We start from the raw sequence: 54,397 nt of genomic DNA, 5'->3' as shown, positions 1-54,397 counted from the left end.
ATGCCGAAAATGCTGAACGCGCAAGTCCTCGAACGCATCGCGAGCCGCGACTTCCAAACAGAACTCGCCATGTTCAACCTGGAAGTCAACATCGAGCCACACCGGCTGGGCGGCCGGGTTTTCGACCGGCTCGCCGAGGAGATCCGTACGTCGCTGGCATATGCGGACCGCAAGGCCGGCGAGGTCGACGCCGGGATCGCGATGATCGGCATCCTGCCGACCCTGGACCGGGACGACCTGGTCTCGTCCAACCTCTCCGCCGTCGACCGCTACGCGCTCCTCAACGAGCAGATCGTGGCCGCCCGCGGCGAGGACTTCACCCTCGACATCGAGGGTGTCGAGCGCCTGACCTGCACGTCGAAGTCGATCGCCCCCGAGGCCGCCTGCACCTCGGTGCAGCTGCACCTCCAGGTCACCCCGGACCGCTTCGCCGACGTGTGGAACGCGGCCCAGGCGGTGACCGCCGCGCAGATCGCCGTCGGAGCCAACGCGCCGTTCCTGTTCGGCCGCGAGCTGTGGCGGGAGTCGCGTCCCCCGCTGTTCCAGCAGTCCACCGACACCCGCCCGCCCGAGCTCCAGGCGCAGGGCGTCCGCCCGCGCACCTGGTTCGGGGAGCGGTGGGTGACCTCCGCGTACGACCTGTTCGAGGAGAACCGGCGGTACTTCCCGGCGCTGCTGCCGATCTGCGACGACGAGGACCCGCTGGAGGTCCTGGACGCGGGCGGAGTGCCCTCGCTCTCCGAACTGGTCCTGCACAACGGCACCGTCTACCGCTGGAACCGCCCCGTCTACGACATCGCCGACGGCGTCCCCCACCTGCGCGTGGAGAACCGCGTCCTGCCGGCCGGACCCACCGTCACCGACGTCATCGCCAACGCGGCCTTCTACTACGGCGTGGTGCGCGCCCTGGCCGAGGAGCCCCGGCCGCTGTGGACCCGGCTGCCCTTCGAGGCCGCCGCCGCCAACTTCGAGGCCGCGTGCCGCCAGGGCATCGACGCCCGTTTCGAGTGGCCCCGGCGCGGTCGGCTGGGCGGTACCACCGAGGTCGACGCCGCCGTGCTCGTGCGCGACGAACTGCTGCCGCTCGCCGCGGCCGGGCTGGACGCGTGGGGCGTGGAGCCCGCCGACCGCGACCTGTACCTCGGCGTGATCGAGGAACGGTGCCGGCGCCGGGTCAACGGCGCTTCCTGGCAGGCGGCCACCTTCCACCGGGCGCTGGAGGCGGGGATGTCCCGGGAGGCCGCGCTGGCCGCCACGACCCGCCGCTACGTCGAGCTCATGCGCGAGGGCGATCCCGTACACCTGTGGCCGGTGGGTCTGCCGGAGCCGGCGCCGCTGGGCTGAGGAACGGCCGGGCGCCGGGGGCGCTCGGGGAGCGCCGATCCTGGGAAGCGTCGGGACCGCCCCCGCCGCGTGTCGCCTCATGCTCATCGGGCAAGCTGTGACGTCCCAGCTGGAGGCAGGTGCGCATGGCGGAGGCGGGCCCGGTGGACGATTCGTTCCCTCACAAGCACGTTCCCGGGGAGCCGGTGGACCCCGAGCCGTCCCCCGGGGAGCGGCTCTCGCGACGGACCCTGCGGGACGAGACGCTCCTCGTCCTGGCGCTCTCGCTCGGCGCCAGCGGGGTGTCCGCCCTGATCAGCTTCATCGGCTCGGTCACCCGCCCCGGCGGGCTCAAGGACCAGGCCGCCACCCTCAACGCGTCCGCCGCGCCCGGCCGTCCCTGGCTGGACCTGGCCTGGCAGCTCTTCGGCATCACCACGGCGCTCGTGCCGGTCGCCCTGGTCGCGCACTTCCTGCTGCGGGAGGGCCGGAGCCTGCGTTCCCTCGGCTTCGACCGCACCCGCCCGTGGCCGGACCTGGGCCGCGGCGCCGCCGTGGCCGCCGTCATCGGCAGCACCGGCATCGCCTTCTACCTGGCCGCCCGCGGCCTCGGCTTCAACCTCACAGTGGTGCCCGAGGCGCTGCCGGAGGTGTGGTGGAAGTACCCCGTCCTGATCCTCTCGGCGGTGCAGAACTCCGTCCTGGAGGAGGTCATCGTCGTCGGCTACCTGCTGCGCCGGCTCGACCAGCTCGGCTGGAGTCCGGGCGCGTCGCTGGCGGCCAGTTCGGTGCTGCGCGGGTCGTACCACCTCTACCAGGGCATCGGCGGCTTCATCGGCAACATGGTGATGGGCGTGGTGTTCGTGTACCTGTACCGCCGGTGGGGGCGCGTGGGACCGCTGGTGGTGGCCCACGCGCTGCTCGACATCGGGGCGTTCGTGGGTTACGCGCTGCTGGCCGGGAAGGTGGACTGGCTGCCGACGGCGTGACGGCGGCTCCTAGACCAGCAGATCCCCCTCGATCACCGTCACCGCGCGCCCGCTCAGCAGCGTGCGTTCGCCGCGCAGCCCCGTTCGGACCCGGCCGGAGCGGGGCGAGGCCTGGAGCCCGGTGAGGTCGGGGCGGCCGAGGCGCTCGGACCAGAACGGCGCGAGGGCGGTGTGGGCGCTGCCGGTGACCGGGTCCTCGTCGATGCCGACGTTGGGGAAGAAGCAGCGGGAGACGTAGTCGTAGCCGGCGGCGGGGTCGTCCGCACGGGCGGTGGCGATGATGCCGCGCTCGGAGTAGGCGGCCAGTGCCTTGTGGTCCGGGGTCAGACCGCGGACGGTCCGCTCGTCGGCGACCTCGACGAGCAGGTCCCCGGTGTTCGGTCCCGTGTCGAGGACCGCGCGGGGCTCCGCGCCCAGCGCTTCGGCGACGCCCTCCGGCGCCTCGACCGGGGTGAGCGGCGCGGTCGGGAAGTCCAGGGTGATCGAGCCGTCCGCTCCGGGCGTGGCGATCAGGACACCACTGCGGGTGGCGAAGCGCACCGGGCCCTCGTGGGCGCCCGTGGTGTGCAGGACGTGGGCGGTGGCGAGCGTCGCGTGGCCGCACATCGCGACCTCGGTGGCCGGGGTGAACCAGCGCAGCGCCCAGTCGGCGTCGCCGTCCTCGGGCAGGCGGTGGGCGAACGCCGTCTCGGCGTGGTTGACCTCCAGCGCGACCTGCTGGAGCCAGTCGTCGTCCGGGAAGGCGTCCAGGAGCAGGACCCCGGCCGGGTTGCCGGCGAACGGGCGGTCGGTGAAGGCGTCGACGATTCGGATGCGCATGCCTCGACGCTAGACGCTGCGCGGATCGGCGGACCAAGGCCAATTCGTCACTGCTGGACCTGATCCCGGTCTCCCGCTCCCGTCTCCCGTTCCCTCCCGACTTCCCCGGTCCTCTCCGGACTCCCTCGGCTTCCTTCGGGTGCGCCTTGCCAGTCGATACGTTCCGATATATCGTTGAAGCATCGCGACAGATCAACGACTGAATGGAGTGATGGCGATGCGTACCCACGGATACGAGCGTGGACACGGTGGACACGGCCGCGGCGACGGCGGTCCCTTCGGGCACGGCGGCTTCGACGGCCGGCGTGCCGCCTTCGGCCCCTTCGGGCCGGGTGGCCCGGGCGGCGGCCCCGGCGGTCCCTTCGGGCCGGGATTCGGCCACGGCGGCCCCTGGGGCGGCCGAGGACGCGGCGGGCCCAGGGGAAGGGCGCGGCGCGGTGACGTACGGGCGTCGATCCTGGCTCTCCTGAAGGACCGGCCGATGCACGGCTACGAGATGATCCAGGAGATCGCCGAGCGCAGTGGCGGGGCGTGGAAGCCCAGCCCCGGTTCGGTGTACCCCACCCTCCAGCTGCTGGAGGACGAGGGCCTGATCGCCAGTGAGAGCGAGGGCGGCAAGAAGCTCTTCGCGCTCACCGAGGCGGGCCGCACCGCGGCCGAGGAGGGCCCCGAGGCGCCCTGGGAAGAGGCCTCCAGGGGTGTCGACTGGGAGGCCCTGAACGACATCCGGCAGGCCGGGTTCGGGCTAATGGAGGCGTTCGGCCAGGTCTGGAAGACCGGCAGCAAGGAGCAGCGCGAGAAGGCGCTCGCCGTCATCGGCGACGCCCGCAAGAAGCTGTACCTGATCCTCGCCGACGAGGACTGACCGGTACCGGCGTGTACCGGTGCGGTCGGCCCCGGTCACGGCCGGTGCGACGAGGTGCCTCGCGAACGTTCCGCGGGGCACTTCGCGTGCCGGCGCGCCGGTCAGTCGACCCGCCGTATCACCGCCGCGTCGAAGAGGTCCCACGCGCGCGGGAGGGCGCTCTCGTCATGGCAGTGCCACGCCTCCCAGAACAGGTCGGCGAGCAGCGCCTCCTCCGGGGCGTAGACCCGGTACACGTACTGCCTGCCGTCGACCGCCGGCAGGGCCACGAGCCAGCACCTGCTCCTCATGCCCCTGTTGGACCCGCCACGGCACCCTTGGGTTGCCCCGGGGCGGCGGGCGGCAAGGCGGCGCGCGCCCGGCGGGCCGAAACGGCTTGATCTCATCCGTAAGGAGGAGATTCCGGCCGGACGGGTCCACTCTGCGTGGGACGCCGAAATGCTTCCCCTCGGGGATGACCAGGTCCCGTGGGACTGATGAGCTGGGGGATGTGCAACCCCGTATCCCCCGGCAGTCGGCCGGCGAGCAGCTCGACCGGCCCCCGGACGGCCCCGACTCCGATGTCCGGTTCAGCGAAGAGCTGGCATCGGTGGTCTCCGGTGCCCGCCGCAGGGCGGTGCGGGACGGAGACCGGCAGATCGACACGGCCCACCTGCTGCACTCCCTCCTGGAGTACGACCCCGAGGCCCGTGCCGTCCTCGGCGAGGGGCCCCAGGTCGCCCGGCTGCTCGGTTACCTCGTGCAGCGCAGCATCGGCTACGGCCTGCGCTGGCAGAGCACCGTGGAGGAGTCCGGCGCGGTGCCCGTGGTGACCGGTGATGCCGGATTCTCGCCGTTGGCCGCCGCGGCCATGGAGGACGCCCGCGCACGTGCCGCCCGGCGGGGGGACGCCCGCGCCTGCGGTGTCGATCTGCTCGCCGCGCTGGTCGCGGACCCGCAGGCGCGGGCCGTGGAGGTGCTCGGCCGCGCCGCCGTCGAGCCGCGTACGGTGCTCACCCGCGTGGAGCGCCACTTCGAGCCGACGCCCTGACCCGCCCCGGCCCCGCTCGGTTCCCGACCGTCGTCGTGGGCACGTCCAGTCGGTGAGACAGGTGTCATCGAGGGTGACGGTCATGTCGTCCCCTGTCATCATGTGCCGGTGCATACGTCTGACAGCGCTCGCGGCAGCCGCGGCAAGGGCACCGGGCTCGGCCTGGCGCTCGCCTCCGCCGTCGCCTTCGGAGGGTCCGGGGTCGCGGCCAAGCCGCTGATCGAGGCGGGACTCGACCCGCTCCACGTGGTCTGGCTGCGCGTGGCCGGCGCGGCCCTGGTGATGCTGCCGCTCGCCGTGCGCCACCGCGCGCTGCTGCGCCGCCGGCCCGGACTGCTCGCCGGGTTCGGGCTGTTCGCCGTCGCCGGTGTCCAGGCCTGCTACTTCGCCGCCATCTCCCGCATCCCCGTCGGCGTCGCGCTGCTCGTCGAGTACCTGGCCCCCGCCCTGGTCCTCGGCTGGGTGCGGTTCGTGCAGCGGCGCCCGGTGACGCGGGCCGCGGCGCTCGGCGTGGTCCTCGCGGTGGGCGGGCTCGCCTGCGTCGTGGAGGTCTGGGCGGGGCTCGGCTTCGACGCCCTCGGGCTGCTCCTCGCGCTCGGCGCCGCCTGCTGCCAGGTCGGCTACTTCGTCCTGTCCGACCAGGGCAGCGACGCGGGCGACGAGACGCCCGACCCGCTCGGTGTCATCGCGTACGGACTGCTCGTCGGCGCCGCCGTGCTCACCGTCGTCGCCCGCCCCTGGTCGATGGACTGGTCCGTCCTCGCCCGCACCGCTCCCATGGACGGCACCCCCGTCTCCGCCGCCCTGCTGCTGGCCTGGATCGTGCTCATCGCCACCGTCCTCGCCTACGTCACCGGCATCGTCGCCGTGCGCCGCCTCTCGCCGCAGGTCGCGGGCGTCGTCGCCTGCCTCGAAGCGGTCATCGCGACCGTCCTGGCCTGGGTCCTGCTCGGCGAGCACCTCTCCGCCCCGCAGATCATCGGCGGGGCGGTGGTCCTGGCGGGCGCCTTCATCGCGCAGTCGTCGACGCCCGCGAAGGGCTCCGCCGACCCGGTGGCGAGCGGCGGACCGGAAAGGGAGTTGTCCAGCCGGGGAACGGCGACCTAAGGTGCCGATCATGCATTCCGACGCACTCGTCCTCCCGCCTCCGGCCGCCTGAGGCGGGCCCCTGTGACCAGCCCGGCGCGCTGTCGCCGGGCCGGACGGTGCTGCCCGCAGACGCAGTCCCCGCGCCCCCGGTCGCTCCGGGGCCGCTTCATACGTCCGCGCCCTGTGCGCGTCTGCGGAGAGAACTCGTGTCGAAAGCCGTGTCGAATGCCGTCTCCGGCCTGCCCGTCGGGCGTGGCCTCCTCTATCTGATCGTCGCCGGTGCCGCCTGGGGCACCGCCGGCGCCGCCGCCTCGCTGGTCTACCTCGCCAGCGACATGGGGCCCGTCGCCCTGTCCTTCTGGCGGTGCGCGGCCGGGCTGGTGCTGCTGCTCGCCGCCCGCCCGCTGACCCGGCGCGTGCGCACCGCCGTGCGTGAACCCCTCGCCCGCAAGGCGCTACGGGTCCTCGTCACCGGCGTCGGCCTCGCCGTGTTCCAGACCGCCTACTTCGCCGCGGTGCGGTCCACCGGCCTCGCGGTGGCGACCGTCGTCACGCTCGGCGCCGGCCCGGTGCTGATCGCGCTCGGCGCGCGCCTCGCCCTCGGGGAGCGTCTCGGCCGGGGCGGGATCGCCGCCGTCGCCGGTGCGCTCGCCGGGCTCGGGGTGCTGGTCCTCGGTGACGGGAGCACCGCCGTCCACCTCCCCGGCGTGCTCCTCGCGCTGCTGTCGGCGGCCGGGTACTCGGCGATGACCCTGCTCACCCGGTGGTGGGGACGGGACGGCGGGGCGGACGCCGCCTCCACGTCCGTAGGGGCGTTCGCCGTGACGAGCCTGTGCCTGCTGCCGCTCGCCCTCGCCGAGGGACTGGTGCCGCACACCGCGGAGCCGGCCCGGCTGCTGTGGCTCCTGGTGTACGTCGCGGCCGTCCCCACCGCCCTCGCCTACGCCCTCTACTTCGCCGGCGCGGCCGTCGTCCGGTCCGCCACCGTCTCCGTGATCATGCTCCTGGAGCCGGTCAGCGCGGCCGCGCTCGCCGTCCTGCTGCTGGGCGAGCACCTCACCGCGGCGACCGTGGCCGGCACACTGCTGATGCTCGGCTCGGTGGCCGGACTGGCGGTGGCGGAGACGCGGGAGGCGCGGACCCGTCCGTCGCCGGCGTGACGGCGTGGGGGTCTCCCGGCGCGGGAGGCCCCCTGCGTCGCGGGGGGGGGCTTTCCGGCTACGCGTCCCCCGGGGGACGGACCGGCGTCACAGGTCCGACAGGTAGTCCGGCAGGGCCGTGCCCGCGTCCAGGCCCGGGTCGGCGACCGGGGTGCCGTAACCCTTGCGCAGCGGGACGAGGCCGGCCCAGTGGGGGAGGGCGAGATCCTCGGGCTCGTCGTTCACGCCGCCGGTGCGGAGCTTGGCGGAGACCTCGTTCAGGTCGAGTCGGATCACGGCGGTGGCGGCCAGTTCCTTCTTGTCGGCAGGCCGGGAGTCGGCGGATCGGCCGGGGACGACATGGTCGACCAGGGCGTCCAGGGCCGCGCGCTTCTCCTCGGGATCCGTCACGTCGTACGCGGTGCCGTGCACCACCACCGACCGGTAGTTGAGCGAGTGATGGAAGGCCGCCCGGGCCAGCACCAGCGCGTCCACGTGCGTCACCGTCAGGCACACCGGCAGCCCCGGGTCGGCGGCGCCCGCCATCCGCAGCGGGCGCGAGCCCGTCGAACCGTGCACGTAGAGCCGCTCGCCCACCCGGCCGTACAGCGTCGGCAGGACCACCGGGGCACCGTCGCGGACGAAGCCGAGATGGCAGACGTAGCCCTCGTCGAGGATCGAGTGCACCAGGTCCTTGTCGTAGGAGGCCCGGTCGGCGGAGCGGGTGGGGACGGTGCGGTCGGTGGGCGGGTAGGCGGTGACGGGCTGCGACGGTGTCCGCGTGGTCCCCTGCATGGCACATCTCCATTGCACTAGTGCATAATGTGGTTTGTGCTAGGAGAATATCTGATCGCGGGGCGGAGCGCGGCCGAGATTTCCGGGAGCGTCGAACGCGCGGTGGGCTCCGGGGAGCTGGAACCCGGGCAACCGCTGCCGCCGATGCGGGAGTTGGCCAGGCAGCTCGGGGTGAACCCGAACACCGTGGCCGCCGCCTACCGCACCCTGCGCGAGCGCGGGGTCATCGAGACGGCCGGGCGCCGGGGCAGCCGGGTGCGCGCGAAACCGGCCACCACCGGGCGCGAGTTCATCCGGGTGGACGTGCCGGAAGGCGTGCGCGACCTGTCCGCCGGCAACCCAGACCCGGCGCTGCTGCCCGCCCTGGGGCCGGTGTTCGCGGCGGCGGCCGCACAGGGCGACCGGGAGCCGGTGCTCTACGGACACGCGCCCGTCGAAGAGGAACTGGTCCGCCGCGCACGCGCCGACCTGGACGCCGACGGGGTGCCGGACGGGCCCGTCGCCGTCACCTCCGGTTCGCTGGACGCCATGGAGCGGGTGCTCGCGGCCCACCTCCGGACGGGCGACACCGTCGCCGTCGAGGACCCGGGCTGGGGCAGTCTCCTCGACCTCGTTCCCGCGCTCGGCCTGCGCACGGTGCCCGTCGGCGTCGACGACGAGGGGCCGCTGCCCGACGACGTACGCCGGGCCCTGGCGGCCGGTGCCCGTGCCCTGGTCGTCACCGACCGCGCGCAGAACCCGACCGGCGCCGTGGTGAGCGCCACGCGCGCGCGTGCCCTGCGTTCCGTGCTGCGCGAGCACCCGCGGACGCTGCTGATCGAGGACGACCACGGTCACCGCATCGTCGACCTCGCCCTGCACCCGCTCGCCGGTACGACCCGCCACTGGGCCTTCGTCCGCTCGGCCGCCAAGGCCTACGGCCCCGACCTGCGCCTGGCCGTGCTCACCGGGGACCCCGTCACGCTCGACCGGGTGCGCGGCCGGCAGCGGCTGGGACCGGGCTGGGTCAGCCGCATCACCCAGCGGGCCGTGGCCCGGCTGTGGGCGGACGGCGCGGTGGACGCGCGCGCGGTGGCGGCGGTGTACGGGCGGCGCCGGGACGCGCTGCTCGGCGCGCTCGCCGAGCGGGGGATCGCCGCCCACGGACGCAGCGGCATGAACGTCTGGATCCCGGTGCCCGACGAGACCGGCGCCGTCGCCCGGCTGCTGCACGCCGGCTGGGCGGTGGCCCCCGGCGCCCGCTTCCGCGTGAGCGCGCCGCCCGGCATCCGGATCACCGTCTCGACGCTGGCGGAGGAGGACACGCGCCCCCTGGCGGACGCGGTCGCGGCGGCGGTGGGACCGGGGACCGGACCGCCGCGCGGCTACGTCTGACCCCCGGCCCCTCGGCCGTGCCGCCGCGTCACGTCGTCGCCCTCGCGCGCTCCCGTGCCCGCCGGGCCGGTTCCGGGGCGGCCGTGCCCGCCCTCGGCCGGGCCTGGGTCAGCGCCGCGCCCGCCAGGACGATCACCGCGCCGACCGGCGTCGACCAGGACAGGGACTCGCCGAGCAGCGCGACGCCCGCGACCGTGGCGATGACCGGGGTGAAGTAGGTGACCATCTGGGCCGTCGTCGGGCCCACCTCGGCGACCAGCTCGTACTGGATCAGGAAGGCGAACCCGGTACCGAGGGTGCCCAGCGCCACCACCGCCAGCAGGGGCAGCACCGGGAACTCGGCCGGCATCGAGGTGAAGAGCGGCGTCACGACGGCCAGTTGCAGCGTGGCCAGTCCCAGCTGGGCGCCGGTCAGCGAGAGGTGGGAGTGGCTGGAGCCCGCCAGGGTGCGGCGGACGTAGATCCAGCCGACCGGATAGCTGAGCGAGGCCAGCAACGCCAGCGCCGTGCCCGTGACGTCCAGGCCGTCGAAGCCCTGCCAGACGCCGAGCACCGTCAGGACGCCGAGGAAGCCGAGGCCCAGGCCCGCCACCCGCCGCCGGGTCGGCCGGTCCTCGGAGAGGGCGACCAGCGACAGGGCCATGCCCCACAGCGGCGACGTCGCGTTGCAGATGCCCGCCAGCGACGACGGAATGGTCAGCTCCGAGAAGGCGAACAGGGAGAACGGCAGCGCGTTGAGCAGGAACCCGGCGACCGCCAGATGCACCCACGTCCACGTCCCGCGCGGCAGCCGCTCCCGCCGCACCGCCATCGCCACGGCGACCACCGCCGTACCGGCCACCAGTCGGCCCAGCGTCACCTGGAACGGGGCGAACGCCTCCGTCCCCACCTTCATGAAGAGGAAGCTGAAACCCCAGACCAGGGAGAGGACCCCGAAGCGCAGCCGCCAGTCGAAGACGCGGCGGACTGCGGGCGAGGACGCGACACTGCTGCTCATGCCGGCAACGATGGTGCACTCGTCCTCGTAGCACAATCGAGATTTCGCACCGAATATCTCGTAGCATCGCTTACATGTTGAACCTGGAGCGCCTGCGCACCCTGGACGCCCTCGCCCGGCACGGATCGGTCAGCGGCGCCGCCGCCGGTCTGCACATCACCACCTCGGCCGTCTCCCAGCAGATGGCCAAGCTGGAGCGCGAGGCCGGCCAGCGACTGCTGGCGAAGAACGGGCGGGGCGTACGGCTCACCGACGCGGGACGGCTGCTCGCCGAGCACGCGGCCCGCATCCTCTCCCAGGTCGAGCTGGCCCAGGCCGACCTGGAGGCGCAACGCGGGCAGGTGGCGGGCGAGCTGAGGCTGTCGGCGTTCCCGACGGCCGCCCGCGGACTCTTCCCCGCGGCGCTGGCCGGCCTGCGCGCCGAACACCCCGCGCTGCGCCTGCGCTCCTGCGAGCTGGAACCGGAACGCGGCATCTCCGGCGTGGTGCGCGGCGACCTCGACCTCGCCGTCGTACTCGACTGGTACAACAAGCCGATGCCGCTGCCCGACGGCCTGGTCAAGGCGCCGCTCCTGGACGACCCCGCCGACGTGGCCATGCCGGCCGGCCACCGGCTCGCGGGCCGGGACGAGGTGGACCTCGCCGAGTTCGCCGAGGACGAGTGGATCACGTGGGGAGAGGGCGAGTTCTGCCACGAGTGGCTGATGTTCACCCTGCGCTCCAGGGGCATCGAGCCGATCGTCGGCCACCGCGCCGCCGAGACCCACACCCAGCTCGGCCTGGTCGCCGCGGGACTCGGCGTGTGCATCGCCCCGCTGCTCGGACGCCATCCCATGCCCGACGGCGTCGTCACCGTGCCGCTGCGCCAGCGGGTGCGCCGGCACGTGTACGTCGTGTGGCGCGCGGACGCCGACCGCCGCCCGTCGATCCGGGCGGCGGTGGAGGCGCTGCGGGCCGCGGCGGGGCGGCGCCCCTACCGGGACGCCAGCTTGCGGAAGTCCCAGGAGACGACCTTGTCGGGCGTCAGCCGCAGCCAGGCGTGACGGCCGTCGTGCGGCATCTCCTGGAGGCCGAGGTTCTTGCGGGCGAACAGCGTCTCCGGGGCGTCCAGTTCGGCGTGGAGTTCACCCGTGCGCGGCGCCTCGCCCACGAACTCGACCCGGCCGGACAGCTCCGCTCCCCGCAACTCGTCGTACTCCTCCCCGGTGTCGACCACGATCGCCACCCGGGGGTCGCGCCGCAGGTCCGCCCAGCGCCGGCTGCGCACGACCGAGTACAGCCACATCGAGGAGCCGTCCCAGGCGAACCAGAGCGCGCTCACGTGCGGGGTGCCGTCCGCCGAGACCGTGGCGACCCGGCAGGTGCGCTGGGTGCCGAGGAACGCGTCCAGCTCACCGGGCGACATCATGATCTTCCGGCCCCGGCGCTGGGCGAGGCTCATCCGGCCAGCCGGATCGAGTCCCCGCTGACCGTGATCTCCACGGCCGGCAGCGGCTTGGACGCCGGACCGCTCCGCACACTGCCGTCGGTGATCGAGAAGTTGCTGTTGTGGCAGGGGCAGTTGATGACGCCGTCGGACACGCTCTTCACGGCGCATCCCTGATGGGTGCACGTGGCGGAGAACGCCTTGAACTCGCCCGCGGAGGGCTGGGTGACCACCACCTTCTGGTCCGCGAAGACCTTCCCGCCGCCCTCGGGGATGTCGGCGGTCGCCGCGAGCGCCGCCGCACCGGCACCGGAGTCCTCGCCGCCGCTCGCCTCCCCTTCGGACGCAGGGGGCGAGGCTGCGGCGCCGGTGTCGCCGGACGCGTCGTCGTCCGAGCCCGAGCACGCGGCCAGCACGACGGTGAGCCCCGCCGCTCCGGCCGCCGCCACGACGGTACGACGGGCCGGACCCGTCGCGGGGTGAAACGATGCGCTGGTCATGCTGGGGTTCCCTTCCGGGGTGGAGGCGTGATGATCTGCCGAGAGGTACGGCCCCGTGGCACAGGCTGTTCAGACCGTGCCGAGATGCTGCCCGGCCGGCGGTCGGACGGACGTAAAACACGGCTGTCGATTCGCTGTCGGCCGGGCCCCGCCCCCGGTCCGCGCTCCCGCGCCACGCCGGTAGCCTGGGGCGATGCTCAAGGAAGTCATCGCGACCCGCTACATCACGCCGTTGCGTGAGGGCGGCTCGCTGCCCGGCCTCGTCGAGGCCGACGACCTCGGGACGTACGTCCTGAAGTTCACCGGCGCGGGCCAGGGCCGCAAGACGCTCGTCGCCGAGGTGGTCTGCGGGGAACTCGCCCGCCGACTGGGCTTCCGTGTGCCGCGGCTCGTGACGGTCGACCTCGATCCGGTGATCGGCCTCGGCGAACCCGACCAGCAGGTGCAGGAACTGCTCAAGTCGAGCGGCGGCACCAACCTCGGCATGGACTTCCTCTCCGGCGCCCTCGGCTTCGACCCGCTCGCCTTCGAGGTGAGCCCCGAGGAGGCCGGGCGGATCGTGTGGTTCGACGCGCTGGTGAACAACGTCGACCGGTCCTGGCGCAACCCCAACCTGCTGCGCTGGCAGGGCGAGGTGTGGCTCATCGACCACGGCGCGAGCATGATCTGGCACCACAACTGGCCCGGCGCCGAGACCTCCGCCGCCCGCCCGTACGACATCGGCGACCACGCCCTGCTGCGGTTCGCACCGGACATCCGCTCGGCCGCCGCGGCCCTCGCGCCGCTGGTCACCGAGGAACTGCTCGCCGAGGTCACCGCCGAGATCCCGGACGCCTGGCTGCGGGACGAGCCCGGCTTCACCACGCCCGACGACCTCCGGCGCGCCTACGCCCGGCCGCTGCTCGCGCGGGCCGCGACGATCCACGAACGCCTCGAGGGGGCCCGGTGAGCGACCGCCACGTCTTCGAGTACGCGCTGCTGCGCGTCGTGCCCCGCGTCGAGCGCGGCGAGTGCGTCAACGCCGGCGTGCTCGTGTACTGCCGGGCCGCGTCCTACGTCGGCGCCCGGACCCACCTCGACGAGAGCAGGCTGCTGGCCCTCGACCCGCACGTGGACCTGCCCGGCGTGCGCGCGGCGCTGCGTGCCGTCGAGGGCGTCTGCGCCGGCGGCGGCGCGGCGGGCCAGGCGGCCGGCGACGACCCCGGCCGCCGTTTCCGCTGGCTGATCGCCCCCCGGTCCACGATCGTCCAGCCGGGACCCGTGCACACCGGGCTCACGACCGACCCGGCGGCCGAGACGGAACGGCTCCTCGCCCTGCTGGTGCGGTAGCCGGCCGACGTCTCCGGGGGTCAGGCGCGCCGGCGGCGCCTGAGCACGTAGGCGGTGCCGAGCGCCGCGGCCGTCACGCAGGTCAGGCCGATACCGACGTCCCAGCCGCTCGGTCCGATGCCCGAGGCGCCGCCCAGTCCGCCCCGGGTGCCGAGTGTCGGCGTGGCGGCGGGGGATGTCGCGGGGCCCGGTACGGCGGTGGTCGGTGCGGCCGTGGGCGTGGTGACCGGGGCCGGTGTGGTGGGGCGCGGCTTGGAGGTCGCGGAGATCGTCGGGAGCGAGTCCCGCCGCGGCGCCCCGCCGGCCGCGCCGCCGTCCACCTCACGGACGGCGTCGAAGCCGGCCTGGCCGTTTCCGCCCTGACCGAACCCGTTGGCCTGGCCGAAACCGTCCTGGCCGTTCCCGCCTTGGCCGAATCCTCCGCCCTGGTCGATCCCGTCCTGGCCGAATCCGTCCTGGCCGAATCCTCCCTGGCCGTTCCCGCCCTGGCCGAACCCTTCGTCGTCGGGGCTGCCCGGCTCGAATCCGCCCTGGCCGTCGCCGCCCTCGTCCGGGCGGTACTCGTCGAGTCCGCCCTCGCCGGACAGGCCCGCGCCGGCTCCGCCGTCGTCGGTCCCTCCCACACCGAGCGCGTCCGGCGAGAGTGCGTCCGGCGGGTAGGGGTCCGGAGCGAACGGGTCCGCGTCTTCCTGGTCGCTGACGAAGACGGGCCGAAGGGCCTGCTGCTGAGTGAGCGTCCAGGAGTCCAGCTCCTGGGAGTGTGCGGGGTCGGCCAGCGGCACGATCGCGGCGATCGCGACGGCTATGCCTGCGGCACCGGTACGACGGCGCATGGACGCCTCCTTTCCGGCCACGAGGGGCTCGGCCTCCGACGCTAGGTGTCCCGCGGCGCGAGGGCCCGCAGCGGTGGGCCGATCGGGTGGGGGCCGGTGCGGTGGCGCGGCGGGGGAGGCCGGGTAATGGATCACACCGGCCCGGTGTCCCGTTGACACCGGGTGCCAGGGCTTCTAGCGTCACGTCTGCGGAAGGTACTAAGCGGTCGCTCACCTACCGGGCGCCCCGCGACGCTCCGCATGGGCCGCATCCCCAGGACGAGGAGAAGCAGCAATGTCCACCACTGAGCAGCGGGTCGCCGTAGTCACCGGAGCCGCGCGCGGCATCGGTGCCGCCACCGCCGTACGCCTGGCCGCCGAGGGCCGTGCCGTCGCCGTCATCGACCTCGACGAGGCCGCCTGCAAGGACACCGTCGAGAAGATCACCGCGGCCGGCGGTAAGGCGATCGCGGTCGGCTGCGACGTCTCCGACGAGGCGCAGGTCGAGGCGGCCGTCGCGCGGATCGCCGAGGAGCTGGGCGCGCCGGTGATCCTCGTCAACAACGCGGGCGTGCTCCGCGACAACCTGCTGTTCAAGATGAGCGTCTCCGACTGGGACACCGTCATGAACGTGCACCTGCGCGGCGCCTTCCTGATGTCGAAGGCCTGCCAGAAGCACATGGTGGACGCCGGCTTCGGCCGCATCGTCAACCTGTCCTCCTCCTCCGCGCTCGGCAACCGGGGCCAGGTCAACTACTCCGCGGCCAAGGCCGGTCTCCAGGGCTTCACCAAGACCCTCGCCAAGGAGCTCGGCAAGTTCGGCGTCACCGCCAACTCCGTCGCCCCCGGCTTCATCGCCACCGAGATGACCAAGGCCACCGCCGACCGCGTCGGCATGGGCTTCGACGACTTCAAGGCCGCCGCCGCCACCCAGATCCCGGTCGCGCGCGTCGGCGAGCCCGAGGACATCGCCAACGCCATCGCCTTCTTCACCGGCGAGGCGGCCGGCTTCGTCTCCGGCCAGGTGCTGTACGTGGCCGGCGGACCGCTCGACTAGCGAACACGGAGACTTGGGACCACTGACATGACTGAACTCCCCGCACTCTCCGGCAAGGTCGCGCTCGTCACGGGCGCGAGCCGCGGCATCGGCTACGGCGTCGCCGAGGCGCTCGTAGCGCGCGGCGACCGGGTCTGCATCACCGGCCGCAACGAGGACGCCCTGAAGGAGGCCGTCGACAAGCTCGGCGCCGACCGGGTCATCGGCGTCGCCGGCAAGGCGCACGACGAGGCCCACCAGGCCGTCGCCGTCGAGCGCACGATGGAGGCCTTCGGCCGCGTCGACTTCCTGGTCAACAACGCCGGCACCAACCCCGTGTTCGGGCCGATCGCCGACCTCGACCTGAACGTCGCGCGCAAGGTCTTCGAGACCAATGTGATCTCGGCGCTCGGCTTCGCCCAGCGCACCTGGCACGCCTGGCAGAAGGACAACGGCGGCGCGATCGTCAACATCGCCTCCGTCGCGGGCCTGTCGCCCTCGCCCTTCATCGCCGCGTACGGCGTCAGCAAGGCCGCGCTGATCAACCTCACCGCGCAACTGGCCCACGAGTTCGCGCCCGGCGTGCGGGTCAACGCGATCGCCCCGGCCGTCGTGAAGACCAAGTTCGCCGCCGCCCTGTACGAGGGGCGCGAGGAGGAGGCCGCCGCGGGCTACCCGCTGGGCCGGCTCGGCGTGCCCTCCGACATCGGCGACGCCGCCGCGTTCCTCACCTCCGAGCAGTCCGCCTGGGTCACCGGTCAGACACTCGTGGTCGACGGCGGCATCTTCCTGAACGCCGGCGTGGCCTGACACCCGCTGCCACCGCGCCCCACCAGCACGAACCCGAGCACGGGCGCCGCCTACCCGGGCGGCGCCCGTGTCCGCGTTCCGAGACCGCGGGGCCATGACAACGTAGTCATCGGCCAAATGATCAAAACCCCTGTTCAGAAGGGGGTTCAGGCGGCGTGGCGCTGCGGTATGGTCTGCCGACCTTGGTACGGCGGATCGAGGAGCGTGCGCGTGTTCAACCGGAAGCGAGGCCTGCGGAGAGTCGCGGCCATCGTGTCCATGTCGTCGCTGGTGACCGGCTGCGGAATCCTGTCGTCCGACAGCTCGCGGGACGAGGGGCCGATCGTCGTCGGGACGACCAGCGCCCCCAGCACCCTGGATCCGGCGGCCTCCTGGGACGGTTCCTGGGAGCTGTTCCGCAACATCTACCAGACGCTGCTCAGCTACCCCAACGGCGCGACCGCCCCCGAGCCCGACGCCGCCGAGAGCTGCGCGTTCACGGACTCCTCGAACCAGGTGTACCGCTGCGAGCTGCGCGAGGGCCTGACCTTCTCCAACGGGGACCGGCTGGACTCCCAGGCCGTCAAGCACTCGATCGACCGGATCAGGGCGATCGACGTCAACGGCGGTCCCGCCGGCCTCCTGGGCAGCCTCGACCGGGTCCAGGCGCCCAGCGAGCGGGAAGTGGTCTTCCACCTCAACAAGCCCGACGCCACCTTCCCGTTCGTGCTCGCCACCCCGGCGATGTCGATCGTCGAACCGGGCGGCTACCCGGCGGACGCCCTGCGCGAGGACGGCGAGGTCGTCGGCTCCGGCCCCTACGCGCTCCAGTCGTACGAGGACGGGGAGCGGGCCGAACTCGTCCGCAACGACCACTACAAGGGCTTCGCCGAGCGTCACAACGACGCGGTGACCGTCCGCTACTTCCAGGACTCCGCCGGCATGGTGAAGGCGCTGCGGGACGGGGAGATCCAGGTCACCTACCGTGGCCTGGCGGCCGACGACGTCATCACGCTCCAGGGCGGCGCCGGCCAGGACGAGGACCTCCAGCTGGTCGAGGGCAGCGGTACGGAGATCCGGTACCTGGTCTTCAACCCCGAGGACCCGTGGGCGGGCAAGAAGGAGGTCCGCCAGGCGATCGCCCAGGTGATCGACCGGGCCGCGATCGCCCACAAGATCTACCAGGACACCGTCGACCCGCTGTACTCGATGGTCCCCAAGGGCCTCACCGGACACACCACCGGCTTCTTCGACGACTACGGCGACCCCAGCGTCGGCAAGGCCCGCGAGATCCTCACCGGTGCCGGCATCACCGAGCCCGTCCCGCTGACGCTCTGGTACACCACCGACCGCTACGGGTCCGAGACCGCGCGGGAGTTCAAGGAGATCAAGCGACAGCTCGACGCGTCGGGCCTGTTCACGGTCACCCTGAAGAGCCGCCCGTGGAAGACGTACGTCGGGGGCTACCAGAAGGGCGAGTACCCGGTGTTCGGGCGCGGCTGGTCGCCCGACTTCCCGGACGCGGAGAACTTCATCGCCCCGTTCGTCGGCAAGCAGAACGCCCTCGGTACGCCGTACCCCGCACCGGAGATCACCGGCGAGCTGCTGCCGCGCTCGCGCCGGGAGAGCGACCGCGCCAACGTGGAGAAGGAGTTCGAGCGCGCGCAGCAGATCCTCGTGGACGACGCGCGGCTGCTCCCGCTGTGGCAGGGCAAGCAGTACGTCGCCGCCAGCGCGGACATCTCGGGCGCCGAGCGGGCCATGGACCCCTCGACGATCATGATGATGTGGCAGCTGTCCCGGAAGACCAGCTGGTAGGGGCGCGGTGCGCGCTGGGCGGGGCTCCCGTTGTCAGTGGTCGCCGGTAGGTTCTGAGGACCGGAAGCGACCGCACAGCGTAAGGAAGTTGACGTGACCGACATCGCCATGCTGCCCGAGTCCTGGCGCGAGGTGCTGGGCGACGAACTGCAGAAGCCCTATTTCAAGGAGCTGACGGAGTTCGTCGAGGAGGAGCGGGCGAACGGCCCCGTCTATCCCCCGCGCGAGGAGGTCTTCGCCGCGCTGGAGGCCACTCCGTACGACCGGGTGAAGGTGCTGGTCCTCGGGCAGGACCCGTACCACGGCGAGGGACAGGGCCACGGGCTGTGCTTCTCGGTCCGGCCGGGCGTGAAGGTCCCGCCGTCCCTGCGCAACATCTACAAGGAGCTGCACGCGGAGCTGGACGTCCCGATCCCGGACAACGGCTATCTGATGCCGTGGGCCGAGCAGGGCGTCCTGCTGCTCAACGCGGTGCTCACGGTCCGGGCCGGCGAGGCGAACTCGCACAAGGCCCGTGGCTGGGAGCTGTTCACCGACGCGGTGATCCGCGCGGTGGCGCACCGGCCCGACCCGGCGGTGTTCGTGCTGTGGGGCAACTACGCGCAGAAGAAGCTGCCGCTCATCGACGAGTCCCGGCACGTGGTGGTCAAGGGCGCGCACCCCTCCCCGCTGTCGGCGAAGAAGTTCTTCGGCTCCCGCCCGTTCACGCAGATCAACGAGGCGGTCGCGCGGCAGGGCCACGAGCCGATCGACTGGACCATCCCGAACCTGGGCTGAGCCGTCGCGCGGGCGGGCCGGCCACCGGCCAGCCCGCGCGCGTCACGGGCCGCCTGCCCGTTATTGCCGGTATGTGCCGTTAGCGTCGTCGGGGACAGCCGATGACGGGCACGGAGGGCGCGCGGTGGCCAAGGGACAGGAGCAGGCGGCACCGGACGCCGTGCTGACGCGGATCGGACAGGTCGTCATGCTGCATCACGCGGGCGACCGCGAGGAGGCCCGGCACCGCTTCCTCGGCCTGTGGGCGGAGATCGGCGAGCACGGCGACCCGCTGCACCGCTGCACCCTCGCCCACTACCTGGCCGACACCCAGGACGACCCCGGCGACGAACTGGCCTGGGACCTGCGGGCGTTGTCGGCCGCCGAGGAACTCACCCGGGGCGCCTCCACCGACCGCCACGAGGGCGCCCTCGCCGCGCGCGCCCTCTACCCCTCGCTGCACCTGAACCTGGCCGCCGACTACGACCGGCTCGGCCACCGCGAGGCCGCCCGCGCCCACCTGAGGCGCGCCCGCGGCGCGGCCCGGACCCTCGCCGCCGACCGCTACGGCGAGGGCGTACGCGCGGCGATCGAACGGCTGGGAGCACGGCTGGGCGACACCGGCCCCACGCCGGACGGGCCGGACCGCCCGGACGGCCGGTGGGGACCCCCGCGGCAGCGGCCGTAGGCGGTCCGGGGCCGCCGCCGGGAGCCGCGCCCGCACCCGTCGACCGGTGGCGCCGGGTGCTCAGCGGCCGTAGGTCTGCTCGCAGACGACCGCCTCGGGGCTGCCCGGACGCCAGCCGCCGTACCGCTTGCCCAGGGAGCACACGTCCCCGTTGCCGACGGGGTTCCTCCCGGCCGGCGGCACAACATCCGGGAGGTCGACGCGAGGCCGCTCGTCGCCCTGCGCGCGCTGTGGCGCCTCGGGGCGGTCGGGGCGCGGCCGTGGAGCGGGACGGGCGGGTGCGGCGGGCGGCTCCCGCCGGGGCGGGTCCGCCGGGGGAGCCGAGCGGCGCGGTGCGACGGAGGGGCGGTGAGGGGTCCGGGAGGGGCCGATCATCTCCAGCGCCTCACGGGCCGGGGCCTGTACGACCCGAGGCTCGGCCGGTCCGTCCGGACGCGGTGCCGAGGAGCGGACGCCGGCCCCCGACGGACCGGTCCCGGCCGGGGCCTGGACCGTCGTACAGCCGGCCAGGGCCGAGACGGCCGCGGTCACGAGGAGCGTTGCGGTGGTCGTCGTTCGATGCACCCGCGTCACTCTGCTGGGTCGGGATGGTTCCGCATCGCCGGACAAGCGGAGGATGCCCCGCACGGGTGATCTCCGGCCCCGTACGGAGGCTCGGGAGGCGCCGAGGGTGACGTCAGTCCCACGTCGGACCCGCCGTCAGACCGTGTCAGTCCCCGGTGGCGCCGTCCAGGCGCTCGCGGATCAGGTCGGCGTGCCCGTTGTGGCGCGCGTACTCCTCGATCATGTGGGTGTGGATCCAGCGCAGGGTGAACCGCTCACCGGTGCGCCGGTGCTTGCCCCGGGACGGCTCGTCGAGGCGGAAGCCCGCCGCGTTGCGCCGGGCCGTGTCGATCTCGGCCTGCCAGGTGGCGTACGCATCCTGCCAGGTGTCCGCCTCGGTGAGGTGGAACTCGCCGTCCGGGTCCGCGTCGCTGTAGTAGATCGGGCCCGGGTCGTCCGCCACCAGCACCCTGCGGTACCAGCCCCGCTCGACCTCCGCCATGTGCCGCACCAGCCCCATCAGGGACAGCTCGGACGGTGCGGCGGAGGCGGTCCTGAGCTGGGCGTCGGTGAGGCCCTCGCACTTCCACGCGAGGGTCTGGCGGTGGTACTCCAGCCAGCCCTCCAGCATGGTGCGTTCGTCGGCGTCGGGGGCGGGTTCGCGGCGCTCGGTCGTCATCCCGGCATCCTCGCTCACCCGGGCCCGGCCCACCAGGGGGTTTCTCAGCCGCCCGGCAGGCCGCCCGGCAGGCCGCCCGGCAGGCCGCCCAGCAGGCCGTCCAGCACCTCGCGCAGCCCCGTCCGCACGTCCCGGAGGCCGGGCACCTCGGAGTGGAAGGTCCCGGCCACGCAGCTGAACATCAGGCCGTCCGCCCAGGCCACCAGCGACAGTACGTGCCGGTCCGGGTCGGTCGAGCCCATCGCCCTGACGAGGGCGCCGAGTTGCTCCCGGAAGCGGGCACCCGCCTGGTCGAAGTGGACCCGCAGCTCGGGGCGGCGGGTGGCCTCCAGCGCCAGTTCGTAGCGGGCCACCGTCAGTTCGCGGTTGCGGGTCAGGGCGCGGTGCGTCGCCAGCGCCAGCGCGTCCACCAGGGAGTCCAGGCCCTGGCGCGGGTCCGGCAGTTCGTGCAGGGCCAGCACCCGCGCCTCGCGGTCGGCCAGGCGCCGCACCGCCAGCTCCAGGAGCGCCTGCCGGGTGCGGGCGAGGTTGGACGTGGAGCCCTGGGGGAGCCCGGCGGCCTCGTCCACCGCGCGGTGCGTGAGCCCCCGCATCCCGCGTGCGGCGAGCAGTGCGAGCGCGGCGTCGGCGACGCGATCGGCACGGGACGCGCCCGCGGAGGGCTCGGAGGATGCGGTGCGTGCGGACATGGAGATCAACCTACCCCGCTCACTACGTCTGTAGTACAGTCGGGGAACAAGCGGTACTACAGATGTAGTGGCCGCGGGCCGGAGGAGGAGCCATGACACGGACCGGGCGAGCCGTCGTGATCGGCGGCGGCATCGGCGGCCTGACCGCCGCGGCGGCCCTGCACCTGCGCGGCCTGCGGGTCACCGTCCTGGAGCGGGCCCCCTCGCTCCGGCCGGCCGGCGCGGCCATCTCCCTGTCGCCCAACGCCCTGCGCGCCCTGGACGTCATCGGCCTCGGCGACGAGATCCGCTCCCTCGCCGCCTGGCAGGGCGACGGAGGGCTGCGCGCCCCGGGCGGGCGCTGGCTCTCCCGCTCCAGCGCCGAGGCGGCGGCGGCCCGCTTCGGAGGTCCGCTCGTGCTGCTGCACCGGGCCACCCTCATCGACCTGCTGGCCGCGCGACTGCCGTCCGACGCCGTCCGCACGGGCGCCGACGCGACGCTCGCCGACCCCGGCGACGACGGCCGACCCGCCAGGGTGCGCACACCCGACGGCGACCTGGAGGCCGACCTGGTCGTCGCGGCCGACGGCATCCACTCCACCGCGCGCGCCGCGCTGTTCCCGCAGCACCCGGGCGCCGTCTACTCCGGCTTCACCACCTGGCGGGTGCTGATCCCCCTGCCCGGCGTCGAGTTCGCCTCGCACGAGACCTGGGGCCGGGGCCGCATCTGGGGCACGCACCCGCTGCGGGACGGCCGGGTCTACGCGTACGCCGCCGCCGTCACACCGGCGGGAGGACACGCGGCCGACGAGCGGGCGGAACTGCTGCACCGCTACGGCGACTGGCACGACCCGATCCCCGCCGTCCTCGCCGCCGCCCGCCCCGAGGACGTCCTGCGCCACGACGTGCACCACATCGCCGAGCCGCTGCCCTCCTACCACCGGGGCAGGGTCGCCCTCCTCGGCGACGCCGCGCACGCCATGCCGCCGACCCTCGGGCAGGGCGGCAACCAGGCCGTCGAGGACGCGATCGTGCTCGCCCACCACCACGACGACCTCACCGCATACACCGGGGCCCGCCTGCCCCGCACGACGGCCGTCGCCCGCCAGGCGGTGCGGGTCGCCCGGCTCAACCTGATGACCGGCCGCGCCGGGACCGCCGTACGCGACACCGTGCTCACCGCGCTGTCCAAGGCCGGGCCCGCCCTGTTCCTGCGCGGGTTCGACGGCATCGCCGACTGGCGGCCTCCGCAGCGGCCGTATGCTTCCCAGCGGACCCAGGCCGGCGAGCGTTAGAGGAGCACACCCCGTGAAGGTCGGCGTCATCGGACTCGGCGACATCGCGCAGAAGGCGTACCTCCCGGTGCTCGCCACTCTGCCCGGGGTCGACCTGCACCTCCAGACCCGCACCCCGGCGACGCTCAGCCGGGTCGCCGAGCGGCTGCGCCTGCCGGACGCCCAGCGCCACGCGGACCTCGGCTCGCTCCTCGCCGTGGGCCTCGACGCCGCCTTCGTGCACGCGCCGACGGCCGTCCACCCCCAGATCGTGACCCGGCTGCTCGACGCGGGCGTCCCGACGTACGTCGACAAGCCGCTCGCCTACGAACTCGCCGACTCCGAGCGCCTGGTGGCCCTCGCCGAGGAACGCGGCACGAGCCTCGCCGTCGGCTTCAACCGGCGCTTCGCCCCGGGATACGCGCAGTGCGTGGAGCACCCGCGCGAGCTGATCCTCATGCAGAAGAACCGCACGGGCCTGCCCGAGGACCCGCGCACGATGATCCTCGACGACTTCATCCACGTCGTCGACACCCTGCGCTTCCTGGTCCCCGGCCCGGTCGACGACGTGACCGTGCGGGCCCGCGCCGAGGACGGCCTGCTCCACCACGTGGTGCTCCAGCTCGCCGGGGACGGCTTCACCGCGCTCGGCGTCATGAACCGGCTCAGCGGCTCGGCCGAGGAGATCCTCGAGGTCTCCGGCCAGGACACCAAGCGCCAGGTGGTCAACCTCGCCGAGGTGATCGACCACAAGGGCCAGCCGACCGTACGGCGACGCGGCGACTGGGTCCCGGTGGCCCGGCAGCGCGGCATCGAGCAGGCGGTGCTCGTCTTCCTCGACGCCGTGCGCGCCGGCAAGGTGCTCAGCGCCCGGGACGCGCTCGAGACCCATGAGCTGTGTGAGCGGGTGGTGCGGGCGGTGGCGGAGCGCTCCGCCTGAGCCGCACCGTCCGTACGCCCTCGGCGGCGGCCCACGCCGCCAGGATCAGCAGCGCCGCGCGCGGCGTCCAGTCGCCGAAGCGGACGTACGGCGTGGTCCCGTGGGTGAGCGGCACCTCGTACACCCGTGACGTGCTCGCGTCGGTGCCGAGCGGCGGGCCGATCCGCGCGCCGTCGGCGGCGTAGACGGCGGAGACGCCGGTCAGCGTGGCGTGCACCATCGGGCGGCCGGTCTCGGCGGCGCGCAGCGCGGCCAGCGAGGCGTGCTGCCCGGGCGCCCAGGTGTGCTGGAAGGTCGACGTGGACGACTGGGCGAGCAGCACCTCGGCGCCATCGGCGGCGAGCCGGCGGCTCATGTCGGGGAACGCGCTCTCGAAGCACACCATCGGCCCGATCCGCAGCCCGTCCCCGGCCTCCATCACCACCTGCTCGCTGCCCCGCCTGCGGTCCTCGCCCGCCGCCTCGCCCACGGACGTCGCCCAGCCGAGCAGGGAGCGGGCCGGGACGTACTCGCCGAAGGGGACGAGCCGCATCTTGTCGTACCGGTCGCCGGTCGGGCCGTCGGGACCGACGAGCACCGAACTCTTGTAGATGCCGGGTTTGTCGGAGCGCCGCGCGTCCACGTTGACCAGGATCTCCGCGCCGGTCTCCCGGGACAGTCCCGCGAGCCGCCGTGCCAGGTCGGGCCGGTCGTCCAGGTCGAAGCCGACGCTGCTCTCGCCCCAGACGATCAGGTCGACGTTCCGGCCGGCGAGCCGGCGGGTCAGCTCCTCCTCGCGGTCGAAGCGCCGGTCGGCGCTGTCGGCGCCGGCGACGACGCCGGGCTGCACCACGGCGATCGCGACCCGCTCGTCGGCGTCGGGGCGCGGCGACCAGGCCCAGGCCGCGGAGGTGGCGGCCGCGGTGGCGACCAGCCCGGCCACGGCGGGCACCCGCGCCCGGCGGACCGCGACGAGCACGGTGACGGCGACGTTGACGGCGACCACCAGGAAGCTGAGCAGCCAGACCCCGCCCACGGACGCCAGTCGCAGCGCCGGCGCCACCTGCCACTGACTCGCGCCGAGCACGCCCCAGGGGCCGCCGAGCCCTTCCCAGGAGCGGACCAGCTCCGCCGCCAGCCAGCCCGACGGCAGCACCAGGAGTGCCGCCGTGACCGCGCGGGCCGACGGCTGCCCGCCCAGCAGCCTGCGCACCAGCCATCCCCAGGGCGCCCACAGCACGCCGAGCAGCGCGGCGAGCACGAAGGTGAACACGTGCAGGTTCGGCAGCAGCCAGTGGTGCATGGCCAGCATGAACCCGAAGCCGCCGCACCACCCGTCGTACACCGCCCGCCTCCCGCCGGGCGCGGTCCGCACCAGCAGCAGCCAGGGCACCAGGGCCACCCAGGCCCACCACCACAGGGCGGGGCCCGGGAAGGCCAGCACCGGCAGCGCGCCGGCCAGCGCGGCGGCGACCGAGCGCCGCCACGGGGAGGCGAGCCAGTGGCCGAGCGTCTTCATGGGCGACTCCCTACCCGTGATCCCCTTCAGTGTGCGCTCTCGGCGAGGGCGGATTCAGTTGATCACATGGGATGCCCGGGGCGGCGGAGGCGGCGGAGCGGTTCGCGGGCCGGCCGGGGCCGGTGAAGGCCTGTCCGGAACGAGCCGCCTCCCCTAGGATGATCGATGATCGATCAAATGTGGGTGCGTCGGCCATCTCGCCGTCGTCCTGGAGATCCCTCGTGGAGATTCTCGTGGAGGTACTCGTGGAGGCAGTCGTGGAGCGTCCCGTTCCCGTCACCGTGGTCACCGGCGGCAGCCGGGGAATCGGCGCGGCGGTCTGTCTGCGGCTCGCGGCGGACGGGCACGACGTGGTCGTCGGCTACGCGCGGAACTCCGCCGCCGCGCAGGAGGTCGTGGCGGGGGTGCGGGAGGCGGGTGGCCGTGGCGTCGCCGTGCGGGTGGACACCTCCGTCGAGGCGGACGTCGACCGGCTCTTCGCGGTGGCCGAGGAGCGGCTCGGTCCGGTGACGGGCCTGGTGAACAACGCGGCGGTGACCGGCCCGCTCGGGCGGCTCGCCGACAGCGACACCGCGAACCTCCGCAGGGTCCTCGACGTCAATCTGCTGGGCGTGCTGCTGTGCTCCCGGCGCGCCGCGCAGCTGATGACCGCGCGCGGCGGCGGCGCGATCGTGAACGTCTCGTCGGGGGCCGCGACCCTCGGCAGCCCGGGGGAGTACGTCCACTACGCGGCGACCAAGGCGGGCGTCGACGCGCTCACCCTCGGCCTGGCCAAGGAGCTGGGCCCGGACGGTGTCCGCGTCAACGCGGTCGCTCCCGGGGTCACCGACACGGACATGCACGCCGAGATGGGCGACCCGGAACGCGCCCGGCGGATGGGGGCCGCCGTCCCCCTGGGCCGGGCGGGGCGGGCGGACGAGATCGCCGCGGCGATCGCCTGGCTGATGTCGCCCGACGCGTCCTACACGACGGGGGCCGTCCTCAGGGTGGCCGGCGGGCGCTGACCGGCCCGGCCGCTCAGGCCGCCTCGATGACCTCGCCGCGGATCGCTCTGGCCCACTCGACCACCAGCAACTCGTACTCCACGCGCTCCTGCGCCGACAGGGACCCGCCCGCACGCCGCCACAGGGCACGGATCCGGTCGTTCAGCTCCGCGGCGGACCGCACGGAAGCGGGGGTGGTGGAATCGGGGGACATGCGGACAAGCCTAGGGGCAAGCACTGACACTGCGCTACCGGACGGCTACGCATCCGGCGATGGTCAGCCGGCCGACTCCGCGGCGTGCGGGCTGAGGACGCCCATGCTGACCAGGACGATGATGAGGATGCCGAGCGCGATGCGGTACCAGACGAACGGCATGAAGCTCTTGGTCGAGATGAACTTCATGAACCACGCGATGACCACGTACCCGGTGGCGAAGGCGATGACCGTCGCGAAGATGGTCGGGCCCCAGGAGACGTGGTCGCTCTCCATCGCGTCGCTGAGTTCGAACAGGCCGGAGGCGAGCACCGCCGGGATCGCGAGCAGGAACGAGTACCGGGCCGCGGCCTCGCGGCGGTAGCCCATGAAGAGGCCGCCGCTGATGGTCGCGCCGGAGCGGGAGACTCCGGGGATCAGTGCCATGGCCTGGCAGAGGCCGTAGATCAGGCCGTCCCGGACGTTCAGGTTCTCCAGTTCCTTGCGCTGCTGGGGCGCGCGGTGCCGGCCGCCCTTCTCGTCCCGCGCGGCCATCCGGTCCGCGATGCCGATGATCACGCCGACGACGATGAGCATGGTCGCCGTGATCCGCAGGTCGCGGAACGGGCCCTCGATCTGGTCCTTCAGCGTCAGGCCGAGCACACCGATCGGGATGGAGCCGACGATCACGAGCCAGCCCATGCGGGCGTCGGGGTCGTGGCGCATCGACTTGTCCGTGAGCGAACGCGTCCACGCCGAGATGATCCGCCCGATGTCCTTGCGGAAGTAGATGAGCACGGCGGCCTCGGTGCCGATCTGCGTGATCGCCGTGAAGGCCGCGCCCGGGTCGTGCCAGCCGGAGAACGCCGCGGTCAGGCGCAGGTGCGCGCTGGAGGACACGGGGAGGAACTCGGTCAGCCCCTGGACGAGTCCGAGGATGAGTGATTCGAACCAAGACATGAAGTTACGGAGTCCAAGTGCCGATCGAGAAACGGTCGATGGGTCGCTGGGCACGCCGAACCGGAGGGTGTGTGATCAGGACCGGGCGTGCCGAGGGGCAGCGTAGCGCCCCAAAGTGAAGATCGGCCCACAGGGGTGGGAGGGTCTCCTACGCCGCTGTAGGGCCCGCTACCGTCCAGCCCGCGACTTGCGGATGGGCGGTCAGGTCCTCGTGCCGGACGGGGTCGCCGCAGGCCCGGCAGGTGACCCGCGGGACGAGTTCGTTGCCGCAGGCGTGCTCGATCACCATGGGGCGGTCGTCGTCCGCGCGCAGGTGCCGGTCGCCCCAGGCCATGAGGGTCATCAGGACCGGCTCGAGTTCCAGTCCGGCCCGGGTGGGCCGGTACTCGAAGCGCTGCGGGCGCTCGCTGTACGGCTGCTTGGTGAGGATCCCCGCGTCGACGAGCCGCCGCAGCCGGGTGGCGAGGATGTCGCGCGGGGCGCCGGTGTTGCGCACCAACTGGTCGAAGCGGCCGTTGCCGAGGCACACCTCACGCAGGACGAGCAGGGAGTACTTCTCGCCGACGAGCGCCAGCGCGTCGGCGATCGAGCAGGGGCGCGGATTCTTGGGGGCGGCGGCCATGCCGCGATTCTAGGCGAGGGTCCGGTTTTCCAACCCGGGATGGAGGGGGCGCGCGCCTGAGGGTTTGTTTTTCCAACTCGCAACGCTAGGGTGGGTCCAGATTTCCTACTCACCGGTAGTCGCCGGCGAACGGAGGCCCGCACCATGCGTGACGCAGTCGTCGTGGAAGCCGTACGCACCCCGATGGGCAAGGGCAGGCCGAACGGCGCCCTCGCGCACGTCCATCCCGTGGAACTCCTCGCGCACACGCTGCGCGCCCTCGTCGAGCGGTCCGGGGTCGACCCGGCGCTGATCGACGACGTCATCGGCGGCACCGTCGACCAGGTCGGCGAGCAGGCGATGAACACCACCCGCTACGCCCTCCTGTCGGCCGGCTTCCCCGAGTCCGTGCCCGCGACCACCGTGGACCGCCAGTGCGGCTCCCCCCAGCAGGCCGTCCACTTCGCCGCGCAGGGCGTGATCGCCGGGGCGTACGACCTCGTCGTCGCCTGCGGCGCCGAGTCGATGAGCCGCGTACCGATGTGGTCGAACGTGCCGCCCGGCACGGACCCCTTCGGCCCCGGTGTCGCCGCCCGCTACCCACAGGGCCTCGTGCCCCAGGGCATCAGCGCCGAACTGATCGCCGCCAAGTGGTCGCTCACCCGGGAGCGGATGGACGCCTACGCCGTCTCCTCGCACCGCAAGGCCGCCGAAGCCTGGGACACCGGCCGCTTCGACGCGCAGGTCGCGCCCCTCGACGGCGTCGCGCGTGACGAGTGCGTCCGCCCCTCCACCGACGCCGATATCCTCGCCGGGCTCAAGCCCGCCTACCACGACCCGGTCTTCGCCGAGCGCTTCCCGCAGATCGAGTGGAACGTCACCGCGGGCAACGCCAGCCCGGTCAACGACGGAGCCTCGGCCGTGCTGATCACGTCGAGCGAGACCGCCGCCCGCCTCGGCCTGCGCCCGCTCGCCCGCCTGCACAGCTTCGCCGTCACCGGGTCCGACCCGCTGCTGATGCTGACGGGCGTGATCCCGGCCACCGAGAAGGTGCTGCGCAGGGCGTCGCTGTCCCTGGCCGACATCGACCTGTTCGAGGTCAACGAGGCGTTCGCGAGCGTGGTGCTGGCCTGGCAGCAGGAGACCGGGGCGGACCTCGGCCGGGTGAACGTGCACGGCGGGGCGATCGCCCTCGGCCATCCGCTCGGCGCGAGCGGCACCCGGCTGACGACAACGCTCGTCCACGCCCTGCACGAGCGCGGCGCCCGCTACGGCCTGCAGACGATGTGCGAGGCGGGCGGCCTCGCCAACGCCATGATCCTGGAGTCGGTGTGAGGCCCCGTCAGCGCCCACTCAGCCGGTGCCGCTTGCGCCAGGCCACCACGGCCCCCGCCAGCCCCGGCAGCGCGATGCAGGCCAGCGCGATCAGGAAGGCGGGGGAGGTCGGCGTGGAGGCGCGGGCGCCGGCGACGACGTAGGCGGCGGTGTTGGGGATCGACCCGAGCGCCGTCGCCAGCAGGAAGGGCAGCAGGCCCATGCGCGAGACGGCCGCGCAGTAGTTGGCGGCCGCGAACGGCACGCCGGGGAACAGCCGCGCCGCCAGCATCGAGCGGAAGCCGTGCCGGCTGAGCTGCCCGTCCGCCGCCTTCAGCCACTTGCCCCGCAGCAGCGGGCGCAGTGCCTCCTGGCCGAGGATCCGGCCGAGGCAGAAGGCGATCCCGGCGCCGAGCACCGTGCCCGCGAGCGCCGAGGCGAGGCCCAGCTGGGAGCCGAACAGGGCGCCGGCCGCCAGGTTCAGCAGCGGACGCGGCACGAAGGCGACGGTGCACAGCCCGTACGCCACGGCGTAGGCGACCGCCGCGGCGGCTCCACCGAGCTGTGGGGGCCAGCCGTCGGTCAGCAACTGCTGCGGCTGGAACAGCACGACCGTCGTCGCGGCCGAGGCCAGCAGGGCGACGAGCAGGGAGAGCCGGGACCACGGGGAGAGCAGGACTCTCGTGACGCGGGCGGCGGGACCGGCCGGCGCGACCGGTCCGGCGGCCGCGGCGACGGCGAGTTCCGTGGCGGTGGTCCGGGGAGAGACCGTGGCGGTGCCCCCAGAGCGGGTGGTGGCATCGAACATCCGGTGACACTAACCGACAAAAGTGTGTGATCGCCGTATGGTGCGTCTCATGAGCGTCACAGCCAGGGGAATTCCGGAGGTGCCGCGCAGCGCTCTCGCCGACACCGTCATGGAGCGGCTCACCGCCGTGTACGCCCCCGCGGCCGACCCCGAACGGGCCGCCGCCATGCGGGCGTACATGAAGGACGTCGCCCCCTTCCTGGGCCTGACCTCGCCTGTTCGCCGCGCCCTGTCCCGCACCGTCCTCGACGGACTGCCCCGCCCGGCCGAGCCGGACCTCGCCGCGGTGGCGCTGCGCTGCTGGCGGCTGCCCGAGCGCGAGTACCACTACTTCGCCGTGGACCTCCTGCGCCGGCATGTGACGTATTGCTCCTCCGGATTCCTGCCCGTGGTCCGGCAGCTGCTCACCACCGTTGCCTGGTGGGACACCGTCGACCTGCTCGCCGCCCACGTCGTCGGGGGACTGGTCGCCGCCGACCCCGGCCTCACGGCCGAGACGGACGTCTGGATCGGCGACGAGGACCGGTGGCTGGTCCGCGCGGCCCTGCTCCACCAACTGCGCTACCGCCGGCGCACCGACACCGAACGCCTCTTCGGCTACTGCCTGCGCCAGAGCGGTCACGACGACTTCTTCGTCCGCAAGGCCGTCGGCTGGTGCCTGCGCGAGTACGCCAGGACCGACCCGGACGCCGTGCGCGCCTTCGTGACCGAGCACCGGCACCGGCTCGCGCCGCTGTCCGTGCGGGAGGCGCTGCGGAACATCGGCCCCCAGGGCGGTCCGGCCGGGGCGCGGTGAGCGAACCGTCCGGCCGGGAAAACCATTCGACGGGGGCCGTGGCGTCGGCGAGGATCTGCGTCATGTTCCGGTACGCCTTCCACCTCGCAGCATCCGCGGTCGCGGATGCCCCGAAGGCTGCCGTTCCCTTCTTCCCCGCCGCAGTCGACGGCGCCCGAAGCTGACCCTCCCCGGATCGTCCGGCGGACCCCGCAGGGGGAGGGTCGGCCGGCCCCAGGGGTCCCCACCACCGCCACGAGGCTTCGAGGTACCGCCATGTCCAAGACGGCGTACGTCCGCACCAAACCGCATCTGAACATCGGCACGATGGGCCATGTCGACCACGGCAAGACCACCCTGACCGCCGCCATCACCAAGGTCCTCGCCGAGCGCGGCGCCGGCACGTTCGTGCCGTTCGACCGCATCGACCGCGCCCCCGAGGAGGCGGCGCGCGGCATCACCATCAACATCGCGCACGTCGAGTACGAGACCGACACCCGGCACTACGCGCACGTCGACATGCCGGGCCACGCCGACTACGTCAAGAACATGGTCACCGGCGCCGCCCAGCTCGACGGGGCGATCCTCGTCGTCTCCGCGCTGGACGGGATCATGCCGCAGACCGCCGAACACGTCCTGCTCGCCCGGCAGGTGGGCGTCGACCACATCGTGGTCGCGCTCAACAAGGCCGACGCGGGGGACGAGGAGCTGACCGACCTGGTCGAGCTGGAGGTCCGGGACCTGCTCACCGCGCACGGCTACGGCGGCGACGCCGTGCCCGTCGTACGGGTCTCGGGGCTGAAGGCGCTGGAGGGGGACCCGCGCTGGACGGCGTCCGTCGAGGCGCTGCTCGACGCCGTGGACACGTACGTGCCCATGCCCGAGCGGTACCTGGACGCGCCGTTCCTGCTGCCGGTGGAGAACGTGCTGACCATTACCGGCCGGGGCACGGTCGTCACCGGCGCCGTCGAGCGCGGCACCGTCCGCGTCGGCGACCGGGTCGAGGTGCTCGGGGCGTCGGTCGACACGGTCGTCACCGGACTGGAGACCTTCGGCAAGCCGATGGAGGAGGCGCAGGCCGGGGACAATGTGGCGCTGCTGCTGCGCGGGGTCGCCCGGGACACGGTGCGCCGGGGGCACGTGGTCGCCGCGCCCGGCAGCGTCGTGCCCGCGCGGCGTTTCTCGGCGCAGGTGTACGTGCTGTCGGCGCGCGAGGGCGGGCGGACGACACCGGTCGCGACGGGATACCGGCCGCAGTTCTACATCCGGACCGCGGACGTGGTCGGGAACGTGGACCTCGGCGAGGTGGCCGTCGCCCGGCCCGGTGACACCGTCACGATGACGGTCGAGCTGGGGCGGGACGTGCCGCTGGAGACGGGACTCGGGTTCGCCGTCCGGGAGGGCGGCCGGACCGTGGGAGCGGGGACCGTGACGGCCGTCGGCTGAAGGCGGGGCCGGGGCCCGACCGGGGCCCCGGCCGCGCCGTGGTCCTCGTCCCCGGGCACAACGTGGTCCTCGTGCCCGGGCACAATGAGCGGGTGAACGAAGCCGTACCCGTCAGCCGCGTCACCGACCACGGCACCGCCAAGCTCATGCCGGACGTCGACCGGCGGCGGGCATGGCTGCTCACCGTCGACGGGGCGCCGCAGTCCTACGTGGACCTGGACGAGCCGACGCACCTGGAGTTCGAGTACACGCGCCGGCTCGGCCACGTCCTGGACACCGTCGCCGAACCGGGGCGGGCGCTGGACGTGGTGCACCTGGGCGGGGGAGCCCTCACCCTGCCCCGGTACCTGGCGGCGACCCGCCCCGGATCACGGCAGGACGTCGTGGAGGCCGACCGGGGGCTGCTGGACCTGGTCGCCGAGCACCTGCCGCTGCCGGACGGCGCCGGCGTCACCGCGCACGCCGCCGATGCCCGCGCCTGGCTGGAGGCGGCCCCGGCGGACTGTGCCGACGTCCTGGTCGCCGATGTCTTCGGGGGCTCCCGGGTGCCCGCGCACCTGACCTCCGTCGACTACGCCCGCGAGGCCGCACGGGTCCTGCGGGCCGACGGGGTGTACGTGGCCAACCTGGCCGACGGGGCGCCGTTCGCCTTCCTGCGGGGGCAACTGGCGGGCTTCGCCACGCTCTTCGAGGAGCTGGCGCTGATCGCCGAACCGGGCGTGCTGCGCGGGCGCCGGTTCGGCAACGCGGTCCTCGTCGCCGCGCACCGGCCGCTCGACACGGCGGCGCTGGCCCGGCGCACCGCCGCCGACGCCTTCCCGGCGAGGGTGGAGCACGGGCCCGCCCTGCGGGAGTGGACCGGCAACGCGCGGCCGGTGCGGGACGCGGACGCCGCGCCGTCGCCCGAGCCTCCCGCCGGGGCGTTCGGCATCGGCTGAGCGGCGCGCGCGGCGCCGCCCCGCCGGGTGCCTACTGGTCGGTCGGCGGTGCCTCGGTGAGGCGGACGGTGCTCAGGATCTTCTGGATCGTCGCCTCCGGGACCTCCTCGTCGACGCCCTTGGCGCCGTACAGGTTCCAGGTGACGTAGTCGCCCGCGCCGTTCTGGAACGCGAAGGTGATCGCCTTGCCCTCGGTGTCGCACTTCCCCTTCTGGGGCGTGCCCTGCGAGTAGGCCGTGATGACGCTGCCCTTGATGCCGGACGTCGTGGTGTAGGGCTTGGGCTTGCCGTACTTCACGCTCTTCTTGTCGGGCTGGGTGTAACCGCCGAAGATCCACCACGGCACGCGGGTCTCGGCCGCCATGTCCGTGTTCGTGGCGCCGCTCTCCCCGCGGGTGCCGGTGGTGGCGAGGGCGGTGGACTCCTTGCGGCCGTCCTTGTTCTCGTCGGTCGTGCACCACTCGGACTTCAGGTAGGCCGGGGCGGTGACGGTGGTGCGGTCGGTCTTGCCCTTCTCCTCCCACTCGAAGCCGACGCTGGTGTCGGTGGAGTCGATCTCCCAGTCGGCCGGCACGTCGAACATGGTGCCGAAGCGGGGGTTGGCGACGACCTTCCAGCCGTCGATGGTCGCCTTCACGTCGTCGCCGCCGCGCGGGTTGTCGTCGCCGGACGCGCTCGGCTCGGTGGACGGCTCCCCGGACTTGCTCGCGGACGCGCTCGCGGTCGGCTTCTTGTCCTTGCCGTCGTCGGCCTGGTCGTCCTTGTCACCGCCCAGCACGAGGAACCCGGTGACACCGGCGGCCACCACCACGGCGAGGGCCGCGACGATCGCGACCAGCTTGGTCCGGTTGCCGCCACCGCCACCGCCACCGCCCGTAGCCGGCTGCGGGGCGCCGGCGGGCTGCGGGGCACCCCACGGCTGCTGCCCGTACGGGCCGGGCTGCTGCTGGTAGCCGGGCTGCTGATACGGATTCGGCTGCTGGTACCCCGGCTGCTGGTACGGATTGTTCTGCGGGTTCTGCTCGCCCCCGGGCGGCTGCTGTCCTGGCCACATGAGCAGTCACCCTAATGCCGCCCAGGACACGATTCGGTCACCGGCCTTTGTCAGGGACGTACCGAAACCGGCGACGGGCGTGCCCGCCGTGGCCGTGGAGGCGGTACGGCGAAAGGGGCGGCCAGGCCTGGCCCTCGGATGCTACTCGTGGGTAACCTGCCGTCATGAGCGCAGATCAGATGTCGATCGGCGAGTTGCTCGCCGCCACGGTGCCGATGGTCCGGACCCTGAACCTCGAGTACCTGGAGACCACGCCGGAGAAGGCCGTGCTGGCCCTCCCGGACCAGAGCGAGTACCGCAACCACGTCGGCGGACCGCACGCCGGAGCCATGTTCACGCTGGGCGAGTCCGCCAGCGGCGCGATCGTGCTGGCGGCCTTCGGTGACCAGCTCTCCCGGGCGGTGCCGCTGCCGGTCACCGCCGAGATCGCCTTCAAGAAGATCGCTCTCGGTCCGGTCACCGCCACCGCGACGCTCGGCCGGCCCGCCGCCGAGGTGGTCGCCGAGCTGGACGCGGGCAGCCGCCCCGAGTTCCCGGTGAGCGTCGCCATCCAGCGCGAGGACGGCGCCGTGACGGGTGAGATGACCGTCATATGGACCCTGCGTCCCAACGGCTGACGTCCGTCGAACCGGCAGGCTTCCCGGGCCGCCTCGTTCGAGGGCGACCCGGGAAGCGGCGCGAGGCCCACCCGGAACGCATCAGGGACGCGCCCGGCTGGGCGGGGGGTCCCCCCGGCACTTCGGCGAGCGGGCCGTGCCCGGGCAGGGCCCGGCGGCCGGACCGGAACCTGCACCGGCCGCCGACCGAACGTCACGGCCCCTCGCCGGCCGCCTCACGCTCCCGCCGCGGCCTCGTGGACCTCGTGGTGCGCCTTCGCCAGCTCCGCGTACATCGTCCCGTTCAGGGTGACGCCCTGGCGCTCCTCCTCGGTCAGCTCCCGCCTCACCTTGGCCGGCACCCCCGCCACCAGCGAGCCCGGCGGCACCCGCATCCCCTGCGGGACCAGTGCCTGGGCCGCGACCAGGGAACCGGCGCCGATCACCGCGCCGTTGAGGACCGTGGCGCCCATGCCGATCAGGCAGTCGTCCTCGACGGTCGCGCCGTGCACCACGGCGTTGTGCCCGATGGAGACCCGCTCGCCGACGCTGACGGGGAAGCCCGGGTCCGCGTGGAGCGTGCAGTTGTCCTGGACGTTGCTGCTCGCGCCGACCGAGATCCGCTCGACGTCACCGCGCAGCACCGCGCCGTACCAGACGCTCGCTCCCGCGTGCAGCGTCACGTTCCCGACGACGGAGGCGGTCGGCGCCACGAAGGCCCCCGCGTCCACCGTGGGCTCCTTGCCGCCGATGCCCGTGATCAGCGCCTTCTGCGTCATCTTCGCCTCCTGCTCGGGTGATGTACGGCACCGTACGCCACCCGGTGGGGTGAAGATCACAGGCCCGGGGCGTCATGGCCGCACCCCGCGCGCACTACCGTGAGCGCGTGCCCCACCGCAAGAACACGTTCTCGTCCTGGCGGAGCCGGCTCGCGCAGCGGGCCGTCCACGCGGGCTGGGCCTGGGCGCAGCGCACCGGCTCCGTCACCGCCGCGTACCCGGGGCGCTTCCGCTTCGGCGCGCTGGGCACGGGCACCCGGCTGGCCTTCCCGCTCGGGACCGTCTTCGGCGAGCCCTGGATCCACGTCGGCGCTCACTGCATCATCGGCGAGCAGGTCACCCTGACCGCCGGACTCATGCCCGACCTGGACCTCGGCCCCGAGCCGATCCTGCGCATCGGCGACGGCGTCGTCCTCGGCCGCGGCAGCCACGTCATCGCGGACACCGCGGTCTCCATCGGCAGCGACTGCTACTTCGGCCCGTACGTCTACGTCACCTCCACCAACCACTCCTACGACGACCCGCACCAGCCCATCGGCAAGCAGTGGCCCCGCATGGACCCGGTGGAGATCGGCTCCGGCTGCTGGATCGGCACCGGCGCGGTGATCCTGCCCGGCGCCCGGGTCGGGCGGAACGTCGTCGTCGCCGCCGGTGCCGTGGTCCGGGGCGCCGTCCCCGACCACTCCGTGGTGGCGGGCGCACCCGCCCGCGTCGTACGGCGCTGGACCCCCGACGAGGGCTGGCAGCCGCCGCTGCGCACCCCGGCACCGGTGCCGATCCCCGACGGGGTGACGCCGGGACAGCTGCGGGCCCTGTCACGGCTGGACGACGAGGCGGTGGCCCGGCTCGCCGAGCTGGACGGCCGAACGGGCGACGGGGCGCCGGACAGGCTGGCGGAGCCCGCCGCCGAGAGCTGAGCGTCCGGACGCCGCCCTCCGTCGCCGTCGGCGGCCCGCAGTACAGTTCGGTGGACGGTCGGGTGCAGTCGACGGTGGTGCGACGGGCTGTGGCGCGTCATCCTGAGCAACGAACGACGCGGATGGACGGAACGTGGCGGACCTCGACCTGCTGACCCAGTCCCTGGCACGCAACGTCAAGCGCTGGCGCGCCGAGCGCGGCTTCACGCTGGACGCCCTCGCGGCCCGGGCCGGTGTCAGCCGCGGCATGCTCATCCAGATCGAGCAGGCCCGCACCAATCCCAGCCTCGGCACGGTGGTGAAGATCGGCGACGCCCTCGGCGTCAGCATCACCACCCTGCTCGACTGGGAGCAGGGCCCCACGGTCCGCGTCGTCCCCGCCGAGCAGTCGGTGCGGCTGTGGCACACCGACGCCGGCAGTTTCAGCCGGCTGCTCGCCGGTGTGGAGGCGCCGGGACCGCTCGAGATGTGGGAGTGGCGGCTGATGCCGGGGGAGAACAGCCCGTCCGACCCGCACCCCACCGGCACCGTCGAGATGGTGCACGTCACGGCCGGGGAGCTGACGCTGACGGTCGACGGGGTGGCCCATCGCGTCCCGGCGGGTGCCAGCGCCTCCTTCGAGTCCGACACCCCGCACACGTACGGCAACGAGGGCGACGCACCCATGGAGATGATCATGGCCGTCTCGGTGCCGCCCGTCCGTTGAGACGGCCGTTCACCACGCCGTCCGGCGTTGTTAGCGTGCCGCCATGCACGCACCCCTCGGAGACTTCGACAGCGCCACGCCCGCCCCGGAATGCGTCGACCGGCTGACCCGTCCGGTCGCCGACGCCGTACGCCACTGGCGCGGCGGCGTCCCCGCCGACCAGATCGTGTACGTCGACACCGACCCGGAGTGGGCCGACACCGCCACCTTCGTCGAGCACTACGGCCGGGAGCTGCTCGAACGGTCCGCCAACTGCGTGGTGGTCACCGGCAAGCGGGGCGGGGAGACGACGCTCGCCGCCTGCGTGGTCCTGTCCACCACCCGGGTCGACGTCAACGGCGTCGTACGCCGTCACCTCGGGGCGCGCAAGGCCTCGTTCGCCGCCATGGACACGGCGACCGGCGAGACCGGCATGGAGTACGGCGGCATCACCCCGGTCGGCCTGCCCGCCGGCTGGCCCGTGCTGGTCGACTCGGCCGTCGTCGACCTGCCGTACGTCCTCGTCGGCAGCGGACGCAGGCGCGGCAAACTGCTGGTCCCGGGCAAGGCCTTCGCGGAACTGCCGGGCGCCGTGGTCCTGGACGGGCTGGGCGTCGCCTGACCGCCGGCGCGGGTGGCCCTGAGCCATCGGAACCGGTGCTGCGGGCGGCCCTCGACCGGTGGTGAGCGCGGGTTCTCGACCGGTGGTACGGGTACCGAGGTACTGCTCGGCGAAGGCCGCCGCCGCGACCGGTGAGGTGAACAGGCGGCGCAGCCGGGCCCGCGCGGCGCCCGCCCGGTACGGGTCGCCCGACGCCGTGCCGTGGTACACCTCCGCCGGCGGCGGGCCCGGCCCGCGGGAACGGTGCCGACGGCCTCGTCCCGGCCGCCGAGGGGGCGGCCGGAAGGGGGGACGGGCGGCAGGACGCCGGCGGTCAGCCGAGCCGGGGGATCTCGATCGCCGGGCAGCGGTCCATCACCATCTCCAGACCCGCCGCCCGGGTCCGCTCGTACGCGGCCTCGTCGATCACGCCGAGCTGGAACCACACGGCGGCGGCGCCCTTGGCGACCGCCTCGTCGGCGACCGGCCCGGCCAGCTCGCTGTTGACGAAGACGTCGACGACGTCCACGTCGAAGGGGATGTCCGCCAGCGAGGCGTAACCCCGCTCGCCGTGCACCGTCTCGGCCTTGGGGTGCACGGGCACGACCCGCTTGCCGAATCGCTTCAGCACCTCGGCGACGCCGTACGCCGCGCGCTGCCGGTTCGACGACAGGCCCACCACGGCCCAGGTGTCGCCCAGCTCGGTGAGAATCTTCCGGACGGTTGCCTCGTCGCCGTACACCAGCGGCCTCCCAGCTCTCCGCGCGACGCGCGTGCCGCGTCCCGTGCCGGGGACAACGGACGACGGCGCGCCGGGATTCCCCGCACGGTGGTGCGGGCCCGGGAGAGCCGGGCGCGTGTTCCCGGTGCGCCACGCCACCGGCCCGCCTACGCTCACCCTCGTGCTGCGCATCATCGACGCCCGGACCGGAGAGCCCGCCCCCGCCGCCCCCGCCCGGCGGGGCCCGACCCGTGTCGAGGCGCACGCGCCGGGCCACGACACGACCGGGCTGCGCGTGCTGCTCGTCGCCGACCTGCTCATCCGCGCCCTGGAGCTCGACGGCACGCCCGCGTGGGCGCTGCTGACCGGGGCGGAGGACCGGACCCGGCTGCGCGCGCAGGCGGCGGTCCTCGGCATCCGGCCCTTCGAGGACGCCGCCGTCGGCTCCGGACCGGGCGCGGGACAGGCGGTGCGCGTGGTGCGCGAGGGCGGCGCCGCCGCGGACGGGACGACGGTCGCCGTCGCCCCCGCGGACCCGGCCGCACCGGACCTCGCCGACCCCGACGCCCTGCGCCTGGCCCTGCTCACGCGGCACCACCACGCGCGCGTGCGGCTCGACCCGGCCGCGCTGGGCGACGCCCGGGACACGCTCGCACGCTGGCGCCGGGCGGTCGCCCGCTGGGCGCGGCAGCCGTCCCGCCCCGTCCCCGGCGACGTGCGCGACGGGCTGCGGGCCGCCTGGGAGGCCGACCTGGACGCCCCCGGGGTGCTGGGCGTCCTGCACGGCGTGGAGACCGACCCGGGCCTCCCGGACGGCGCCCGGTTCGAGACCTACGCCTACGCCGACCGCTTCCTCGGCCTCCACCTCGCCCGGGACGTCGGAGCCCCGGACTGAGCCCGCGCCGACCGCGCCGAGGGGTGCGCGGCGGTAGCGCATAGGCTGGCCGGATGCAGGACGAGTACCGCACGGTCGCCCGCGCGGGTGTGCACGAGACCGAGATCAACCGCTCCCGCTTCCTGTGCGCCCTCGCCCCGGCGGCCACCGAGCAGGAGGCCCAGGAGTTCATCGCGGCCGTACGCAAGGAGCACGCGGACGCCACCCACAACTGCTGGGCGTACGTCATCGGCGCCGACGCCGCCGTCCAGAAGGCCAGCGACGACGGCGAGCCCGGCGGCACCGCCGGCGTCCCGATGCTCCAGATGCTGCTGCGCCGCGACATGCGGTACGTCGTCGCCGTGGTCACCCGCTACTACGGCGGCGTCAAGCTCGGCGCGGGCGGACTCATCCGCGCCTACGGCGGCGCGGTCGGCGAGGCCCTGGACGACCTCGGCACCCTCACCCGCCGCCGGTTCCGCCTGGCCACGGTGACCGTGGACCACCAGCGGGCCGGCAAGCTGCAGAACGACCTGCGCACGGCGGGGCACGCGGTGCGCGACGTGCGGTACGCCGAGGCCGTCACCCTGGAGATCGGCCTCCCGGAGGCCGACGTGGACGCCTTCCGGTCCTGGCTCGCGGACGCCACCGCCGGGTCGGCCGGGTTCGAACTCGGCGGCGAGGCGTACGGGGACGCCTGACCCGGCGGGCGGCCGCGGGCGTCAGGTCGGCGACGGCTCCGGGACGACGGTCTCCTCGCCGATGCGGGTGCCCGACTCGTAGATGGTCACGACGCCGTCGTGGATCTCGTACCGGTACACGCCGTTGCGGGCCTCGAAACCGGTGCTCGTCCTCTCGGCCTCCATGGCGATGCCGGGTTCACGTCCGTCGCTGAACTCGCCGTAGTAGTACAGGGTCCCGGACGCGGTGCGGCACAGGGTGATCTGCTTGTTCGACGTACGGAACGCCTTGACCAGTTCCGCGTCCCCGCCGCCGGGAAGCTCCGCCGCGATCCGGGCCGGGCAGGTGGCGGACGTACGGGTGACGTCCGGGCCGGACGAGTCGTCGCCCTGGTCGAAGAGGCCCTCGCAGCCGCGGCTCAGCAGGCCGAGCACGAACAGGATCGCGACGAACGCGAGGCAGCCGCTCCCGCACCCGCCCTGCTTCGCGGGCCGGGGCGGGGTGGCGCGCGGCCTGGGGCCCGGGGCGCGGACCGGTGCCGGGCGGGGCGGTGCGGCGGCCGGTGTGCGCGCGGGGGGCGGGTGCGGGCGATAGCCCGTGCCGGAGGACGGGAAGAACACCCCTTCCTCGCTCCGCGGCCGGGCGGTGCCCGACGGGGACCCGGGCCGAGGACGCGACGAGGCGGACGCCGTACGGGGCGCGGTGCGGCCGGTCGGGGCGGTCGGCGCCGATCGTCCGGGCGAGGGCTTCTTGGGCGGTGTCCTGCCGGGTGCCGCCTTCTTCCCGGGCGGCTCCTTCGCGGACGGCGACGGCTTCCGCGCGGTCTTCTTCGCCGTCGACCGCCAGCCGGTGCCGCACACGATGCAGGACAGGTCCGTGCGCGCGTTGTTCGTGTCGCACTTGGCGCACCGCCAGTCCGCGGGCGGGCGGCCCCCGCCCCCCGGGCGTTTGGCGGCGGGCCGGGCGGCGCCCCCGCCGGAGCCCGCCGCCTTCGCGGCCGGTTTCGGCGTCGGCTTCGCGGCGCCCTTCCCGGCGGTCCCGGCGGCCGGCGGCGTCTTGGCAGGCGCCGCTTCGCGCCGGGTGCCGCCGCAGGCCGCGCAGAACGCGTCCGCGGGGCCGTTGTACGTGTCGCAGTCCGCGCAACGCCAGTTGGCCGATCCCGCCACCCGCCGCGCCCTCCCTCTCCACTCGTCCCGTCCGGCCGGTTCCGGACCGTCAGCCGGCGTCTCCGGCGACGCGGGTCAGCACGGTCCGGAACAGTTCCTCCGTGGCCGGCCCCGCGGGTGCGGTGACCCACTCCGGCGCGTCCTGCGGCACCCGCTCCAGCGGATCCTCCTCGGGGCCCTCCTCGGGGAGGTCGGGCACGCCGAAGCGGCGGCGCAGCAGGTCGGTGTACTCCTCCGCCTCGCGCACCCGGTCCGGTGCCACGTCCACCCGGACCACGACGAGCCCGGGGGTCGGACCCTCCCCGACGGCGAACTGGAAGATCCACTGGCACCAGCCGTCCGAGCCCCGCGGGACCAGCCTGACGTGGGCGCAGCGGCGCACGTGCGTAGCGAAGTCGCAGAACCGGCCCCAGCGGAGGTACAGCCGCCCCGTGACCCCGTCGCACTCCAGCCGGAAGTCCGGCCAGTCGAGCCTCACAGGCTGTTCGCGATCGTCTCGATGATCTCGTCCATCTCGAACTCCTCCAGGCCCTCACCCGCCTTGGAGGCGAAGTGCAGGGTGAGGTCCCACTCCTCGGCGATCGGATCGGACCAGGGGGCCTGCTCGGGGGCGAACAGCACCAGCCGCTTCGCGGACTGCTCCATGACCGCCGTCTGGCTGCGGGCGTATCCCCACTGCTCGAACAGGTCGTCCAGGCTGCGCGGGATCTCAGCCGGATACGACGGTACGGAGGCGTGCGTGCCCAGCGGGTGGGCCGGGGCGTCGGTGAACATCACGATGACGTGGCGGCGGCGGTCCAGCCCCGTCTCCCACGGCGCGTTGATGGCCAGCGCGAGCGCCTCCAGACCGGACTCGGGAATGTCGCCGCCCCCGGAGGCGTCGATGGAGCGGACGAACTCCTCGAAGTCGCGGGCCTGTTCGGGCAGCCGCAGGAAGCCGGTCTGCTGGATGGCGTCCGAGGCGTCCTCGCCGAAGTCCCGGAAGGCGATCACCTTCAGCCGCAACTGGCTGATCGCCTTGCCCTTCTTGCCCATCACGTCGTTCAGCCGGTCGTGGAACTGCAGGGCGCTCGACTTCACGTTGTCGAGGACGGGGAACATGCTGCCCGTCGCGTCGACGCACAGCACGATGTCGACGGCGTACTGCAGATTCCCCTGGTACTGCTCGACGTTGCTCATACGGAGTTCTCCTGGTCGTTCGGGCGGTTCGGTCGCCGGGCGGTCAGCGGTCACGAGGGTCGGAGCGGGGGCGCCGGTGACCGAGGTTGATGCGGACGCGGGAGGGGCGTGCCGCGGGTGCTTCGGCCGACGGGGGCGGGGCCGGGGCCGGTGACGGCTCCGGGGTGGTGGGCGGCGCGGTGGACCCTTCCTCGGCCGGCGCCGGCCGGGACGCGCCCGCCGGGCCCGGGGTGCGCGGACGGGGCGTCAGGTTGGCCTTGATACGGCTGGTGCGCGGCCCGGGCCCGGCGGGCTTCACGGCACCCGGCTCGGGTCCCGTACCGGGGACCGCCGGCTTCCTCGGCCCGCTGGTGCCCGGGCGCCGCGGCTGGAGGGCGCACACCTTCGGGTCGGCGAGCGCCTTCAGGAACGCCGCCATCCGGGGGCGGGCGCCCGGGGCTCGGGCCGTCATGGCGCGCAGCAGCCCCAGCATCGCGTCCGACAACCGGGCGTCCAGGTCCAGGTGCTCACCCGCGTTGACGGCGTCGGCGGGGGAGCCGTACCGCCCGTCGTGGTGCGGCAGTTCACCCGTGAGGTACAGGTGGGTCATCAGGCCGAGGGCGAAGACGTCCGCCGCGCAGGTCAGGTGCTCCGGTCCCACCGACTCCTCGCGCCGCATGTAGCGGCGCCACTCCGGCGCCCCGTACACCGAGTCGCCCGCGATGTCGTCCGGCTCCGGCGGGCTTCCGGAGACGTAGGAGTCGTCGAAGTCGATCAGCTTCGCCGTGTGGAAGGCGGCGCCGTCCCGCTTCTGCACCAGCACGTTGAGCGGCTTGAGGTCGCCGTGCACGACGTCGATGTCGTGCAGTTGCTTGAGGCTCATGCCGAGCGTCTTGAGCAGCACCATCTTCTGCCGGGGCTCCAGCGTCTGCGGCTTCTCCAGGCTGGAGGTGTCGATCCGCTCGGTGACCTTGTAGTAGGTGCTGCCCTCGTGGAAGAAGTCGGTGGCCAGCACCAGGTTGCCGCCGCCGCGCGCGTCCGGGCGCAGCCGCTTCATGATCGTGCGGTGCCGGTCCTCGAACTCGCGGGCCACCTGCCGGCGGATCCGCACGCTCGGCGAGTCGGCCGCGTCGTCCCGGGGCCGCTTGGGCTCCAGGAACCGCTTGACGAAGTACTGGTGGCCGTCCTTCTCGGCGAACGCCCATATGCACTTGCCGCCGTTGGCGTTCGTGGGCTCGCTGGTGATGCGGTAGCCCCCGATGACATCGCCCTGCTTCATGCGCGCTCCTCGGGTGCCGGGGGCAGGTGGGTCTCGTAGCCGGGGCGGTAGGTGTGCCAGGTGCTGTCCTGCCAGGCACGGACCCTCGCCGGCAGCTCGGCGGGGTCCTCGGGCGCGGCCGGTCCGGTCCCGGTCCCTCCCGACGCGCCGGACGGGCCGTCCAGGCCCTGCGGCCGGCCGCGTACATACCGGTCGGTGACCTCCTCCAGGCGGTGCGCGAACCGTGCCCGCAGGTCCTCGAAGCCGTGGTAGCCGAGCGCCACGACGGCGAGCGAGGCGTCGTCCGCGGTGTAGCCCTGCACCTCCCGGCGTACCCGGTCGGCCCACTCGTCACCGGTGTGCGCCTCGCGCATGGTGCGCAGCAGCAGCGACTCGAAGTCCGCCGGGGTGTGCACGTAACCGAAGAACCCGTCGGTCGCGGCCACCAGAACACAGGGCAGCGGATAGGTCAGCCGGCGGCTGTCCACCGTGAACTCCCGGTCCGCGCAGACCAGGTTGGTCATCGGCGGATCGGTCCGCAGCAGTTCCAGGGCGTCGGCCTCCCGGGTGTGGTCGCGGGTGAGGACCTGCAGTCCGGCCGCGGGAGTGAGCACGTACGCGCGCGAGTCGCCCGCCCACAGCGGCCGCAGTTCCAGTTCCGGTACGTCACGGGCGCGCGTCAGGCGGTAGTGCAGCGCCGCGAGGGTCGTGGGCAGCAGACGGCGCATGGTGCCGCTGATCTTGCTGCGGCGCTGGGGAGCGTGGTCCAGGAAGTACTGGAGGTACTCGCACAGCCGCTCCGGCGCGGTCGTCTCGGTGTCCTCGGCCACGGCGCGGAACCAGACGTCCGTGGCCAGCCGCGCCACCCGGGAGCCGACCCAGGCGCCGGTGCGGGAGTCCCCGTCGGGGGCCTGCCACGCCGGTGCCGCCCCGGAGCCGCCGGATCCGTCGAAGACCGCCAGCAGCCCTTGGTGGCTGGACCGGTGGTGGGCGATGAACGGCTCCGCGTCCTCGCCGCGGCCCGGTACCCGCTCGGTCCACACGGACATGGCCAGCAGCCCTGTCCGGTCGTCGTCCTCGCACCAGATCCGCTGGGGCACCTGCCGGGTTCCCGGCCCGCCCTCCGGCCCGGGCCCGGGGGGCTCCGGCGGCGCGGCACGTCCGGGGTCCGCGGACGCCGGGGCGAGGGGCCCGGGGGAGGGGACCGCCCGCAGCGGCGGCTGGGGCGCCGGGTACCTGGAGGGCGCGCCCGTCGGGACCGGGCGCTCGGGGTCGGTCATCGTGGCTCTCCCTTGTGCGTGCCGCTGTCCGTGCCGGTGCCGGACCCGCCGGGGCGGGGGCGCTTGGCGGTCCCACGGACGCGGCTGCGCCGGGGGGCGGGGGCGTCGCCGCGGCCGGGATCCGCACGGCCACGGTCGACACCGCCGGGGTCCGGGCGGCCCGGGTCCGGGCGGCCGCCGTCCGCACGGCCGCCGTACCCAGGGCCGCCGTCCCCGGGGCCGCCGTCCCCATGGACACCGTCGGTGCGGCCGGCTCCGGTGCGGTCCTCGGCGCCGCCGTCTCCACGACGGTCCCGCGACCGGTCCCACGGCCTGTCCCGCGGGTCCCACGACCTGTCCCGCGAGCGGTCGTCCGACGGTCCGCCGAACGCGTCCGGCAGCGGCTCGTCCTCCGGCGGCGCGGCCCCGCGGGCGGCACTCCCGGGCGGCCGGCCGGCCGTGCCGGTCAGGCGGGTGCGAGCGGTCCCCGTGCCCCTGCCCTCGGGGCGGGAGCCACCGCGGTCGTAAGGATCCTCGGGGCGGTAGCCACCGCGGTCGTGGTCGCTGTCGTAGCGGTCGCGGACCACCTCGCCCCTGAGCGGCCCGTGCTCCCGGTCGCGCCCGGCCGGGTCCTCGCCGGCGCTCTCGCCGGGGCCGGGCTCCAGGGCACGGGCGAGACTGCCCCGCAGCCGCCCGCGCCGGGTCGCGGTCTCGAACAGGCCGTCGCCGTCCCGCAGGACCTCGTCGAGGACGGCACGTTCCAGTTCCGCCTGCTCGAACGGCTCGCGGCCGGCGTCGCCGCGTTCCAGGACCATGCGCATGACCTCGCGCCGGACCTCCCGCTTCTCCGCCTCGCCCTTCTCGATCCAGGCGAGGGCGGCGCGCGCCCCCTCCTTCTCCATGATCTCGGCGATCAGGCCGTCGACACCCTCCTCACGGATCATGTCCAGATGCCGCCGGCGACGCATGCCGTCCAGCCGGGTCTCGCGCACGACGTCGCGGTACTCCCGTCCGGCGGTCGCGATCTCGTCCTCGTCGACGAGGAGTTCGATCTGGATGTTGCGCAGCCGCACCGCGTCGTCGCCGCCGAATCCGGCCAGGGAGGCGTTCAGCGCCATCTCCGCCTCGTGGAACTCGGCGATGTCGTAGTCCCGGGCCACCGTGCGCAGCGCCTTGCGCAGATAGCCGTACAGGGCGCCGCTCATGTCGCGGATGCCGCGCGCGACCACCTCGGCCGGGCCGGCGACCCGGCACACGAGGTCCACCCGGCTGCGGAAGGAGAACGTGGGGTCCCGGCTGAGCAGCGGGATGTCCAGGACGAGCCGGTGCTCGGTCATGTCGACCGTGAACACGGTGCTGTACGTCCCGAACCGCGACGAGGGGATCTCCTCCCCGCTGCGGATCGTCAGCGACGGGCCGCTGTCCCGGACGAGGACCAGGGCCCGGCCGGGAGCCGGCGGCCGCAGCGGGTTGATCAGCCGCCACTTGGGCAGGTCCTCGCAGCCCAGGATCGGATCGTAGGTCTGCTCCTCCATGTCTCCCCCTCTCTGTGCGGTGCTGTGGTGGGTCTGTCGGTGCGCGTGCGGCGGTTCACCGGGAGCGGTCGAGCGTGCGCAGCAGGCGGGCGGCGTTGGCCGACGGGTTCTCGCGGGCACCGGCCCACTTCTCCAGCCACCACGTCAGCCGCTCCCGGTGCCGTCCGGGCCGGCGGGCGACGGAGGCCAGGAGTCCGCCGATGGCGTCCAGGGCGCCGGGGCAGGCGTCGGCGTAGTCGTCGATCCAGTCGCGCAGGGCGTCCAACGCGGCGTCCTGCACCGGCTTGCGGGCCAGGGCGCGCGCCCACAGCTCCGCGAGCCGCTCGCGGTGCCGGGGCAGTTCGGTCAGCAGGACGGGGACGCCGGGCACCCGGGTGCGGTCGGCGTCGGGCCCGGCCGCGTCGAGGACCGGTTCCTCGTAGGGCAGCGACACCGCGAACACGAACGCGGACAGTGACTTGACGACCATGGGCGACAGGTCCTGCGGCTCCGACCACTCCAGATAGGCGTCCAGCAGGGCCCCCGTCTGCCCCTGGTGGACGAGATGGACCCCGCCCCACGCCACCGAGGGCAGGGTGCCCCAGTCGTCCTCCCGGTCCAGCGCGTCGCGCAGTACGACCACGGCCCGCTCGGGCGCCGTGCGGCCCAGCAACCCGCCCACGGCGTTGGCCGCCGTGCCGGCCAGGCGCCGCTGGTAGGCGGAGGCGTCACCCCGCGCCCAGCGGTGCAGCAGCTCCCACACCGCCTCGGCGGTCTCCGGCCGGCTGCCCGCCACGCCCAGCGCGGTGGCGGCGGCCTGGCGCAGCGGCCAGGACTTGCTGCCCGCCCAGGTGGTCAGGAAGCGGTGCACGGCGTAGTGCGGGTCGGCGAGGGCCAGGACGCCGGCCGCGACGGCGGCCCGGGCGCGCACCTCCAGATCGGTGTGGTCCAGCAGTCGGCGCAGCCACTGGAGGACGGCGTCGCGGCGCCCGTCGAGCGCGTTCCAGGCGTAGGCGAGGATGGTCTGGGCCAGCAGCGCGTTGCGGAAGCGGACCCGTGGGGGACCGGCCGCGAGCCGGCTCTCCTCGGGCAGGTCGAGTCGGATCCACTGCTGTTCGTGTCCGAGCCGGTCGGCGAACCGCAGATCGGGCGGGGCGGTCTCGGGCTCGGTCAGGGCCGCGCGCAGGTGCACGGCGGCGTCCGCGACCGTGAGGTAACCGCACTCCTCCAGGACGGCCGCGGCCAGCGCGAAGGCGACCGCCTCCGGTGCGCGGTAGCGGTGGAACCAGGCGCGCACCTGCTCACTGGGGTCGCGCAGCCGGGCCACCGCCGCGCTCACGTCGCCGTCCGCGCGGATCACGGAGGCCAGCCGGGCGGCGTTGCGTGCCGCGGGCTGCTCGCGCAGGGCCGTCACCGCGCCGGTGCGCTCCAGCAGGGCGTGCAGTTCGGCGCGGGCGTCCGGGGCGCCGCCGTGACCGAGGACCCGCCGTTCGACGAGCGCCAGGGGGTCGACGGGAGCGACGGGGTGCCGGGCCACCTGGTCGCCGCCGGGGCCGGCCGCCAGCACCTCCAGGTCGTGTCCGCCGGTGAGCACCAGGAGGCAGCCGGCGGAGCGCAGCGCGGCGACCACCGCCGCCCACTGACCCGCGCCGCCCGAGGTGCCGAAGGCGGCGGTGAAGTCGCGCAGTCCGTCCGGCCCGTCGTCGAGGACCGCGAGGTAGCCCGCGTCCTTCACCGGTGGTTCCCAGCCCGCCCGCAGCACGGCCGACGGCGTCAGCAGCCGCTGGCAGCCTCCCGCACCGCCGTCCTCCATGACGTGGGCCTCGGCGAGGAGGTTCACGGCGGTCGCCTCGCGTCCGCTGCCGGGCGGGCCGGTCAGCACCAGCACCCGCCGCTCGCGCAGCGCGTCCACGGCCTCCTCGTATCCCTCGGGTGGCAGGAAGAGGTCGGTGTGGTCGGTGAGTTCGGCCGGGTCCAGGGGCGACGCCGGTGCTCCGGCCGGTCCGCTCGCGCCGGTTCGGGTGCCCGCGGTGTGGAAGCCGCCGCCGAAGCTGACGCTGTCGTTGAACAGCGCGAGGGTGCCGATGCGGGTGCCGGAGGCGTCGGCGTTCAGTCTCCGGGCGATCTCGTCGGCGATGGCCCCGGCGCGCAGCGCCTCGTGGCGTCCGGCGTCGTCGCGTCCGCTGCCGTCGACGAGGGAGCGCAGCGCGTCCTGCTCGCTGACCGGCCCGTCGTGCTGCTCGGCGTCGACGCGCGGTTCGGCGCCGGCCGCCTCGTCGCCCTTCCGGCCGCCCTCCGGCGACTCCTTCTCGTCGTCCGGCTCGCGCCGGGCGTCCGGCACGCGCCGGGGAGCCTCTCCGCGTCCGGGCGTGTCCCGGCCGCCCGGGACCTCCCGGGCCGTCTCCCCGGCGGAGGTGTCCTCACTCATGGTGCTCTTCGGCCTTCACGTCGATGGCGGGATGCGGGCACGTACCGGCGGGCACGCGGGAACCCGGGCGGGAACGGGGCGGCCGTACGGCACAGGAGCCGACGCCGGCCCCGCGAGACCGAGCCGGTCCTAGGACGTGGTCCAGTCCCCTTGCACCTCGACCTTGCCGTTGAACACCTGGGCGTTCTTGATCAGCGCCGCGCTGATCTGCGCCCCGTCGCGGCCCTGCGCGGCGACGGCCTCGTCGACCAGCCGCCGGATCTCGGTCTCGAACCCCGAGTCGAGCAGCATGTGAGCGGCGAGCCGCCGTTCCAGCCGCTGCTGGGCGTCCTCGTCGTCGGGCGTCCGCGCCACCTGGTCCAGGGCACTCTCGGCGTCCGCGTCGCCGCGGAACCGTGCCCGGATCCGCTCGACGAGCCGTGCGCCGCCGCTCCAGCCCGAGCGGCCGGCCTCCTGGCCCGCCGACTCCAGCGCTCCCTTGGCCACGAGTGCCACACCTGCCGCCGCGACGGCCGTCACCGGATCCATCTTCGTCCCCCGTGCTTCAGCTGAAACAGAGAGCCAATCTAGGAGGGGAGGCGGACGCTGCGCAGTGCTTCTTTTCGCAATGACTGAAATTCGCTCAACCTGTGCAAGTCCCGGCTGGTCACACGTCCGGTCGTGATCCAGATCCGCGTCGCGATACGCGCGAAAAGGGTCTAACGGCGCAAAGCGGGCGGCGGAACGGCTGATTACGGGAGTAACCACCCGGGCTGTCGGACCCTGCCGTTAGTCTCGGGGATCATGCGACTGCTGCACACTTCCGACTGGCATCTCGGCCGGGCGTTCCACCGGGTGAACATGCTCGGTGCCCAGGCCGGATTCATCGGTCACCTCGTCGAGACCGTGCGCGAGCGCGGTGTCGACGCCGTGGTCGTGTCGGGAGACGTGTACGACCGGGCGGTGCCCCCGCTCGCCGCCGTCGAGCTGTTCGACGACGCCCTGCACCGCCTCGCCGCCCTCGGCGTGCCCACGGTGATGATCTCCGGGAACCACGACTCCGCCCGGCGCCTCGGGGTGGGCGCCGGGCTCATCGACCGGGCCGGCATCCACCTGCGCACCGACCCGGCGGGATGCGGGACCCCCGTGGTGCTGGAGGACGCGCACGGGGAGGTGGCCTTCTACGGGCTGCCCTATCTCGAACCGGCGCTCGTGAGGGCCGAGTTCGGGATCGACAAGGCCGGCCACGAGGCCGTGCTCGCCGCCGCGATGGACCGGGTCCGCGCCGACCTCGCCACGCGCGCGCGGGGCACCCGATCCGTCGTCCTCGCGCACGCCTTCGTCACCGGCGGCGAGCAGAGCGACAGCGAGCGGGACATCACCGTCGGCGGGGTCGCCGCCGTCCCCTCCGGTGTCTTCGACGGCGTCGACTACGTGGCGCTCGGGCACCTGCACGGCTGCCAGACCCTCACCGAGCGCGTCCGCTACTCCGGCTCGCCGCTGCCCTACTCCTTCTCCGAGGCCGCGCACCGCAAGAGCGTGTGGCTCGTCGACCTGGACGCCGACGGCTCGGTCACCGCCGAGCGCGTCGACTGCCCGGTGCCCCGCCCGCTCGCCCGGCTGCGCGGCACCCTGGAGGAACTGCTCGCCGACCCGGAGCTGACCCGGCACGAGGAGGCGTGGGTCGAGGCGACCCTCACCGACCCGGTCCGCCCGGCCGACCCCATGGCCCGGCTCGCCGAGCGCTTCCCGCACACCCTGAGCCTCGTCTTCGACCCCGAGCGGGCCCCGGACGACCCGGCCGTGTCCTACGCCCGGCGTCTGGCAGGCCGCAGCGACCAGCAGATCGCCGAGGACTTCGTGCGGCACGTGCGCGGCGCCGGCCCCGACGACCGCGAGCAGACCGTGCTGCGGGACGCCTTCGACGCCGTGCGCGCGGACGAGGCCGTCCAGGAGGTGGCCCGGTGAGGCTGCACCGGCTGGACATCACCGCCTTCGGTCCCTTCGGCGCAGCGCAGAGCGTCGACTTCGACGACCTGTCCGCCGCCGGGCTCTTCCTGCTGCACGGACCGACCGGCGCCGGCAAGACCTCCGTCCTGGACGCCGTGTGCTACGCGCTGTACGGCTCGGTCCCGGGCGCCCGGCAGAGCGGCCAGGGCATGACCCTGCGCAGCGACCACGCCGCCGCCGGCACGCGCACCGAGGTGCGCCTCGACCTCACCGTGGCCGGACGGCGGCTGGAGGTCACCCGGCAGCCGCCCTGGGAGCGGCCGAAGCTGCGGGGCAGGGGGACCACCGTCGACAAGGCCCAGACCTGGCTGCGCGAGTACGACGCGGGCGCCGGGACCTGGAAGGACCTCAGCCGCTCCCACCAGGAGATCGGCGAGGAGATCACGCAGCTCCTCGGCATGAGCCGCGAGCAGTTCTGCCAGGTCGTGCTGCTGCCCCAGGGAGACTTCGCACGTTTCCTGCGCGCCGACGCCGAGGCGCGCGGCAAGCTCCTCGGGCGGCTCTTCGACACCCGGCGCTTCGCCGAGGTCGAGAAACGCCTCACCGAGCGGCGCCGCGCCACCGAGGCGCGGGTACGCGAGGGGGACGCCGCGCTGCTGGCCGACGCCCACCGGATGCAGCAGGCCGCCGGCGACACCATGGACCTGCCGGAACTGGCACCGGGCGAGCCGGGCCTGGCCGAGGCCGTCCTCACCGCCGCCGCCGTCGCCCGCTCCACCGCCCGGGAGCTGCTGGCCGTCGCCGACTGCCGGCTCACGGCCGCCGAGTCCGCCCAGGCAGCCGCCGAGCGCGCCCTGGCCGACGTACGGGAACGGGACCGGTTGCAGCGGCGGTACGCCGAGGCGCGGGAGCGTGCCGCGCGGCTGGCGGAGCGGGCCGACGCCCACCGCGCGGCACAGGAGCGCATGGAGCGGGCCCGCAAGGCCGAAGCGGTCACCCCCGCACTGGAGTTGCGGGACGCCGCCGACACCGACCACCGGCGGGCGACGACCGCCGAGGCACACGCGCGTGCCGCGCTGCCCCAGACCCTCGCGGACGCCGGGGCCGCCTCACTCGCCGCCGCCGCGCGCCGCGCCGCCGAGGAACTGGGCGGCCTGGAGTCGGCCCGCCGGGCCGAACGGCGCCTGGCCGAGCTGGTCGAGGAGCGCGCGCGCCTGGACCGCCAGGAACACGCCGACGAGGACGTCCTGCACGAGGCGGAGACCTGGCTCGCCGACTGGGAGACGACCCGCACCGCACTGCGGGCCGGCGTCGAGACCGCGCAGGAGGCCGCGACCCGCGCCGAGCAGCTCGCCGTACAGCGGGACCCGGCGCGGCGGCGGCTGGCCGCGGCCCGGCAGCGGGACCGGTCCGCCGTGGACGTGGAAGAGGCCCGGCGGCACGCCCTCGACGCGGCCGAGCACGCCGCCGGGGCCCGCACCCACTGGCTCGACCTCAAGGAGCAGCGGCTGAGCGGCATCGCCGCCGAACTCGCCGCCCACCTCACCGACGGCGAACCCTGCGCGGTGTGCGGCGCGACCGAGCATCCCGCCCCCGCCCGCAAGGTCGCCGGGCACGTCGACCGCGAGGCGGAGGAACGCGCCCTCGCCGCCTACCAGGACGCCGACGAGCGGCGCGCCGCGGCCGAACGACGCCTGGGCGCCGTACGGGAGACGCTGGCCGCCGCCACGGCGGAGGCGGGGGACGCCCCCACCGCCCGGCTGGCCGAGGAGGCCGAGGAACTGGAGCGGCGGTACGCGCGGGCCCGGGCGGACGCCTCCGCACTGCACGCCGCGCAGGAGCGGCTGCGCCTGGCGGAGCAGGAACGCGAGCAGCGCGTCGCCGCCCGGCAGCAGGCCGCCGTCCGGGCCGCCTCCCGGGTCGCCGGCCGTGAGCGGCTGGAGAGCGAACGGGCCGCGCTGGAGGAGGAGCTGACCCGTGCGCGCGGCACCGCCGACACCGTGACGGCGCGGGCCCGGCAACTGGAACGCCGGGCGGCGCTGCTGACGGAGGCGGCCGAGACCGCGCGGCTCGCCGAGGACACCGCCCAGCGGCTCAAGGACGCCGACGCCCGACTCGCCGACGCCGCCTTCCGCGCCGGCTTCGACACCCCGCGGGAGGCCGCCGCCGCGCTGCTCGACGACGACGCCCACCGGGACCTGCAACGACGGCTCGACGCCTGGGAGACGGAGGAGGCCGCCGTCCGCGCGGTGCTCGCCGAGGCCGACACCGCCGACGCGGCCCGGCGCCCGCCCGCCGACCTCGCCGCGGCGGAACGCACGGCCGCCGACGCGGGCCGGCGGCTGCGTGAGGCATCCTCGGCACGCGACGCCGCCGCCCGGCGCTGCGCCGAGCTGGACGGGCTGTCCGCGCGCGCCACCACCTCCGTGCGCCGGCTGGCCCCGGTGCGTGAGGAGCACGACCGCGTCGCCCGCCTCGCCACCCTCGCCGCGGGCACCTCCGCCGACAACGAACGCCGGATGCGCCTGGAGTCGTACGTGCTGGCGGCCCGCCTGGAACAGGTCGCCGCCGCCGCGACCGCGCGGCTGCGGCGCATGTCGTCGGGCCGCTACACCCTCGTCCACTCCGACGACCGGACCGGGCGCGGACGCAGCGGCCTCGGCCTGCACGTCGTCGACGCCTGGACCGGCCGGGAGCGGGACACGGCCACGCTGTCCGGAGGCGAGACGTTCTTCGCCTCGCTGGCCCTCGCGCTCGGTCTCGCCGACGTCGTCACGGACGAGGCCGGCGGTGTCCGCCTGGACACCCTCTTCATCGACGAGGGCTTCGGCAGCCTCGACGACCAGACCCTCGACGAAGTGCTCGACGTCCTCGACTCCCTGCGCGAGAGGGACCGCAGCGTCGGCATCGTCAGCCATGTCCCCGACCTGCGGCGGCGGATCCACGCCCAACTGGAGGTCGTCAAGGGGCGGACGGGGTCGGTACTGCGGCAGCGGGGCGCCGGCTGAGCGTTGCCGGCCGAACGGTATCGGCCGAGCGGTCCCGGCGGGCCTCAGCGGCCCAGGGGCCGGCGGGGGAGCGGCGAGGAGTAGACGACGCTGGTGGTGACCGACCCCAGGGCGCTGATCCGCCCCGAGACCTGTTCCAGGTGCCGCATGGAACGGGCCGCGACCTTGATGACGAAGCAGTCGTCGCCCGTGACGTGGTGCGCCTCCAGGATCTCGGGAGTCACCGCCACCAGGTCGTGGAACGGCTTGTAGTTGGCGACCGGGTAGCGCAGCCGCACGAAGGCCAGGATCGGCATCCCCAGCCGCTCCGGGTCGACGACCGCCGCGTACCCCTGGATGATCCCGGCCTCCTCCAGCCGCCGCACGCGCTCGGTCACCGCGCTCGCGGACATCGAGACGGTACGCGCCAGGTCGGCGAAGCTCGCCCGCCCGTTGCGCTGGAGGGCGTCGAGGATGAGCCAGTCGGTGGCGTCCGGGGAATACGCGGTCATCCAGGATGGATAGCAGGGAAATCCCGGCAGAACAAATCCGGTGCCGGGGAAGGCCCCTTCTGGGGACGGGCTCGCGACCGTAGA

The 54,397-nt window shown here is 74.1% G+C and carries 57 protein-coding genes and 1 pseudogene (1 of these 58 running past the window's edge); 30 read left to right on the top strand and 28 right to left on the bottom strand.

The window, feature by feature from the left end; genetic code table 11:
* Both ACFIF2_RS11550 and ACFIF2_RS11545 read left to right on the top strand, forming a co-directional pair.
* A protein-coding gene (locus ACFIF2_RS11550) for a glutamate--cysteine ligase (protein ID WP_395572475.1) crosses the window boundary here: on the top strand, positions 1-1,344 show its 3' portion. The gene continues 174 nt to the left of window position 1, outside the view; the window shows 1,344 of its 1,518 coding nt (coding positions 175-1,518); the start codon falls outside the window, past its left edge; the stop codon is at positions 1,342-1,344.
* A 125-nt stretch (positions 1,345-1,469) separates the two neighbouring features.
* Positions 1,470-2,312, top strand: a complete 843-nt coding sequence (locus tag ACFIF2_RS11545) for a CPBP family intramembrane glutamic endopeptidase (RefSeq protein ID WP_395572474.1) — start codon at positions 1,470-1,472, stop codon at positions 2,310-2,312.
* Positions 2,313-2,321: 9 nt separating this feature from the next.
* Here ACFIF2_RS11545 and ACFIF2_RS11540 read toward each other — a convergent pair whose 3' ends face one another.
* On the bottom strand, positions 2,322-3,131 hold the full coding sequence (locus tag ACFIF2_RS11540) for a PhzF family phenazine biosynthesis protein (RefSeq protein WP_395572473.1): 810 nt from the start codon (positions 3,129-3,131) through the stop codon (positions 2,322-2,324).
* Between the two features lie 217 nt (positions 3,132-3,348).
* Between ACFIF2_RS11540 and ACFIF2_RS11535 the strand changes: the two genes are divergently transcribed.
* Positions 3,349-3,996 carry a PadR family transcriptional regulator gene (locus ACFIF2_RS11535; protein ID WP_395572472.1) on the top strand — a complete coding sequence of 216 codons (648 nt, stop codon included), beginning with the start codon at positions 3,349-3,351 and terminating at the stop codon, positions 3,994-3,996.
* 101 nt (positions 3,997-4,097) lie between these two features.
* Here ACFIF2_RS11535 and ACFIF2_RS11530 read toward each other — a convergent pair whose 3' ends face one another.
* Positions 4,098-4,265 carry a hypothetical protein gene (locus tag ACFIF2_RS11530; protein WP_395572471.1) on the bottom strand — a complete coding sequence of 56 codons (168 nt, stop codon included), beginning with the start codon at positions 4,263-4,265 and terminating at the stop codon, positions 4,098-4,100.
* Between the two features lie 221 nt (positions 4,266-4,486).
* Between ACFIF2_RS11530 and ACFIF2_RS11525 the strand changes: the two genes are divergently transcribed.
* The 3 genes from ACFIF2_RS11525 (at position 4,487) to ACFIF2_RS11515 (ending at position 7,275) form a co-directional block, all read left to right on the top strand.
* The gene (locus tag ACFIF2_RS11525) at positions 4,487-5,026 is read left to right on the top strand and encodes a Clp protease N-terminal domain-containing protein (RefSeq protein ID WP_395572470.1); all 540 of its coding nucleotides are present in this window, start codon (positions 4,487-4,489) and stop codon (positions 5,024-5,026) included.
* Between the two features lie 102 nt (positions 5,027-5,128).
* Complete coding sequence (locus tag ACFIF2_RS11520) at positions 5,129-6,133, top strand: EamA family transporter (RefSeq protein ID WP_395572469.1); 1,005 nt, start codon at positions 5,129-5,131, stop codon at positions 6,131-6,133.
* Between the two features lie 200 nt (positions 6,134-6,333).
* Entirely contained in the window at positions 6,334-7,275 is a 942-nt protein-coding gene (locus ACFIF2_RS11515) for a DMT family transporter (RefSeq protein ID WP_395572501.1), read from the top strand.
* A gap of 87 nt (positions 7,276-7,362) precedes the next feature.
* Here ACFIF2_RS11515 and ACFIF2_RS11510 read toward each other — a convergent pair whose 3' ends face one another.
* On the bottom strand, positions 7,363-8,049 hold the full coding sequence (locus tag ACFIF2_RS11510; protein ID WP_395572468.1) for a pyridoxamine 5'-phosphate oxidase family protein: 687 nt from the start codon (positions 8,047-8,049) through the stop codon (positions 7,363-7,365).
* Positions 8,050-8,085: 36 nt separating this feature from the next.
* Here ACFIF2_RS11510 and ACFIF2_RS11505 point away from each other — a divergent pair, with 36 nt between their 5' ends.
* A complete protein-coding gene (locus ACFIF2_RS11505) occupies positions 8,086-9,423 on the top strand; it encodes an aminotransferase class I/II-fold pyridoxal phosphate-dependent enzyme (protein ID WP_395572467.1) in 1,338 nt (445 codons plus the stop codon).
* Positions 9,424-9,451: 28 nt separating this feature from the next.
* Here ACFIF2_RS11505 and ACFIF2_RS11500 read toward each other — a convergent pair whose 3' ends face one another.
* On the bottom strand, positions 9,452-10,420 hold the full coding sequence (locus tag ACFIF2_RS11500; protein WP_395572466.1) for a DMT family transporter: 969 nt from the start codon (positions 10,418-10,420) through the stop codon (positions 9,452-9,454).
* Between the two features lie 74 nt (positions 10,421-10,494).
* Between ACFIF2_RS11500 and ACFIF2_RS11495 the strand changes: the two genes are divergently transcribed.
* Complete coding sequence (locus tag ACFIF2_RS11495; RefSeq protein WP_395572465.1) at positions 10,495-11,463, top strand: LysR family transcriptional regulator; 969 nt, start codon at positions 10,495-10,497, stop codon at positions 11,461-11,463.
* Here the strand turns inward: ACFIF2_RS11495 and ACFIF2_RS11490 are convergent.
* Together ACFIF2_RS11490 and ACFIF2_RS11485 are read right to left on the bottom strand one after the other, a co-directional pair.
* Positions 11,394-11,861 carry a pyridoxamine 5'-phosphate oxidase family protein gene (locus tag ACFIF2_RS11490; RefSeq protein WP_395572464.1) on the bottom strand — a complete coding sequence of 156 codons (468 nt, stop codon included), beginning with the start codon at positions 11,859-11,861 and terminating at the stop codon, positions 11,394-11,396. The two genes, ACFIF2_RS11495 and ACFIF2_RS11490, sit on opposite strands and share 70 nt — an antisense overlap.
* Complete coding sequence (locus tag ACFIF2_RS11485; protein WP_395572463.1) at positions 11,858-12,346, bottom strand: Rieske (2Fe-2S) protein; 489 nt, start codon at positions 12,344-12,346, stop codon at positions 11,858-11,860. The genes ACFIF2_RS11490 and ACFIF2_RS11485 overlap by 4 nt, the downstream gene beginning before the upstream one ends.
* A 193-nt stretch (positions 12,347-12,539) precedes the next feature.
* On the opposite strand from ACFIF2_RS11485, the gene ACFIF2_RS11480 reads away from it, so the two are divergent.
* Positions 12,540-13,295 carry a HipA family kinase gene (locus tag ACFIF2_RS11480; RefSeq protein ID WP_395572462.1) on the top strand — a complete coding sequence of 252 codons (756 nt, stop codon included), beginning with the start codon at positions 12,540-12,542 and terminating at the stop codon, positions 13,293-13,295.
* Positions 13,292-13,675: a DUF3037 domain-containing protein gene (locus ACFIF2_RS11475; protein WP_395572461.1), complete on the top strand. Its 384-nt coding sequence runs from the start codon at positions 13,292-13,294 to the stop codon at positions 13,673-13,675. The genes ACFIF2_RS11480 and ACFIF2_RS11475 overlap by 4 nt, the downstream gene beginning before the upstream one ends.
* A gap of 20 nt (positions 13,676-13,695) precedes the next feature.
* Here the strand turns inward: ACFIF2_RS11475 and ACFIF2_RS11470 are convergent, their stop codons facing one another.
* Positions 13,696-14,508, bottom strand: a complete 813-nt coding sequence (locus ACFIF2_RS11470) for a hypothetical protein (RefSeq protein ID WP_395572460.1) — start codon at positions 14,506-14,508, stop codon at positions 13,696-13,698.
* Positions 14,509-14,782: 274 nt separating this feature from the next.
* On the opposite strand from ACFIF2_RS11470, the gene fabG reads away from it, so the two are divergent.
* From fabG to ACFIF2_RS11445, 5 genes are all read left to right on the top strand, one after another.
* Positions 14,783-15,544 carry a 3-oxoacyl-ACP reductase FabG gene (gene fabG / locus ACFIF2_RS11465; protein ID WP_395572459.1) on the top strand — a complete coding sequence of 254 codons (762 nt, stop codon included), beginning with the start codon at positions 14,783-14,785 and terminating at the stop codon, positions 15,542-15,544.
* Positions 15,545-15,571: 27 nt separating this feature from the next.
* Positions 15,572-16,333: an SDR family oxidoreductase gene (locus tag ACFIF2_RS11460; protein WP_395572458.1), complete on the top strand. Its 762-nt coding sequence runs from the start codon at positions 15,572-15,574 to the stop codon at positions 16,331-16,333.
* 210 nt (positions 16,334-16,543) lie between these two features.
* Entirely contained in the window at positions 16,544-18,130 is a 1,587-nt protein-coding gene (locus ACFIF2_RS11455; RefSeq protein ID WP_395572457.1) for an ABC transporter substrate-binding protein, read from the top strand.
* A 93-nt stretch (positions 18,131-18,223) separates the two neighbouring features.
* On the top strand, positions 18,224-18,907 hold the full coding sequence (gene ung, locus ACFIF2_RS11450) for a uracil-DNA glycosylase (RefSeq protein WP_395572456.1): 684 nt from the start codon (positions 18,224-18,226) through the stop codon (positions 18,905-18,907).
* A 124-nt stretch (positions 18,908-19,031) separates the two neighbouring features.
* Positions 19,032-19,574, top strand: coding sequence for a hypothetical protein (locus tag ACFIF2_RS11445; protein WP_395572455.1), 543 nt, complete (start codon positions 19,032-19,034; stop codon positions 19,572-19,574).
* Positions 19,575-19,634: 60 nt separating this feature from the next.
* Here the strand turns inward: ACFIF2_RS11445 and ACFIF2_RS11440 are convergent, their stop codons facing one another.
* From ACFIF2_RS11440 to ACFIF2_RS11430, 3 genes are all read right to left on the bottom strand, one after another.
* Positions 19,635-20,138, bottom strand: a complete 504-nt coding sequence (locus ACFIF2_RS11440; RefSeq protein WP_395572454.1) for a hypothetical protein — start codon at positions 20,136-20,138, stop codon at positions 19,635-19,637.
* Between the two features lie 145 nt (positions 20,139-20,283).
* Entirely contained in the window at positions 20,284-20,796 is a 513-nt protein-coding gene (locus ACFIF2_RS11435; protein WP_395572453.1) for a DinB family protein, read from the bottom strand.
* A 44-nt stretch (positions 20,797-20,840) separates the two neighbouring features.
* Positions 20,841-21,485, bottom strand: coding sequence for a TetR/AcrR family transcriptional regulator (locus ACFIF2_RS11430; protein WP_395572452.1), 645 nt, complete (start codon positions 21,483-21,485; stop codon positions 20,841-20,843).
* Positions 21,486-21,577: 92 nt separating this feature from the next.
* On the opposite strand from ACFIF2_RS11430, the gene ACFIF2_RS11425 reads away from it, so the two are divergent.
* Positions 21,578-22,759, top strand: a complete 1,182-nt coding sequence (locus ACFIF2_RS11425; RefSeq protein ID WP_395572451.1) for an FAD-dependent monooxygenase — start codon at positions 21,578-21,580, stop codon at positions 22,757-22,759.
* Between the two features lie 13 nt (positions 22,760-22,772).
* The gene (locus tag ACFIF2_RS11420; protein ID WP_395572450.1) at positions 22,773-23,678 is read left to right on the top strand and encodes a Gfo/Idh/MocA family protein; all 906 of its coding nucleotides are present in this window, start codon (positions 22,773-22,775) and stop codon (positions 23,676-23,678) included.
* Here ACFIF2_RS11420 and lnt read toward each other — a convergent pair.
* Positions 23,602-25,176, bottom strand: a complete 1,575-nt coding sequence (lnt, locus tag ACFIF2_RS11415; protein ID WP_395572449.1) for an apolipoprotein N-acyltransferase — start codon at positions 25,174-25,176, stop codon at positions 23,602-23,604. The genes ACFIF2_RS11420 and lnt overlap by 77 nt on opposite strands.
* Before the next feature lie 227 nt (positions 25,177-25,403).
* Here lnt and ACFIF2_RS11410 point away from each other — a divergent pair, with 227 nt between their 5' ends.
* Positions 25,404-26,180 carry an SDR family NAD(P)-dependent oxidoreductase gene (locus ACFIF2_RS11410; protein ID WP_395572500.1) on the top strand — a complete coding sequence of 259 codons (777 nt, stop codon included), beginning with the start codon at positions 25,404-25,406 and terminating at the stop codon, positions 26,178-26,180.
* A 13-nt stretch (positions 26,181-26,193) separates the two neighbouring features.
* Here the strand turns inward: ACFIF2_RS11410 and ACFIF2_RS11405 are convergent, their stop codons facing one another.
* The 3 genes from ACFIF2_RS11405 to ACFIF2_RS11395 all read right to left on the bottom strand — a co-directional run bounded on the left by ACFIF2_RS11405 (position 26,194) and on the right by ACFIF2_RS11395 (position 27,934).
* Positions 26,194-26,373 (bottom strand): hypothetical protein, encoded by a 180-nt coding sequence (locus ACFIF2_RS11405; RefSeq protein WP_395572448.1) that lies wholly within the window; start codon positions 26,371-26,373, stop codon positions 26,194-26,196.
* Positions 26,374-26,436: 63 nt separating this feature from the next.
* Positions 26,437-27,312, bottom strand: coding sequence for an undecaprenyl-diphosphate phosphatase (locus ACFIF2_RS11400; protein WP_395572447.1), 876 nt, complete (start codon positions 27,310-27,312; stop codon positions 26,437-26,439).
* A 148-nt stretch (positions 27,313-27,460) separates the two neighbouring features.
* On the bottom strand, positions 27,461-27,934 hold the full coding sequence (locus tag ACFIF2_RS11395) for a winged helix-turn-helix transcriptional regulator (RefSeq protein WP_395572446.1): 474 nt from the start codon (positions 27,932-27,934) through the stop codon (positions 27,461-27,463).
* Positions 27,935-28,078: 144 nt separating this feature from the next.
* Between ACFIF2_RS11395 and ACFIF2_RS11390 the strand changes: the two genes are divergently transcribed.
* Complete coding sequence (locus ACFIF2_RS11390) at positions 28,079-29,248, top strand: thiolase family protein (protein ID WP_395572445.1); 1,170 nt, start codon at positions 28,079-28,081, stop codon at positions 29,246-29,248.
* 7 nt (positions 29,249-29,255) lie between these two features.
* On the opposite strand, the gene ACFIF2_RS11385 is transcribed toward ACFIF2_RS11390, so the two are convergent.
* A complete protein-coding gene (locus tag ACFIF2_RS11385) occupies positions 29,256-30,035 on the bottom strand; it encodes a TVP38/TMEM64 family protein (RefSeq protein WP_395572444.1) in 780 nt (259 codons plus the stop codon).
* A gap of 49 nt (positions 30,036-30,084) precedes the next feature.
* Between ACFIF2_RS11385 and ACFIF2_RS11380 the strand changes: the two genes are divergently transcribed.
* The 3 genes from ACFIF2_RS11380 to ACFIF2_RS11370 all read left to right on the top strand — a co-directional run bounded on the left by ACFIF2_RS11380 (position 30,085) and on the right by ACFIF2_RS11370 (position 33,194).
* Positions 30,085-30,831 (top strand): DNA alkylation repair protein, encoded by a 747-nt coding sequence (locus tag ACFIF2_RS11380; protein ID WP_395572443.1) that lies wholly within the window; start codon positions 30,085-30,087, stop codon positions 30,829-30,831.
* 255 nt (positions 30,832-31,086) lie between these two features.
* A complete protein-coding gene (gene tuf / locus ACFIF2_RS11375) occupies positions 31,087-32,256 on the top strand; it encodes an elongation factor Tu (RefSeq protein WP_395572442.1) in 1,170 nt (389 codons plus the stop codon).
* 92 nt (positions 32,257-32,348) lie between these two features.
* On the top strand, positions 32,349-33,194 hold the full coding sequence (locus ACFIF2_RS11370; RefSeq protein WP_395572441.1) for a spermidine synthase: 846 nt from the start codon (positions 32,349-32,351) through the stop codon (positions 33,192-33,194).
* A 31-nt stretch (positions 33,195-33,225) separates the two neighbouring features.
* Here ACFIF2_RS11370 and ACFIF2_RS11365 read toward each other — a convergent pair whose 3' ends face one another.
* The gene (locus ACFIF2_RS11365) at positions 33,226-34,248 is read right to left on the bottom strand and encodes a hypothetical protein (protein WP_395572440.1); all 1,023 of its coding nucleotides are present in this window, start codon (positions 34,246-34,248) and stop codon (positions 33,226-33,228) included.
* A gap of 179 nt (positions 34,249-34,427) precedes the next feature.
* Between ACFIF2_RS11365 and ACFIF2_RS11360 the strand changes: the two genes are divergently transcribed.
* Positions 34,428-34,865: a DUF4442 domain-containing protein gene (locus ACFIF2_RS11360; RefSeq protein WP_052838967.1), complete on the top strand. Its 438-nt coding sequence runs from the start codon at positions 34,428-34,430 to the stop codon at positions 34,863-34,865.
* 215 nt (positions 34,866-35,080) lie between these two features.
* On the opposite strand, the gene ACFIF2_RS11355 is transcribed toward ACFIF2_RS11360, so the two are convergent.
* Complete coding sequence (locus ACFIF2_RS11355) at positions 35,081-35,623, bottom strand: gamma carbonic anhydrase family protein (protein WP_395572439.1); 543 nt, start codon at positions 35,621-35,623, stop codon at positions 35,081-35,083.
* Between the two features lie 107 nt (positions 35,624-35,730).
* On the opposite strand from ACFIF2_RS11355, the gene ACFIF2_RS11350 reads away from it, so the two are divergent.
* The 3 genes from ACFIF2_RS11350 (at position 35,731) to ACFIF2_RS11340 (ending at position 37,847) form a co-directional block, all read left to right on the top strand.
* The gene (locus tag ACFIF2_RS11350) at positions 35,731-36,540 is read left to right on the top strand and encodes an acyltransferase (protein WP_395572438.1); all 810 of its coding nucleotides are present in this window, start codon (positions 35,731-35,733) and stop codon (positions 36,538-36,540) included.
* A gap of 133 nt (positions 36,541-36,673) precedes the next feature.
* Entirely contained in the window at positions 36,674-37,246 is a 573-nt protein-coding gene (locus ACFIF2_RS11345) for a helix-turn-helix domain-containing protein (RefSeq protein WP_395572437.1), read from the top strand.
* 43 nt (positions 37,247-37,289) lie between these two features.
* Entirely contained in the window at positions 37,290-37,847 is a 558-nt protein-coding gene (locus ACFIF2_RS11340; protein WP_395572436.1) for a YbaK/EbsC family protein, read from the top strand.
* A 90-nt stretch (positions 37,848-37,937) separates the two neighbouring features.
* Here the strand turns inward: ACFIF2_RS11340 and ACFIF2_RS11335 are convergent.
* Positions 37,938-38,063, bottom strand: a pseudogene (locus ACFIF2_RS11335) (4-hydroxybenzoate 3-monooxygenase); the annotation flags it as partial.
* A 97-nt stretch (positions 38,064-38,160) separates the two neighbouring features.
* Complete coding sequence (locus ACFIF2_RS11330) at positions 38,161-38,568, bottom strand: CoA-binding protein (RefSeq protein WP_395572435.1); 408 nt, start codon at positions 38,566-38,568, stop codon at positions 38,161-38,163.
* 160 nt (positions 38,569-38,728) lie between these two features.
* On the opposite strand from ACFIF2_RS11330, the gene ACFIF2_RS11325 reads away from it, so the two are divergent.
* Together ACFIF2_RS11325 and ACFIF2_RS11320 are read left to right on the top strand one after the other, a co-directional pair.
* The gene (locus tag ACFIF2_RS11325; RefSeq protein ID WP_395572434.1) at positions 38,729-39,442 is read left to right on the top strand and encodes a hypothetical protein; all 714 of its coding nucleotides are present in this window, start codon (positions 38,729-38,731) and stop codon (positions 39,440-39,442) included.
* Between the two features lie 53 nt (positions 39,443-39,495).
* Positions 39,496-40,122: a YigZ family protein gene (locus ACFIF2_RS11320; protein ID WP_395572433.1), complete on the top strand. Its 627-nt coding sequence runs from the start codon at positions 39,496-39,498 to the stop codon at positions 40,120-40,122.
* Positions 40,123-40,143: 21 nt separating this feature from the next.
* On the opposite strand, the gene ACFIF2_RS11315 is transcribed toward ACFIF2_RS11320, so the two are convergent.
* The 8 genes from ACFIF2_RS11315 to ACFIF2_RS11280 all read right to left on the bottom strand — a co-directional run bounded on the left by ACFIF2_RS11315 (position 40,144) and on the right by ACFIF2_RS11280 (position 49,413).
* Positions 40,144-41,268: a hypothetical protein gene (locus ACFIF2_RS11315; protein WP_395572432.1), complete on the bottom strand. Its 1,125-nt coding sequence runs from the start codon at positions 41,266-41,268 to the stop codon at positions 40,144-40,146.
* 49 nt (positions 41,269-41,317) lie between these two features.
* The gene (locus ACFIF2_RS11310) at positions 41,318-41,746 is read right to left on the bottom strand and encodes a hypothetical protein (RefSeq protein ID WP_395572431.1); all 429 of its coding nucleotides are present in this window, start codon (positions 41,744-41,746) and stop codon (positions 41,318-41,320) included.
* Positions 41,743-42,447, bottom strand: coding sequence for a vWA domain-containing protein (locus ACFIF2_RS11305; protein ID WP_395572430.1), 705 nt, complete (start codon positions 42,445-42,447; stop codon positions 41,743-41,745). Before ACFIF2_RS11305 ends, ACFIF2_RS11310 begins: the two co-directional genes overlap by 4 nt.
* A 43-nt stretch (positions 42,448-42,490) precedes the next feature.
* Positions 42,491-43,705, bottom strand: coding sequence for a lipopolysaccharide kinase InaA family protein (locus ACFIF2_RS11300; protein WP_395572429.1), 1,215 nt, complete (start codon positions 43,703-43,705; stop codon positions 42,491-42,493).
* Entirely contained in the window at positions 43,702-44,964 is a 1,263-nt protein-coding gene (locus ACFIF2_RS11295) for a serine/threonine protein phosphatase (RefSeq protein ID WP_395572428.1), read from the bottom strand. The genes ACFIF2_RS11300 and ACFIF2_RS11295 overlap by 4 nt, the downstream gene beginning before the upstream one ends.
* A complete protein-coding gene (locus ACFIF2_RS11290; protein WP_395572427.1) occupies positions 44,961-46,478 on the bottom strand; it encodes a hypothetical protein in 1,518 nt (505 codons plus the stop codon). Before ACFIF2_RS11290 ends, ACFIF2_RS11295 begins: the two co-directional genes overlap by 4 nt.
* A gap of 55 nt (positions 46,479-46,533) precedes the next feature.
* Entirely contained in the window at positions 46,534-48,885 is a 2,352-nt protein-coding gene (locus tag ACFIF2_RS11285; RefSeq protein ID WP_395572426.1) for a hypothetical protein, read from the bottom strand.
* A gap of 129 nt (positions 48,886-49,014) precedes the next feature.
* Positions 49,015-49,413 carry a hypothetical protein gene (locus tag ACFIF2_RS11280; protein ID WP_395572425.1) on the bottom strand — a complete coding sequence of 133 codons (399 nt, stop codon included), beginning with the start codon at positions 49,411-49,413 and terminating at the stop codon, positions 49,015-49,017.
* Between the two features lie 255 nt (positions 49,414-49,668).
* Here ACFIF2_RS11280 and ACFIF2_RS11275 point away from each other — a divergent pair, with 255 nt between their 5' ends.
* Both ACFIF2_RS11275 and ACFIF2_RS11270 read left to right on the top strand, forming a co-directional pair.
* Positions 49,669-50,832, top strand: coding sequence for an exonuclease SbcCD subunit D (locus ACFIF2_RS11275; RefSeq protein ID WP_395572424.1), 1,164 nt, complete (start codon positions 49,669-49,671; stop codon positions 50,830-50,832).
* A complete protein-coding gene (locus tag ACFIF2_RS11270; protein WP_395572423.1) occupies positions 50,829-53,822 on the top strand; it encodes an AAA family ATPase in 2,994 nt (997 codons plus the stop codon). Before ACFIF2_RS11275 ends, ACFIF2_RS11270 begins: the two co-directional genes overlap by 4 nt.
* A 44-nt stretch (positions 53,823-53,866) precedes the next feature.
* Here ACFIF2_RS11270 and ACFIF2_RS11265 read toward each other — a convergent pair whose 3' ends face one another.
* Positions 53,867-54,313 carry an Lrp/AsnC family transcriptional regulator gene (locus ACFIF2_RS11265; RefSeq protein ID WP_395572422.1) on the bottom strand — a complete coding sequence of 149 codons (447 nt, stop codon included), beginning with the start codon at positions 54,311-54,313 and terminating at the stop codon, positions 53,867-53,869.
* Positions 54,314-54,397 lie beyond the last annotated feature (84 nt).

Origin of the sequence: Streptomyces sp. BK79 (assembly GCF_044142145.1) — a bacterium.
In the GTDB taxonomy this organism is placed as follows: Bacteria; Actinomycetota; Actinomycetes; order Streptomycetales; family Streptomycetaceae; genus Streptomyces.
The sequence above is the reverse complement of the archived record's forward strand: the minus strand, read 5'-3'. Positions and strand labels throughout refer to the sequence as shown.

Excerpts from the sequence above, each read along its gene's own strand:
- fabG (WP_395572459.1), top strand. The coding sequence starts at position 14,783 with ATGTCCACCACTGAGCAGCGGGTCGCCGTAGTCACCGGAGCCGCGCGC.
- ACFIF2_RS11285 (WP_395572426.1), bottom strand. The coding sequence starts at position 48,885 with ATGAGTGAGGACACCTCCGCCGGGGAGACGGCCCGGGAGGTCCCGGGC.
- ACFIF2_RS11425 (WP_395572451.1), top strand. The coding sequence starts at position 21,578 with ATGACACGGACCGGGCGAGCCGTCGTGATCGGCGGCGGCATCGGCGGC.
- ACFIF2_RS11385 (WP_395572444.1), bottom strand. The coding sequence starts at position 30,035 with ATGTTCGATGCCACCACCCGCTCTGGGGGCACCGCCACGGTCTCTCCC.
- lnt (WP_395572449.1), bottom strand. The coding sequence starts at position 25,176 with ATGAAGACGCTCGGCCACTGGCTCGCCTCCCCGTGGCGGCGCTCGGTC.
- ACFIF2_RS11495 (WP_395572465.1), top strand. The coding sequence starts at position 10,495 with ATGTTGAACCTGGAGCGCCTGCGCACCCTGGACGCCCTCGCCCGGCAC.
- ACFIF2_RS11300 (WP_395572429.1), bottom strand. The coding sequence starts at position 43,705 with ATGAAGCAGGGCGATGTCATCGGGGGCTACCGCATCACCAGCGAGCCC.
- ACFIF2_RS11380 (WP_395572443.1), top strand. The coding sequence starts at position 30,085 with ATGAGCGTCACAGCCAGGGGAATTCCGGAGGTGCCGCGCAGCGCTCTC.
- ACFIF2_RS11480 (WP_395572462.1), top strand. The coding sequence starts at position 12,540 with ATGCTCAAGGAAGTCATCGCGACCCGCTACATCACGCCGTTGCGTGAG.
- ACFIF2_RS11395 (WP_395572446.1), bottom strand. The coding sequence starts at position 27,934 with ATGGCCGCCGCCCCCAAGAATCCGCGCCCCTGCTCGATCGCCGACGCG.
- ACFIF2_RS11540 (WP_395572473.1), bottom strand. The coding sequence starts at position 3,131 with ATGCGCATCCGAATCGTCGACGCCTTCACCGACCGCCCGTTCGCCGGC.
- ACFIF2_RS11265 (WP_395572422.1), bottom strand. The coding sequence starts at position 54,313 with ATGACCGCGTATTCCCCGGACGCCACCGACTGGCTCATCCTCGACGCC.
- ACFIF2_RS11365 (WP_395572440.1), bottom strand. The coding sequence starts at position 34,248 with ATGTGGCCAGGACAGCAGCCGCCCGGGGGCGAGCAGAACCCGCAGAAC.
- ACFIF2_RS11510 (WP_395572468.1), bottom strand. The coding sequence starts at position 8,049 with ATGCAGGGGACCACGCGGACACCGTCGCAGCCCGTCACCGCCTACCCG.
- ACFIF2_RS11305 (WP_395572430.1), bottom strand. The coding sequence starts at position 42,447 with ATGAGCAACGTCGAGCAGTACCAGGGGAATCTGCAGTACGCCGTCGAC.
- ACFIF2_RS11460 (WP_395572458.1), top strand. The coding sequence starts at position 15,572 with ATGACTGAACTCCCCGCACTCTCCGGCAAGGTCGCGCTCGTCACGGGC.
- ACFIF2_RS11340 (WP_395572436.1), top strand. The coding sequence starts at position 37,290 with ATGCACGCACCCCTCGGAGACTTCGACAGCGCCACGCCCGCCCCGGAA.
- ACFIF2_RS11320 (WP_395572433.1), top strand. The coding sequence starts at position 39,496 with ATGCAGGACGAGTACCGCACGGTCGCCCGCGCGGGTGTGCACGAGACC.
- ACFIF2_RS11390 (WP_395572445.1), top strand. The coding sequence starts at position 28,079 with ATGCGTGACGCAGTCGTCGTGGAAGCCGTACGCACCCCGATGGGCAAG.
- ACFIF2_RS11430 (WP_395572452.1), bottom strand. The coding sequence starts at position 21,485 with ATGTCCGCACGCACCGCATCCTCCGAGCCCTCCGCGGGCGCGTCCCGT.
- ACFIF2_RS11470 (WP_395572460.1), bottom strand. The coding sequence starts at position 14,508 with ATGCGCCGTCGTACCGGTGCCGCAGGCATAGCCGTCGCGATCGCCGCG.
- ACFIF2_RS11535 (WP_395572472.1), top strand. The coding sequence starts at position 3,349 with ATGCGTACCCACGGATACGAGCGTGGACACGGTGGACACGGCCGCGGC.
- ACFIF2_RS11545 (WP_395572474.1), top strand. The coding sequence starts at position 1,470 with ATGGCGGAGGCGGGCCCGGTGGACGATTCGTTCCCTCACAAGCACGTT.
- ACFIF2_RS11500 (WP_395572466.1), bottom strand. The coding sequence starts at position 10,420 with ATGAGCAGCAGTGTCGCGTCCTCGCCCGCAGTCCGCCGCGTCTTCGAC.
- ACFIF2_RS11355 (WP_395572439.1), bottom strand. The coding sequence starts at position 35,623 with ATGACGCAGAAGGCGCTGATCACGGGCATCGGCGGCAAGGAGCCCACG.
- ACFIF2_RS11400 (WP_395572447.1), bottom strand. The coding sequence starts at position 27,312 with ATGTCTTGGTTCGAATCACTCATCCTCGGACTCGTCCAGGGGCTGACC.
- tuf (WP_395572442.1), top strand. The coding sequence starts at position 31,087 with ATGTCCAAGACGGCGTACGTCCGCACCAAACCGCATCTGAACATCGGC.
- ACFIF2_RS11485 (WP_395572463.1), bottom strand. The coding sequence starts at position 12,346 with ATGACCAGCGCATCGTTTCACCCCGCGACGGGTCCGGCCCGTCGTACC.
- ACFIF2_RS11280 (WP_395572425.1), bottom strand. The coding sequence starts at position 49,413 with ATGGATCCGGTGACGGCCGTCGCGGCGGCAGGTGTGGCACTCGTGGCC.
- ACFIF2_RS11295 (WP_395572428.1), bottom strand. The coding sequence starts at position 44,964 with ATGACCGACCCCGAGCGCCCGGTCCCGACGGGCGCGCCCTCCAGGTAC.
- ACFIF2_RS11290 (WP_395572427.1), bottom strand. The coding sequence starts at position 46,478 with ATGGAGGAGCAGACCTACGATCCGATCCTGGGCTGCGAGGACCTGCCC.
- ACFIF2_RS11275 (WP_395572424.1), top strand. The coding sequence starts at position 49,669 with ATGCGACTGCTGCACACTTCCGACTGGCATCTCGGCCGGGCGTTCCAC.
- ACFIF2_RS11435 (WP_395572453.1), bottom strand. The coding sequence starts at position 20,796 with ATGACGACCGAGCGCCGCGAACCCGCCCCCGACGCCGACGAACGCACC.
- ACFIF2_RS11360 (WP_052838967.1), top strand. The coding sequence starts at position 34,428 with ATGTCGATCGGCGAGTTGCTCGCCGCCACGGTGCCGATGGTCCGGACC.
- ACFIF2_RS11405 (WP_395572448.1), bottom strand. The coding sequence starts at position 26,373 with ATGTCCCCCGATTCCACCACCCCCGCTTCCGTGCGGTCCGCCGCGGAG.
- ACFIF2_RS11490 (WP_395572464.1), bottom strand. The coding sequence starts at position 11,861 with ATGAGCCTCGCCCAGCGCCGGGGCCGGAAGATCATGATGTCGCCCGGT.